This window comes from Azospirillum sp. UENF 112521, assembly GCF_058780665.1.
The window spans coordinates 56655-112478 of the sequence record NZ_JBSNCI010000007.1; the positions used below are offsets into that span (position 1 = coordinate 56655).

Annotated in this window: 55 protein-coding genes (1 of these 55 cut by a window edge); 41 read left to right on the forward strand and 14 right to left on the reverse strand. The window is 68.7% G+C overall.

Going from position 1 to position 55824, the window contains the following annotated elements:
• Window positions 1-124 precede the first annotated feature (124 nt).
• From argE to ACWPN8_RS29025, 6 genes are read left to right on the forward strand one after another with little or no spacing between them, the layout of a single operon-like run.
• The gene (argE, locus tag ACWPN8_RS29000) at window positions 125-1249 is read left to right on the forward strand and encodes an acetylornithine deacetylase (protein ID WP_109448851.1); all 1125 of its coding nucleotides are present in this window, start codon (window positions 125-127) and stop codon (window positions 1247-1249) included.
• A 54-nt stretch (window positions 1250-1303) separates the two neighbouring features.
• A complete protein-coding gene (locus ACWPN8_RS29005) occupies window positions 1304-2227 on the forward strand; it encodes a 2-hydroxyacid dehydrogenase (protein ID WP_492243265.1) in 924 nt (307 codons plus the stop codon).
• A gap of 57 nt (window positions 2228-2284) precedes the next feature.
• Window positions 2285-2638: a cupin domain-containing protein gene (locus ACWPN8_RS29010; protein ID WP_109049165.1), complete on the forward strand. Its 354-nt coding sequence runs from the start codon at window positions 2285-2287 to the stop codon at window positions 2636-2638.
• 9 nt (window positions 2639-2647) lie between these two features.
• The gene (locus ACWPN8_RS29015) at window positions 2648-4120 is read left to right on the forward strand and encodes an aldehyde dehydrogenase family protein (RefSeq protein WP_492243266.1); all 1473 of its coding nucleotides are present in this window, start codon (window positions 2648-2650) and stop codon (window positions 4118-4120) included.
• A gap of 27 nt (window positions 4121-4147) precedes the next feature.
• Window positions 4148-5191, forward strand: coding sequence for a tartrate dehydrogenase (locus ACWPN8_RS29020; RefSeq protein ID WP_109448857.1), 1044 nt, complete (start codon window positions 4148-4150; stop codon window positions 5189-5191).
• 44 nt (window positions 5192-5235) lie between these two features.
• Window positions 5236-6693: an NAD-dependent succinate-semialdehyde dehydrogenase gene (locus ACWPN8_RS29025; RefSeq protein WP_492243267.1), complete on the forward strand. Its 1458-nt coding sequence runs from the start codon at window positions 5236-5238 to the stop codon at window positions 6691-6693.
• Between the two features lie 73 nt (window positions 6694-6766).
• Here the strand turns inward: ACWPN8_RS29025 and ACWPN8_RS29030 are convergent, their stop codons facing one another.
• A complete protein-coding gene (locus ACWPN8_RS29030; protein WP_109448861.1) occupies window positions 6767-8041 on the reverse strand; it encodes an NAD(P)/FAD-dependent oxidoreductase in 1275 nt (424 codons plus the stop codon).
• Between the two features lie 47 nt (window positions 8042-8088).
• Window positions 8089-8757, reverse strand: a complete 669-nt coding sequence (locus ACWPN8_RS29035; RefSeq protein ID WP_492243268.1) for a haloacid dehalogenase type II — start codon at window positions 8755-8757, stop codon at window positions 8089-8091.
• A gap of 374 nt (window positions 8758-9131) precedes the next feature.
• On the opposite strand from ACWPN8_RS29035, the gene ACWPN8_RS29040 reads away from it, so the two are divergent.
• From ACWPN8_RS29040 to ACWPN8_RS29075, 8 genes are all read left to right on the forward strand, one after another.
• On the forward strand, window positions 9132-10001 hold the full coding sequence (locus ACWPN8_RS29040; RefSeq protein ID WP_492243269.1) for a GNAT family N-acetyltransferase: 870 nt from the start codon (window positions 9132-9134) through the stop codon (window positions 9999-10001).
• Between the two features lie 13 nt (window positions 10002-10014).
• Window positions 10015-11391: an aspartate aminotransferase family protein gene (locus ACWPN8_RS29045; protein WP_109448867.1), complete on the forward strand. Its 1377-nt coding sequence runs from the start codon at window positions 10015-10017 to the stop codon at window positions 11389-11391.
• A gap of 252 nt (window positions 11392-11643) precedes the next feature.
• Window positions 11644-12378: an HAD-IA family hydrolase gene (locus ACWPN8_RS29050; protein WP_492243270.1), complete on the forward strand. Its 735-nt coding sequence runs from the start codon at window positions 11644-11646 to the stop codon at window positions 12376-12378.
• A gap of 64 nt (window positions 12379-12442) precedes the next feature.
• Window positions 12443-14080 (forward strand): ABC transporter substrate-binding protein, encoded by a 1638-nt coding sequence (locus ACWPN8_RS29055; protein WP_492243271.1) that lies wholly within the window; start codon window positions 12443-12445, stop codon window positions 14078-14080.
• Window positions 14081-14186: 106 nt separating this feature from the next.
• The gene (locus ACWPN8_RS29060; protein ID WP_109448873.1) at window positions 14187-15137 is read left to right on the forward strand and encodes an ABC transporter permease; all 951 of its coding nucleotides are present in this window, start codon (window positions 14187-14189) and stop codon (window positions 15135-15137) included.
• The gene (locus ACWPN8_RS29065; protein WP_109448875.1) at window positions 15134-15988 is read left to right on the forward strand and encodes an ABC transporter permease; all 855 of its coding nucleotides are present in this window, start codon (window positions 15134-15136) and stop codon (window positions 15986-15988) included. Before ACWPN8_RS29060 ends, ACWPN8_RS29065 begins: the two co-directional genes overlap by 4 nt.
• Entirely contained in the window at window positions 15988-17637 is a 1650-nt protein-coding gene (locus ACWPN8_RS29070) for an ABC transporter ATP-binding protein (RefSeq protein ID WP_492243272.1), read from the forward strand. Before ACWPN8_RS29065 ends, ACWPN8_RS29070 begins: the two co-directional genes overlap by 1 nt.
• Window positions 17638-17772: 135 nt before the next feature.
• A complete protein-coding gene (locus tag ACWPN8_RS29075) occupies window positions 17773-17976 on the forward strand; it encodes a hypothetical protein (RefSeq protein WP_492243273.1) in 204 nt (67 codons plus the stop codon).
• 43 nt (window positions 17977-18019) lie between these two features.
• Here the strand turns inward: ACWPN8_RS29075 and ACWPN8_RS29080 are convergent, their stop codons facing one another.
• From ACWPN8_RS29080 to ACWPN8_RS29090, 3 genes are all read right to left on the reverse strand, one after another.
• On the reverse strand, window positions 18020-19399 hold the full coding sequence (locus ACWPN8_RS29080) for an aspartate aminotransferase family protein (protein WP_492243274.1): 1380 nt from the start codon (window positions 19397-19399) through the stop codon (window positions 18020-18022).
• A 30-nt stretch (window positions 19400-19429) separates the two neighbouring features.
• Complete coding sequence (locus ACWPN8_RS29085) at window positions 19430-20923, reverse strand: NAD-dependent succinate-semialdehyde dehydrogenase (RefSeq protein WP_492243275.1); 1494 nt, start codon at window positions 20921-20923, stop codon at window positions 19430-19432.
• A 140-nt stretch (window positions 20924-21063) separates the two neighbouring features.
• Window positions 21064-21570: an Lrp/AsnC family transcriptional regulator gene (locus ACWPN8_RS29090; protein ID WP_109448883.1), complete on the reverse strand. Its 507-nt coding sequence runs from the start codon at window positions 21568-21570 to the stop codon at window positions 21064-21066.
• 89 nt (window positions 21571-21659) lie between these two features.
• Between ACWPN8_RS29090 and ehuR the strand changes: the two genes are divergently transcribed.
• From ehuR to ACWPN8_RS29205, 23 genes are all read left to right on the forward strand, one after another.
• Complete coding sequence (gene ehuR / locus ACWPN8_RS29095; protein WP_109448885.1) at window positions 21660-23045, forward strand: MocR-like ectoine utilization transcription factor EhuR; 1386 nt, start codon at window positions 21660-21662, stop codon at window positions 23043-23045.
• Between the two features lie 123 nt (window positions 23046-23168).
• Window positions 23169-23954, forward strand: coding sequence for an ectoine/hydroxyectoine ABC transporter ATP-binding protein EhuA (gene ehuA / locus ACWPN8_RS29100; protein WP_492243276.1), 786 nt, complete (start codon window positions 23169-23171; stop codon window positions 23952-23954).
• 76 nt (window positions 23955-24030) lie between these two features.
• Entirely contained in the window at window positions 24031-24690 is a 660-nt protein-coding gene (ehuC, locus tag ACWPN8_RS29105; protein WP_492243277.1) for an ectoine/hydroxyectoine ABC transporter permease subunit EhuC, read from the forward strand.
• Window positions 24691-24701: 11 nt separating this feature from the next.
• Window positions 24702-25358: an ectoine/hydroxyectoine ABC transporter permease subunit EhuD gene (gene ehuD / locus ACWPN8_RS29110; protein WP_492243278.1), complete on the forward strand. Its 657-nt coding sequence runs from the start codon at window positions 24702-24704 to the stop codon at window positions 25356-25358.
• Window positions 25359-25399: 41 nt separating this feature from the next.
• Complete coding sequence (gene eutA, locus ACWPN8_RS29115) at window positions 25400-26185, forward strand: ectoine utilization protein EutA (RefSeq protein ID WP_492243279.1); 786 nt, start codon at window positions 25400-25402, stop codon at window positions 26183-26185.
• Entirely contained in the window at window positions 26182-27168 is a 987-nt protein-coding gene (gene eutB / locus ACWPN8_RS29120; RefSeq protein ID WP_492243280.1) for a hydroxyectoine utilization dehydratase EutB, read from the forward strand. The genes eutA and eutB overlap by 4 nt, the downstream gene beginning before the upstream one ends.
• Window positions 27156-28160, forward strand: a complete 1005-nt coding sequence (eutC, locus tag ACWPN8_RS29125) for an ectoine utilization protein EutC (protein WP_492243281.1) — start codon at window positions 27156-27158, stop codon at window positions 28158-28160. The genes eutB and eutC overlap by 13 nt, the downstream gene beginning before the upstream one ends.
• 31 nt (window positions 28161-28191) lie before the next feature.
• The gene (doeA, locus tag ACWPN8_RS29130; RefSeq protein ID WP_492243282.1) at window positions 28192-29382 is read left to right on the forward strand and encodes an ectoine hydrolase DoeA; all 1191 of its coding nucleotides are present in this window, start codon (window positions 28192-28194) and stop codon (window positions 29380-29382) included.
• Window positions 29383-29384: 2 nt separating this feature from the next.
• Window positions 29385-30407, forward strand: coding sequence for a N(2)-acetyl-L-2,4-diaminobutanoate deacetylase DoeB (gene doeB / locus ACWPN8_RS29135; RefSeq protein ID WP_492243283.1), 1023 nt, complete (start codon window positions 29385-29387; stop codon window positions 30405-30407).
• 138 nt (window positions 30408-30545) lie between these two features.
• Window positions 30546-31394 (forward strand): ectoine/hydroxyectoine ABC transporter substrate-binding protein EhuB, encoded by an 849-nt coding sequence (gene ehuB / locus ACWPN8_RS29140; protein WP_492243284.1) that lies wholly within the window; start codon window positions 30546-30548, stop codon window positions 31392-31394.
• 309 nt (window positions 31395-31703) lie between these two features.
• Window positions 31704-32651: a flavin reductase family protein gene (locus tag ACWPN8_RS29145; RefSeq protein ID WP_109448903.1), complete on the forward strand. Its 948-nt coding sequence runs from the start codon at window positions 31704-31706 to the stop codon at window positions 32649-32651.
• Window positions 32652-32690: 39 nt separating this feature from the next.
• Complete coding sequence (locus ACWPN8_RS29150) at window positions 32691-34202, forward strand: aldehyde dehydrogenase (protein ID WP_492243285.1); 1512 nt, start codon at window positions 32691-32693, stop codon at window positions 34200-34202.
• 45 nt (window positions 34203-34247) lie between these two features.
• A complete protein-coding gene (locus ACWPN8_RS29155) occupies window positions 34248-35363 on the forward strand; it encodes an LLM class flavin-dependent oxidoreductase (RefSeq protein WP_109448907.1) in 1116 nt (371 codons plus the stop codon).
• 2 nt (window positions 35364-35365) lie between these two features.
• Window positions 35366-36193: an alpha/beta fold hydrolase gene (locus ACWPN8_RS29160; RefSeq protein WP_109448909.1), complete on the forward strand. Its 828-nt coding sequence runs from the start codon at window positions 35366-35368 to the stop codon at window positions 36191-36193.
• Complete coding sequence (locus tag ACWPN8_RS29165) at window positions 36186-36584, forward strand: carboxymuconolactone decarboxylase family protein (RefSeq protein ID WP_492243286.1); 399 nt, start codon at window positions 36186-36188, stop codon at window positions 36582-36584. The genes ACWPN8_RS29160 and ACWPN8_RS29165 overlap by 8 nt, the downstream gene beginning before the upstream one ends.
• Window positions 36581-36895 carry an NIPSNAP family protein gene (locus ACWPN8_RS29170; RefSeq protein ID WP_109448913.1) on the forward strand — a complete coding sequence of 105 codons (315 nt, stop codon included), beginning with the start codon at window positions 36581-36583 and terminating at the stop codon, window positions 36893-36895. The genes ACWPN8_RS29165 and ACWPN8_RS29170 overlap by 4 nt, the downstream gene beginning before the upstream one ends.
• A gap of 157 nt (window positions 36896-37052) precedes the next feature.
• Complete coding sequence (locus tag ACWPN8_RS29175) at window positions 37053-38249, forward strand: quaternary amine ABC transporter ATP-binding protein (RefSeq protein WP_492243287.1); 1197 nt, start codon at window positions 37053-37055, stop codon at window positions 38247-38249.
• Window positions 38242-39177 carry an ABC transporter permease gene (locus ACWPN8_RS29180; protein WP_109448917.1) on the forward strand — a complete coding sequence of 312 codons (936 nt, stop codon included), beginning with the start codon at window positions 38242-38244 and terminating at the stop codon, window positions 39175-39177. The genes ACWPN8_RS29175 and ACWPN8_RS29180 overlap by 8 nt, the downstream gene beginning before the upstream one ends.
• Window positions 39178-39255: 78 nt before the next feature.
• Window positions 39256-40293, forward strand: a complete 1038-nt coding sequence (gene proX, locus ACWPN8_RS29185; RefSeq protein ID WP_109448919.1) for a glycine betaine/L-proline ABC transporter substrate-binding protein ProX — start codon at window positions 39256-39258, stop codon at window positions 40291-40293.
• A 97-nt stretch (window positions 40294-40390) separates the two neighbouring features.
• Window positions 40391-40987, forward strand: a complete 597-nt coding sequence (locus ACWPN8_RS29190) for an amino acid synthesis family protein (protein ID WP_492243288.1) — start codon at window positions 40391-40393, stop codon at window positions 40985-40987.
• A gap of 41 nt (window positions 40988-41028) precedes the next feature.
• On the forward strand, window positions 41029-41997 hold the full coding sequence (locus tag ACWPN8_RS29195) for a 2-hydroxyacid dehydrogenase (protein WP_492243289.1): 969 nt from the start codon (window positions 41029-41031) through the stop codon (window positions 41995-41997).
• Complete coding sequence (locus ACWPN8_RS29200) at window positions 41997-43259, forward strand: MFS transporter (RefSeq protein WP_492243290.1); 1263 nt, start codon at window positions 41997-41999, stop codon at window positions 43257-43259. The genes ACWPN8_RS29195 and ACWPN8_RS29200 overlap by 1 nt, the downstream gene beginning before the upstream one ends.
• An 81-nt stretch (window positions 43260-43340) precedes the next feature.
• Window positions 43341-45134 (forward strand): helix-turn-helix domain-containing protein, encoded by a 1794-nt coding sequence (locus ACWPN8_RS29205; RefSeq protein ID WP_492243291.1) that lies wholly within the window; start codon window positions 43341-43343, stop codon window positions 45132-45134.
• Window positions 45135-45176: 42 nt separating this feature from the next.
• On the opposite strand, the gene ACWPN8_RS29210 is transcribed toward ACWPN8_RS29205, so the two are convergent.
• The 3 genes from ACWPN8_RS29210 to ACWPN8_RS29220 form a co-directional block, all read right to left on the reverse strand.
• Entirely contained in the window at window positions 45177-45500 is a 324-nt protein-coding gene (locus tag ACWPN8_RS29210; protein ID WP_492243292.1) for a c-type cytochrome, read from the reverse strand.
• 24 nt (window positions 45501-45524) lie between these two features.
• Window positions 45525-46793 carry a PQQ-dependent sugar dehydrogenase gene (locus ACWPN8_RS29215; protein WP_492243293.1) on the reverse strand — a complete coding sequence of 423 codons (1269 nt, stop codon included), beginning with the start codon at window positions 46791-46793 and terminating at the stop codon, window positions 45525-45527.
• Window positions 46794-47098: 305 nt separating this feature from the next.
• A complete protein-coding gene (locus ACWPN8_RS29220; protein ID WP_109448928.1) occupies window positions 47099-47902 on the reverse strand; it encodes an NAD(P)H-dependent oxidoreductase in 804 nt (267 codons plus the stop codon).
• Between the two features lie 103 nt (window positions 47903-48005).
• Here ACWPN8_RS29220 and ACWPN8_RS29225 point away from each other — a divergent pair, with 103 nt between their 5' ends.
• Window positions 48006-48944, forward strand: a complete 939-nt coding sequence (locus tag ACWPN8_RS29225) for a LysR family transcriptional regulator (protein WP_492243294.1) — start codon at window positions 48006-48008, stop codon at window positions 48942-48944.
• Here ACWPN8_RS29225 and ACWPN8_RS29230 read toward each other — a convergent pair.
• On the reverse strand, window positions 48935-49411 hold the full coding sequence (locus ACWPN8_RS29230) for an Lrp/AsnC family transcriptional regulator (protein WP_109448931.1): 477 nt from the start codon (window positions 49409-49411) through the stop codon (window positions 48935-48937). The two genes, ACWPN8_RS29225 and ACWPN8_RS29230, sit on opposite strands and share 10 nt — an antisense overlap.
• A 246-nt stretch (window positions 49412-49657) precedes the next feature.
• Between ACWPN8_RS29230 and ACWPN8_RS29235 the strand changes: the two genes are divergently transcribed.
• Window positions 49658-50983, forward strand: a complete 1326-nt coding sequence (locus ACWPN8_RS29235) for an NAD(P)/FAD-dependent oxidoreductase (protein WP_492243295.1) — start codon at window positions 49658-49660, stop codon at window positions 50981-50983.
• 45 nt (window positions 50984-51028) lie between these two features.
• On the opposite strand, the gene ACWPN8_RS29240 is transcribed toward ACWPN8_RS29235, so the two are convergent.
• The 4 genes from ACWPN8_RS29240 to ACWPN8_RS29255 form a co-directional block, all read right to left on the reverse strand.
• Window positions 51029-51925: a LysR family transcriptional regulator gene (locus ACWPN8_RS29240; protein WP_492243296.1), complete on the reverse strand. Its 897-nt coding sequence runs from the start codon at window positions 51923-51925 to the stop codon at window positions 51029-51031.
• 103 nt (window positions 51926-52028) lie between these two features.
• A complete protein-coding gene (locus ACWPN8_RS29245) occupies window positions 52029-52259 on the reverse strand; it encodes a hypothetical protein (RefSeq protein WP_109453000.1) in 231 nt (76 codons plus the stop codon).
• 110 nt (window positions 52260-52369) lie between these two features.
• Entirely contained in the window at window positions 52370-52945 is a 576-nt protein-coding gene (locus tag ACWPN8_RS29250) for a TMEM175 family protein (RefSeq protein ID WP_109448937.1), read from the reverse strand.
• A gap of 70 nt (window positions 52946-53015) precedes the next feature.
• Entirely contained in the window at window positions 53016-53714 is a 699-nt protein-coding gene (locus tag ACWPN8_RS29255; RefSeq protein ID WP_109448939.1) for a pirin family protein, read from the reverse strand.
• A 133-nt stretch (window positions 53715-53847) separates the two neighbouring features.
• On the opposite strand from ACWPN8_RS29255, the gene ACWPN8_RS29260 reads away from it, so the two are divergent.
• A complete protein-coding gene (locus tag ACWPN8_RS29260) occupies window positions 53848-54780 on the forward strand; it encodes a LysR family transcriptional regulator (RefSeq protein WP_199237654.1) in 933 nt (310 codons plus the stop codon).
• An 18-nt stretch (window positions 54781-54798) separates the two neighbouring features.
• Here ACWPN8_RS29260 and ACWPN8_RS29265 read toward each other — a convergent pair whose 3' ends face one another.
• Window positions 54799-55503 (reverse strand): YoaK family protein, encoded by a 705-nt coding sequence (locus ACWPN8_RS29265; protein WP_492243297.1) that lies wholly within the window; start codon window positions 55501-55503, stop codon window positions 54799-54801.
• 223 nt (window positions 55504-55726) lie between these two features.
• Between ACWPN8_RS29265 and ACWPN8_RS29270 the strand changes: the two genes are divergently transcribed.
• Window positions 55727-55824: the 5' end (the start) of a DUF7079 family protein gene (locus tag ACWPN8_RS29270; RefSeq protein ID WP_492243298.1), read on the forward strand. The gene runs 301 nt beyond the window's last position; only the first 98 of its 399 coding nucleotides appear in the window; its start codon is at window positions 55727-55729; its stop codon lies beyond the right edge, outside the window.

Genomic DNA, 55824 nt, shown 5'->3' on the forward strand with positions numbered 1-55824 from the left:
CGGCCGGATAAGATCGTAGCTGCCACCGCCGCCACGCCGGCGCCCCTCTCCGCAACACAGCAGCGAACCCGCAACGACTCCCCGCGCCACACGGCGCGCAGCATGGGGACAAGGTGAAGCCGTCATGACCGTGACCGACATCCTGAAGGATCTGATCGCCTTTCCCTCCGTCGTCGGAACCCCCAACGGCGCCATCGTCGACGGCATCCGCGGCATTCTGGAGGCCGCAGGCGTCCGCGTCCGGGTTCTGCCGGGACCGGAGGGCGACCGCTTCAACCTGTTCGCCACCATCGGCCCGGCGATGGTTCCGGGCTATGTGCTGTCCGGCCACATGGACGTGGTGCCCGCCACCGAACCCGAATGGACTGGCGACCCGTTCCGGCTGCGCACCGACGGCAACCGGCTTTACGGGCGCGGCACCTCGGACATGAAGGGCTTCATCGCGGCGGCGCTGGCGGCATTGCCGGCCCTGACCGCCGCCCCGCTCGCCCGGCCGATCCATCTGGCCTTCACCTACGACGAGGAGGCCGGCTGCCAGGGCGCGCCGCATCTTCTGCCGCATCTGCCCGATTTGTGCGCACCGCCGCTGGGCGTCATCGTCGGGGAGCCGAGCGGCCTGCGCGCCGTCCGCGCCCACAAGGGCAAGGCGTCGGCGCGGCTGACCGTCCGCGGGCGGTCCGGCCATTCCTCCCGCCCCGACCAGGGGCTGAACGCCATCCATGCCATGGCCGACGCGCTGACCGCCGCCGTCGCCCAGGCCGGCCGCCTGAGCGAAGGCCCGCTGGATTCGGTCTTCGAGCCGCCTTATTCCTCGCTTCAGGCCGGCACCCTCCAGGGCGGGCTGGCGGTGAACGTCATCCCCGACAGCTGCACCGCCGAATTCGAGGCCCGCGCCATCGCCGGGGTCGATCCCGTCGCCCTGCTGGAGCCGGTGCGCGAGGCGGCGCTGCGGCTGGAGGAGCGCGGCTTCGCCGTCGACTGGACGCAGACCAGCGCCTATCCCGCCCTGTTCCTGGCCGCCCGCTCGCCGCTTGCCCGTCTGCTGGAGGAGCTGACCGGCCGGGAACCGCAGGCGGCCGTCAGCTATGGCACGGAGGCCGGCCTGTACCAGACCGCCGGGATCGACGCGATCATCTGCGGCCCCGGCGACATCGCGCGGGCCCACCGTCCCAACGAGCACATCCTCGTCGAGGAGCTGCACGCCTGCCAGTCGATGATCGAGGCGCTGGGCCAGCGCTGCCGTCTCTGACCGCCGCCGGCATCGGCCACGCATCGCCTTCTGCGCACCGCCAAAAGGGTTCCAATGACCTTCCTGTTCAATTCGGATGCCGTGCGCGGCGCGATCTTCGCAGAGGCCTTCGCCCGCGCGCTGCCGGATCTCCCCTTTTCGATGGACCCGGCCAGCGTCGATCCGGATGCGGTGCGCTACCTGATCACCTGGACCATCCCGGCGAACCTAGCCCGCTACCGCAATCTGGAGATCGTCTTCTCCATCGGCGCCGGGGTCGACCAGTTCACCATGACCGCCCTGCCCGACCATGTGAAGGTCGTCCGCATGGTGGATGACGGCATCGTCCGCATGATGCAGGAATACGCCACACTGGCCGTGCTGACCCTGCATCGCCAGATGCCGGCCTACCGTGCGCAGCAGAGGGACTGCCTCTGGCGCCCCCTGCCCCAGCCGCAGGCGGCACAGCGCCGGATCGGCGTGCTCGGGCTGGGGGTGCTGGCGCAGGCGGTGCTGGAGCGGCTGAAACCCTTCGGCTTCCCGCTGTCGGGATGGAGCCGCTCGCCACGCGAACTCGACGGTGTGACCTGCCATCATGGCGCGGACGGGCTCGACAGGATGCTGGGCGAAACCGACATCCTGATCGTCCTGCTGCCGCTGACGCCCGACACCCGCGGCTTCCTCGACAAGCATCTGCTGGCGAAGCTGCCAAAGGGGGCTGCGCTGATCCACACCGGGCGCGGTCCGCAGCTGGACCATGCCGCCCTGCTGGACGCGCTCGACACGGGCCACCTGTCCGCCGCGATGGTCGATGTGACCGAGCCCGAGCCGCTGCCGGCCGACCATCCCTTCTGGACCCATCCCGACATCGTGCTGACCCCGCACATCGCCAGCATCACCCAGCCGGAAAGCGCCGCCCAGGCGGTCATCGCCAATCTGCGCCGGCATTTCGCTGGGCAGGACCCGGTCGGTCTGGTCGACCGGCGGCGCGGCTACTGACACGGCTGCCCGACACCCCTCCCGCGGCACGGCCGCTCATCGATCAAGGAAGTTCTCATGTCGCTGCTGAAGACCATCGACACCGCCCCGACCTTCGCCCCGCGTGAATCGACCCCGATGCCGGACCGGCTGATCGCCGGATCGCCCGCCTTCAAGACCTGGGCGCAGGACGCCGCCAAGGACGACACGGTCAAGACCGGCGTCTGGGAAGCCACGCCGGGCGAAACCCGGTCGATCAAGGGCGAGACCTTCGAGTTCTGCCACATCCTGTCCGGCGTGGTCGAAATCACCCCGGACGCCGGCGAGCCGGTGGTCTACCGGGCGGGCGACAGCTTCGTCATGAAGCCGGGCTTCACCGGCGTGTGGAAGACCATCGAGACGGTCCGCAAGATCTACGTCACCATCGCCTGAGGGGCCGTCATGAGCCTGTCCTTCGATCCGGACCGCCTGCCGCTGCCGAACGGTCATTTCATCGGTGACCGCCTGATCCCGGCGGAGGACGGGCTGCCCCGGCTGCCGATGCACCGCCCATCGGACGGCCGGGCCTATGCCGACTGCCCGGTCGCCTCGGCCGACCTCGTCGACCAGGCGGTCGCGACCGCGCAGGCGGCGCTGAAATCCAGCAATTGGGGCGGCCTGCGCCCGCGGGAGCGCACATCCGTGCTCCAGCGCTGGGCCGCCCTGATCGAGGAGGAGGCGGAGACCCTGGCGAAGGTGGAGGCGCTGTCCTCCACCCGCCCGGTCGGCCAGCTGGTGGCCGGCGACGTGGCGGTCACCGCCGAGCAGATCCGCTTCTTCGCCGAATTCGCCGACAAGGAGGGCGGCGACCTCGTCCCCACCGACGACGGCAGCCTCGGCATGGTGATGACGGAGCCCTACGGCGTCGTCGGCGCCATCACGCCGTGGAACTTCCCGCTGTCGATGGCGGGCTGGAAGCTCGGCCCCGCGCTGGCCGCCGGCAACGCGGTGGTGCTGAAGCCGTCGGAGATGACGCCCTTCTCCACCGTCCTGCTGGCGCAGCTGGCGGTGAAGGCGGGGGTTCCCGCCGGGCTGATCAACATCGTCCAGGGCGACGGCCCGACCACCGGCGCAGCCATCACCCGTCATCCCGGCATCGCCAAGGTCAGCTTCACCGGATCGACGGCGGCGGGCTCGGCGATCATGGCCGACATCGCCCGCAGCGGCGTCAAGCCGATGACGCTGGAACTGGGCGGGAAGAGCCCGCAAATCGTTTTCGCCGACGCCGACCTCGACAAGGCGGCGGCGGCCATCGCCACCAGCGTCCTGTCCAACGCCGGACAGGCCTGCGTCGCCGGGTCCCGCCTGCTGGTCGAGGCCGGCGCGGCCGAACCGTTGGTCGAACGGATCCTGGGCCATATGCGCGCCGTCCGCCCCGGCCCGACCTGGGACGCGGAGACGCGCTATTCCCCTATCATCTCCGAACGGCAGCGCGCCCGCATCCATTCCATCGTCTCGGCGTCGCTGACCGGGGCGGTGGAGTGCCTGACCGGCGGCTGCCCGATGGACGCGGAGGGGTATTTCTACGCGCCGACCCTGCTGGCCGGGGTCGAACAGACCTCCCCCGCCGTGGTGGAGGAGATTTTCGGCCCGGTGCTGACGGTGCAGAGCTTCGACAGCGAGGAGGAGGCGATGGCGTTGGCCGACCATCCCACCTATGGGCTGGCCGCCGGCCTCTACACCCGCGACCTGTCGCGGGCCCTCCGGCTGACCCGGCGGCTCCAGGCCGGAACGGTGTGGGTCAACCGCTATGGCCGTTCGCGCGACCACATCCTGCCGACCGGCGGCTACAAGCGCTCCGGCATCGGCAAGGATCTGGGACGCGAGGCCTATCTCGCCAACCGCCGCAGCAAAAGCGTGCTGATCGGCCTGTAATCCAATCAAAAAGACAGGGGACGTTCGATGAAGACCCACAACATTGCGATCATCAAGGGCGACGGCATCGGGCATCCCGTGGTCGACGCGGCCTGGGAGGTGTTGCAGGCCGTGGCGACGCAGTCGGGCTTCGCGCTGACCGGCACCGAACTGCCCTGGTCCTGCGCCCATTACAAGGAAACCGGCGTGATGATGCCGGCCGACGGCATCGACAGCTTGCGCAAGTACGACGCCATCCTGCTGGGGGCCGTCGGCTGGCCGGCGGAGGTGCCGGACGCGGTGTCGCTGCACGGGCTGCTGCTGCCGATCCGCAAGGCATTCGACCAGTATGCCAATGTCCGCCCGCACCGGCTGCTGCCGGGGGTGGAGGGTCCGTTGCGCCGCGGCGGCTTCGACATCCTGTGCATCCGCGAGAACACCGAAGGCGAATATGCCGGCGCCGGCGGGCGCATCCATCAGGGGACGCCGCAGGAGGTTGCGGTGGAGACCGGTGTCTTCACCCGCATGGGGGTGGAGCGCATCCTGCGCTTCGCCTTCGCCCAGGCCCGCGCCCGGCGCGGCAAGCTGGCCTCCGTCACCAAGTCGAACGCGCAGAAATACTCGATGGTGTTCTGGGACGAGATCACCCGGCAGCTGGCCGCCGAACATCCGGATGTCGAGGTGACGAGCTATCACGTCGACGCCATGGCGGCGCGCATGGTGACCGCGCCGGAAAGCCTGGACGTGGTCGTCGCCTCCAACCTGTTCGGTGACATCCTCACCGATCTGGGGGCGGCGATCCAGGGCGGGCTGGGCTTCGCCGCCTCGGCCAACCTGAACCCCGACCGCAAGGCGCCGTCGATGTTCGAGCCGGTGCACGGCTCGGCCCCCGACATCGCCCATCTCGGCATCGCCAACCCCATCGCCGCCATCTGGTCGGGCGCCATGATGCTGGAGCATCTGGGGGAAAAGGCCGCCGCCGACCGCGTGATGGCCGCACTGGGCGACACCACCGGCCGCGGCATCGGCACCGTTCCCGGCAAGGACAGGACGGACGCGATCACCGCCGCCGTGCTGTCGGCCCTGTCGTAACGCCGGTCCCCTCGCCACCCACACGCAGCGGAAAACACAAGACCATGATCCATCACCTGACGGACTCCTCCCTGTTCCGCGAACGGGGGCTGATCGGCGGCCGCTGGTGCGACGGGGCTGCCGGCCGGACCATCGGCGTCCAGAACCCGGCGACCGGCGGCACCCTCGGCAGCGTTCCCGACATGGACGGAACCGACGCCCGCGACGCCATCGCCGCCGCGGCCGAAGCCTACCCGGCCTGGAAGCGGCGCACCCATGCCGACCGTGCCGCGCTGCTGGAGCGCTGGCACGCGCTGATGATCGAGAATCTGGAGGATCTGGCGCGCATCCTGACGCTGGAGCAGGGCAAGCCGCTGGACGAGGCGCGCGGCGAAATCCGCTATGGCGCCTCCTTCGTCAAATGGTTCGCCGAGGAGGCGCGGCGGATCGGCGGGACCACCATCCCCTCCCCCACCCCCGACCGCCGCATCGTCGTGCTGAAGGAGCCGGTCGGGGTCTGCGGCATCATCACGCCGTGGAACTTCCCCAACGCCATGATCACCCGCAAGGTCGCCCCGGCGCTGGCCGCCGGCTGCACCGTGGTCATCAAGCCGTCGGACTTCACGCCCTATTCGGCGCTGGCGCTGGGCGTGCTTGCCGAACGCGCCGGCATCCCGGCCGGCGTGGTCAACATCCTGACCGGCCGGCCGGAGGCCATCGGCGAGGAGCTTCTGGCGAACGAGACCGTCCGCAAGATCTCCTTCACCGGCTCCACCCGCGTCGGCTCTCTGCTGATGCGCGGGGCCGCCGACGGCATCAAGCGGCTGAGCCTGGAGCTGGGCGGCAACGCGCCCTTCATCGTGTTCGACGACGCCGATCTGGACCAGGCGGTGGAGGGTGTCATCCTCTCCAAGTTCCGCAACGGCGGGCAGACATGCGTCTGCGCCAACCGCATCCTGGTGCAGTCGGGCGTCTACGAGGCGTTCCGCGACCGGCTGGTCGCCCGCGTCAACGCCATGCGGGTGGGATCGGGGCTGGAGCCGGGCGTCGCCATCGGCCCGATGATCAACGAAGCCGCCGTCGCCAAGATCGAGCGCCACGTCGCCGATGCGGTGTCCAAGGGGGCCAGCATCGCCTCTTCCGCCGTCGCGGCGAAGGGTGCGCAATATGTCGCCCCGGTGGTGCTGACCGGCGCCACCACCGACATGCTGCTGGCGCATGAGGAGACCTTCGGCCCGGTGGCCCCGCTGTTCCGCTTCGAGACGGAGGAGGAGGCCATCGCGCTGGCCAACGCGACGCCGTTCGGGCTGGCCGCCTATTTCTACACGCAGAACCTCGCGCGGTCCTGGCGGGTCGGAGAGGCGCTGGAGGCCGGCATGATCGGGCTGAACACCGGCGCGATTTCCACCGAAGTCGCCCCCTTCGGCGGCGTCAAGCAGTCCGGCCTGGGCCGCGAAGGCGCACAGGTCGGCATCGAAGAGTATCTGGAGCTGAAAACCTTCCACATCGGCGGGCTGGGGTGACACTCGACAAACAGCAAAAGCCCGGCGGGAGCGTTTCGCTCCTGCCGGGCATTTTTTTAACTCTTCCCGCCAATCACTGGATGCGGTCGAGCGCCTTGTAATACAGCCCGACCAGCGGCAGGAACCAGGGCTTGCCGAAATGGCCGGGGACGGCGGGCCAGGACAAGCCCTTCAGCGGGTTCCGGTCCTCGCGTCCCAGGATCGCGTCGGCCATGGTCATGCCGAGATGGGTCGACAGCTGCGCCCCGTGGCCTGAATAGCCCATGGCGTACCACAGCCCGTCCTGGTAGCCGGCGCGCGGGTAGCGGTCGCTGGTCATGTCCACCAGCCCGCCCCAGCAGTAATCGATGTCGATGCTGGCGATCTGCGGGAAAATCCTTGCAAGGCTCGCGCGCAGGATCGCCCCGCTCTTGGCGTCGGACTGCTGGTCGGACGTCGCCGAGAAGCGGGCGCGACCACCGAAGATCAGCCGCCGGTCGGGCGACAGGCGGAAGTAGTTGCCGATGTTCATCGACGTGACATAGGTGCGGTTGCCCGGCACCACCGATGCGATCTCGCCGTCGCTGAGCGGGCGGGTGGCGATGATGAAGCTGCCGACCGAGATGATGCGGCGGCGGAAATGGCTGAAATTCGGCGTGGTGTAGGCGCCGGTGGCGACCAGCACCTCCTTGGCGGTGACCGTGCCGCGCGGCGTGGTCAGCGTGTGGCGGTCGCCCGTGCGGGCGATGGCGCCGACCGGCGCGTTTTCGACCAGCACCGCACCGTGCCGTTTGGCGGCGTCGGCCAGCCCGACCACGAAGCGGCCCATATGCATCATGGCGCTCTTACGCGACAGCATCGCACCGAAGAAGGGCGAGCCGACCTCTCCCTTCAGCTCTTCGGCGGTCAGCAGGGCCGTGTCGGGATCGACCTCGCGGTGCACCACCTCGAAGTTGCGGGCGATGGCGTCGAAATGCGCCGGCTTGGAGGCCAGCTTCAGCTTGCCGGCGCGGCGGAAGCTGCAGTCGATCCCCTCTTCGGCGATCAACGCCTCCAGCGTGTCGATGGACTGGTCGAAGGCGCGGTAGAGGGCGACGGCACGCTCCGTCCCCAGCGCGGTCTTGGCAGCGATGAAGCTGTGCGCCAGACCGTTGTTGAGGTGGCCGCCGTTGCGGCCCGAAGCGCCGCCGCCGACGCGGTCCGCCTCCAGCACGATCACCCGCGCCCCGGCCTTGGCGAGCTGGCGGGCGGCACCCAGGCCGGTGAACCCCCCTCCGACGATGGCGACGTCGTAATGGCCCTCGACGGTTCCTTCGGCCCCGCCTGTGAAGGCCGGAGCGGTGTCGTGCCAGTAGGAGACGAATTTCATGACCTGGGTCCTTGTCGTTGCAGCCCGAACCTTGAAAGTTCCGCCCCTTACAGACCGACCACGCCGGGCAGCCCGGAGATGTCGGAAATCTCGACATAGCCGTAATAGGGGTTGGCCGGCTCGTGGCCGCGGTTGACCCACACCTTGTTGCGGATCCCCAGATCGTGCGCCGACATCAGGTCGTAGCGGAAGGAGGAGGAGCAGTGCAGGATGTCTTCCGGCCCGCAGCCGAGCATGTCGAACATGTATTCGAACGCCTGGAAGCGCGGCTTGTAGGCCTGCGCCTGTTCGGCGGTGTAGACGGCGTGGAAGGGCGCGCCCAGCTTCGCCACGTTCGACGGAATCTGGTCGTTCATCGCGTTCGACAGGATGACCAGCGGGATTTCCTTGGCGACCTTGGCCAGGCCGGCCGGCACGTCGGCATGCGGACCCCAGGTGGGAACCCGCTCGTACACCATGCGCGCATCCTCGTCGCGGAAGACGACGTTGTTGCGCTTGCAGCTGCGCTCCAGCGAATTGTGCACGACCTCGGCATAGGGCTTCCAGGCGCCCATGATCTCGTCGAGGCGGTAGGCGGCGAAGTTTTTGATGAACTCCGTCATCCGCGCCTCGTCGAGGATCGACCCGTACAGGTCGCGCGCCGCTTCGGCCATCTGAAAGTTGATCAGCGTGCCGTGGCAATCGAAGGTGACGTATTTCGGCCGGAACTGGCTCATGGCTGCATCCTTGGGATGGAACGACGTGGGAGGGGGCGAATTGGAGTGAGCCGAATTGGCGATAAGACGCCGCCGGCCCTGCCCCATGATCCTACCGTCGCCGTGAAGCCGGGCCTGACCGAATTGCCCGGCGCGAAAGCACAAAGTTTCGTTTCCGTCTCGGCCCTCAGCATTTGGTTGGGGGCGGAACGGCGCCGGGGCGCCCGGAACGGGGGATGGATGCCCCGTCCGCCGGTTCGTCCGCCATCCTCGCGGCATAAGATGCGGCGGGCTGCCGGAGCAAAGGTGAAAGATGTCGCGGCGGGTATCGCCTTCAGACAAACGTCCGGGGCCGCTGCGCACACTCTTGGAGGCAGAGGGTGAAAGGACTGCCCATGAACAAGAATACGGTTCCCAAGAGAGCGGTCGACTGCACGGCCTTCGAGCCCAAGCATCTGGGCGATGCGCTCGCCCTGTCGCGGCAGGCGCAATGGCCGCACCGGCTGGAAGACTGGTCGCTGCTCCTGTCGCTGAGCCGGGGGCTGGTCGCCGTGGATGCCGGGTCGGGCCGATTGGTCGGCACCGTCCTGATGACGCCCTATGGCAAGGATGCCGCCACCATCAACATGGTCATCGTCGACGAGGGCTGGCGCGGGCAGGGCCTCGGCCGCCGCCTGATGGACGAGGCGATGGCGCTGGCGGACGGCCACCCCCTGCGCCTCGTCGCCACCAGCGAGGGGTTGCCGCTCTATGAAAAGCTGGGCTTCCGCGAGGTCGGCACCGTCCTCCAGCACCAGGGCGAAGCCGGTCCGGTTCCGCCGGTGACGGCGGAGGACGTCGCCCCGGCCGGCACCGACGAGCTTGCGGCCATCGCCGCGCTCGACCGCCAGGCCTTCGGCGCCGACCGCCGCCCGCTGCTGGAGCGCATCGCCGGGGTCGGGTCCTTTACGCTGCTGCGCCGGAACGGCGTCCCCGCCGGCTTCGCCGCTCTGCGCGATTTCGGCCGCGGGCAGGTCGTGGGCCCGGTGGTCGCCCCCGACGCGGACGGCGCCAAGGCCCTGATCGGCCCGATCCTCGCGGCGCATCCGGGCAAATTCCTGCGGGTGGACACCACCGCCGACACCCGCCTCGCCCCATGGCTGGCGGATTGCGGTCTGCGTCATGTCGGCGGCGGCATCGCCATGCGCCGCCCGGCGCCAGCGACAGCCGCCGCGTCACCCGCCCCCTTATCGACTTTCGCGCTCGCCAGCCAGGCACTCGGCTGATCCGGAGAGGACCATGCTCAGCAATTCCCTGATCGAACTCGACCGTGCCCATCTGGTCCATCCCGTCGCCTCGTACCGCGGCCATGAGAAGGCCGGCGTCCGGGTGATCGCCTCCGGCGCCGGGGCGACGATCACCGACGCCGCCGGCCGCCGGCTGGTCGACGGTTTCGCCGGCCTGTGGTGCGTCAACGCCGGCTACGGCCAGCAGAGCCTCATCGACGCCGCCACCCGCCAGATGCAGGAACTGCCCTACGCCACCGGCTATTTCGGGCTGGGCAGCGAACCGGCGATCCGTCTGGCCGCAGCACTCGCCGAACGGGCGCCCGGCGACCTGAACCATGTCTATTTCACGCTTGGCGGGTCGGACGCGGTGGACAGCACCATCCGCTTCATCCGCTATTACTGGCAGGCCAAGGGCCAGCCGCAGCGCGACCAGTTCATCTCCATCGAGCAGGGCTATCACGGCTCCTCCACCGTCGGGTCGGGCCTGACCGCGCTTCCCGCCTTCCATGCCGGCTTCGGCGTGCCTTTCGACTGGCAGCACAAGATTCCGTCGCACTACGCCTACCGCAACCCGGTGGGCGACGATGCCGATGCGATCATCGCCGCCTCGCTCGCCGCCCTCGACGCGAAGATCGCCGAGATCGGCGGACCGGAGCGGGTCGCCGCCTTCTATGCCGAGCCGATCCAGGGATCGGGCGGCGTGCTGGTGCCGCCCGACGGCTGGATGAAGGCGATGTGCGACCGCTGCCGCAGCCTGGGCATCCTGTTCGTCGCCGACGAGGTCATCACCGGCTTCGGCCGCACCGGCCCGCTGTTCGCCTGTAGCGACGACGGCGTGGTCCCCGACATGATGACGACGGCGAAGGGCCTGACCTCCGGCTATGTGCCGATGGGCGCGGTCTTCCTGTCGGACGCGGTGTACGATACCATCGCGGACGCCGCCGGCAGCAGCGCGGTCGGCCATGGCTACACCTACTCCGCCCACCCCGTCAGTGCCGCGGTGGGGCTGGCGGCCTTGCGCCTGTACGAGGACAGCCTGCTCGCCAACGGCGCCAGGGCCGGGGCACGGCTGATGGCCGGGCTGCACGCACTGCGCGACCATCCGCTGGTCGGCGATGTGCGCGGGCGCGGCATGCTGGCCGCCATCGAACTGGTGGTCGACAAGGAGCGCAAGACCCCCCTGCCCGCCGCCGCCGAGCCGTCGCGCCGGATTTTCGACCGCGCCTGGAACAACGGTCTGGTGATCCGCGCCTTCGCCAACGGCGTGCTGGGCTATGCCCCGCCGCTCTGCTGCACCGACGAGGACATCGACGCGATCCTGGAGCGGACGGCGCAGACGCTCGACCAGACCCTGGAGGATCCGGACGTCCGCCGGGCGATGCGCTAGACGAAAAAGGGGTGTCCGCGGAAAAAACCGCAGATCCCTCCGTATCCAGCATTTTCTGCTGTCCAGCACTGAAGATTCGGAGACCCCCACCCAACCCTTGGACCACACTGGAGGGGAAGAAGACCGACTCTCCAGGCCAGCTCAAGAGGGACCGGCTCCGAAAAGACATCCCGGCGGACGTTGCCGCCGGACCTGAAACGCCCCGCCGGACCGGAACGGTTCCCCTGCGGTCCTTGATGAGGAGATGGTGCGTTGACCAAGAGTTTGCCGAGCTTCAAATATCTGACCTTCGACGTCGTCGGCACCCTGATCGACTTCGAATCCGGCATCAAGGACTGCCTCGCCGCAATCGCAGCGGAGGCCGGCACCGAGGTGGACGGCGAGGCGGCGCTGACCCTCTACCGCGAGGCGCGCTACGCCCCGGAAGCCGACCTGTTCCCCGACGATCTGGCGCGCGTCTATTCGGTGATCGCGCCCAAGCTGGGGCTGCCCGCCGGCACGCAGTACGGCGAACGCCTGCGGGAGTCCGCGGCGGTCTGGGCCGGCTTCCCCGACAGCCGGGAGGCCCTGGCGCGTCTGGCCAAGCGCTACAAGCTGATCGCGATGACCAACGCGCGGCGCTGGGCCTTCACCCATTTCTCCCGCGAGCTGGGCGATCCGTTCTTTGCCGGCTTCACCGCCGACGACACCGGCGTCGAAAAGCCCAACCCCGCCTTCTTCCAGCAGGTGTTCGACTTCGTCGAGCGCGACGGCGGCAGCAAGGACGACATCCTGCACGTCGCCCAGAGCCAGTATCACGACATCGGGGTGTCCCGCCGCCTCGGCATGACCAACTGCTGGATCCAGCGGCGGCACGCCCAGAAGGGCTATGGCGGCACCATCGAACCCGCCGAGTTCACCGAACCGGATTTCCATTTCTGCTCGATGGCGGAACTGGCTGACGCCGTCGACGCAGCGGCCGCAGAGCCGAAGACGGCGTCCGCGTAACCGGACCAAACCGGAGCGCGCAAAAAAGAAACGAACGAACAATCCTGAACAGAGTGAGGCAGACATGATCAAGACGCCTGAAACCCGGACTCTCCAAAACTGGAGCCCCAAAAACTGGACCGGGGCCGACGACAGCATGGTCGAAAGCGCCATCCGGCGCGGGGCCAGCCGCCGCGACCTGTTGAAGATGCTGCTGGCCGGCGGGGTGTCGCTGGCGGCTGCCGACCTCGTCCTGGGCCGCGCCGGCATGGCGCTGGCCGCGACTCCGGTGAAGGGCGGCGCGCTGAAGGCCGCCGGCTGGTCGGCCTCGACCGCCGACACGCTGGATCCGGCCAAGGCGTCGCTGTCCACCGATTATGTCCGCTGCTGCGCCTTCTACAACCGCCTGACCACGCTGGACCAGAACGGCATCCCGCAGATGGAGCTGGCCGAGAGCGTGGAATCGGGCGATGCCAAGACCTGGACGGTCAAGCTGCGCAAGGGCGTCACCTTCCACGACGGCAAGTCGCTGACCGCCGACGACGTGGTGTATTCGCTGAAGCGCCACCTCGATCCCGCCGTCGGTTCCAAGGTCGCGAAGATCGCCGCGCAGATGACGGGGTTCAAGGCCGTCGACAAGACCACCGTCGAGATCGAGCTGGCCAGCCCCAACGCCGATCTGCCGACCATCCTGGCCACCCACCATTTCATGATCGTGGCCGACGGCACCACCGACTTCTCCAAGGGCAACGGCACCGGCGCCTTCACCTGCAAGAGCTTCGAGCCGGGCGTGCGCTCCATCGGCCTGCGCAACCAGAATTACTGGAAGGGCGGCCCGAACGTCGACTCCTTCGAGTTCTTCGCGATCAGCGACGACAATGCCCGCGTCAACGCGCTGCTGTCCGGCGACATCCATCTCGCCGCGTCGATCAACCCGCGCTCGACCCGCCTGGTGGACGGGCAGAAGGGCTTCGTCCTGTCGAAGACGACGTCCGGCAACTATACCGACCTGAATATCCGCCTGGATATGGAGCCGGGCAGCCGCAAGGACTTCGTCGATGGGATGAAGTACATCGTCAACCGCGAGCAGATCGTCAAATCGGCCCTGCGCGGCTTCGGCGAGGTGGGCAACGACCAGCCGGTCTCGCCCGTCAACCCGTACCACAACGCCGCGCTGAAGCCGAAGGCGTTCGACCCGGAAAAGGCGAAGGCGCTGTTCAAGAAGGCGGGCGTGCTGGGCCAGTCGATCCCGGTGATCACGTCGGATGCCGCCTCGTCGGGCATCGACATGGCGATGGTGATCCAGGCCTCCGCCGCCGAGATCGGCATGAAGCTCGACGTCCAGCGCGTGCCGTCCGACGGCTATTGGAGCAACTACTGGCTGAAGGCGCCGATCCATTTCGGCAACATCAACCCGCGGCCGACGCCGGACATCCTGTTCTCCCTGCTCTACGCCTCCGAAGCGCCGTGGAACGAGAGCAAGTACAAATCGGAGAAGTTCGACAGGATGATGATCGAAGCGCGCGGCATGCTCGACCAGGCCAAGCGCAAGGAGATCTACAACGAGATGCAGGTGATGATCGCCGAAGAGGCCGGCACCATCATCCCCGCCTACATCTCCAACGTCGACGCCATCAGCGACAAGCTGAAGGGCCTCGCCCCCAGCCCGCTGGGCGGCATGATGGGCTACGCTTTCGCCGAGTATGTCTGGCTGGCCGCCTGATACAGTGGACGGGCGGAACGGGGCGGCCGAAGGGCCGGCCCTTCCGGCCCGTCGCGGCCCATCCGGGCAACCCCTGCGGGGGCGCCTCACCTTGCGGAGGCCAAGCATGACATCACGCGTTCCGTCCCTCATCCTTGGTCGGCTGCTCATCGCACTGGTCACGCTGACGATCGTGTCCTTCGCCGTGTTCTTCGCCACCACCCTGCTGCCCGGCGACACGGCGACCATCCTGCTGGGGCAGGCGGCGACGCCGGAAGCCGTCGCCGGCCTGCGCACGGCCATGCATCTCGACGAACCGGCCCTGCTGCGCTTCGTCTACTGGATCGGCGGCCTGTTCCAGGGCGATCTCGGCACCTCCTACGCCAACCATATGCCGGTGGCCACGCTGATTTCCGGCCGGCTCGCCAACACCCTCAAGCTGGCCGGGCTGACCACCCTGGTGTCGGTACCGCTGGCGCTGACGCTGGGCATCACCGCCGCCATGTGGCGGCGCACGCTCTATGACCGCATCGTCACCATCGCCACCATCGGCGTCATCTCGGTGCCGGAATTCGTGCTGGCGACCCTGGCCGTTCTGGTGTTCGCCGTCTACCTGAAATGGCTGCCGGCCCTGTCCTTCACCTACAATGTCGACAGCTTTTCCGGCCTGCTGCGGGCCTACGCCATGCCGGTCATCACCCTGACCTTCGGGGTGTCGGCGCAGATGATCCGCATGACCAGAGCCGCGGTGATCGAGACGCTGAACACGCCCTATGTCGAAATGGCGCTGCTGAAAGGGGCCTCGCGTCCGCGGATGGTCCTGCGCCACGCCCTGCCCAACGCGCTGGGGCCCATTTCCAACGCGGTCGCCCTGTCGCTCTCCTACCTGCTGGGCGGCGTCATCATCGTCGAGACGATCTTCAACTATCCGGGCGTCGCCAAGCTGATGGTCGATGCGGTGTCCACCCGCGACCTGCCGCTGATCCAGTCCTGCGCGATGATCTTCTGCTTCGGGTATCTGATCCTGATCACCACCGCCGACATCGTCGCCATCCTGTCGAACCCGAGGCTCCGATGAAGACAAATTCTTCCACCGGCTCGCTGGCGGCATGGTCGGGCTACCGGATCAACCTGGTCGGCCTGACCGCCTTCTCCGTCGTCCTGTTCTGGGCGCTGGTCGCCCTGTTCGCCCCCTACATCACGCCCCATTCGGTGGGCGAGATGATCGACCTCGATTATTTCGGCCCGATGCGGCCCGGCCTGTGGCTGGGGTCGGACTATCTCGGCCGCGACATGCTGTCCCGCATCATCTACGGCGCCCGCTACACTGTCGGCATCTCGCTGGCCGCGGTGTCCATCGCCTGCTTCACCGGCGTGGTGCTGGGCATGACCTCGGCCGTGCTGCGAGGGCCGGTGGACATGGTGGTCAGCCGCATCCTCGACGCCATGAACTCCATCCCCAGCAAGCTGTTCGGCCTGATGGTGGTCGCGGCGGTGGGCTCGTCCATCCCCGTTCTGATCCTGACCCTGTCGGTCATCTATGTTCCCGGCGCCTACCGCTTCAGCCGGGCGCTGGCGATCAACATCGACACGATGGACTTCATCATGGTCGCCCGCATCCGGGGCGAAAGGCTGCCCTATCTGATCGCATCGGAGATCCTGCCCAACATCATCGGCCCGGTGCTGGCCGACCTCGGCCTGCGCTTCGTCTTCATCGTCCTGCTGCTGTCGGGCCTGTCCTTCCTGGGGCTGGGCGTCCAGCCGCCCTATGCCGACTGGGGGGCGCTGGTGCGCGAGAACATCGGCGGCCTGCCCTTCGCGGCACCGGCGGTGATCGTGCCATCGCTGGCCATCGCCACCCTGACCATCAGCGTCAATCTGCTGATCGACAATCTTCCGCAGAAGATCCGGGACCGGAGTGCCTCCTGATGACGAACCTTGTCGAAATCCGCGGCCTGACGGTCGAGGCCACCACCGATTCCGGCCGCTGGATCCAGATCCTGAAGGGCATCGACCTGGACATCGCCGCCGGCGAGACCGTCGCCTTCATCGGCGAAAGCGGCTCCGGCAAGACCACCGCCGCCATGACGCTGCTCGGCTACGCCCGTCCGGGCTGCCGGATTTCCGGCGGAACGGTGACGGTCGACGGCCATGACATGGTGACGCTGCCGGAAAAGGACCGCGCCGCCCTGCGCGGCACCACCGTGGCCTATGTGCCGCAGAGTGCCGCCGCCGCCTTCAACCCGGCCTCGACCATCATGGAGCAGGTCATCGAGGTGACGCGGATCCATCGCCTGATGCCGCCGGACGAGGCCCGCCGCCGGGCCATCGCCCTGTTCCGCGCCCTGTCTTTGCCCAATCCCGACAGCATCGGCGACCGTTACCCGCATCAGGTGTCGGGCGGCCAGCTGCAACGGCTGGCGGCGGCGATGGCGCTGATCGGCGATCCCAAGGTGGTGATCTTCGACGAGCCGACCACGGCGCTGGACGTCACCACCCAGGTCGAGGTTCTGCGCGCCTTCAAGGCGGTGACCGCCCAGCACAGGATCGCCTGCGTCTACGTCTCCCACGATCTGGCCGTGGTCGCCCAGATCGCCGACCGCATCATGGTGCTGCGCAACGGCGCGGTGCAGGAAACCGGCAGCGTCCACGACATCCTGACGCGCCCGACACACCCCTACACCCAGGAATTGCTGCACGCCTTCCACCCCGACACCGGCGGGCGCGAGGTGCGGCCCGCCGCCGACGCCAGCGCCCCGCTGCTGGAGATCAACACGCTGAGCGCCGGCTACGGCCCGCCGCAGTCGAACGGGCAGCCGCTGGTCCTCGCCGTCAAGGGGGTGAGCCTGCAGGTGAAGCGGGGCACCAACCTCGGCATCATCGGCGAGTCCGGCTGCGGAAAATCGACGCTGGCGCGCGCCATCGCCGGGATCCTGCCGGCCTGCAAGGGCGACATCCAGTTCAATGGCAAGGAGCTGTGGCACAGCGCCCGCCAGCGCAGCCACGACCAGCTGCGCGACCTGCAGATCGTCTTCCAGCACGCCGACACCGCGCTCAACCCGGCCAAGTCCATTGAGGACATCCTCGGCCGTCCGCTGAGCTTCTATCACGGCCTGCGCGGCAAGGCCCGCGATGCGCGGGTCGATGCGCTGCTGGACATGGTCCGCCTGCCCCGCGCCCTGCGCCACCGCCGCCCGGCAGAACTGTCGGGCGGCCAGAAGCAGCGGGTGAACTTCGCCCGTGCGCTCGCCGCGGAGCCGAAGCTGATCCTGTGCGACGAGATCACCTCGGCCCTCGACACCGTCGTTGCGGCGGCGGTCATCGACCTGCTGAAGGAACTGCAACGCGAGCTTGGCCTGTCCTATGTGTTCATCAGCCACGACCTGTCGGTGATCGAGGCGATCTGCGACGAGATCGTCGTGATGTATCGCGGGCAGACGGTGGAGACTATCATCCCCGCCGACCGACAGCCGCCGCAGCACCCCTATTCCAAACTGCTGTTCTCGTCGGTTCCGAAGCTGGATCCGACCTGGCTCGACACGCTGAACATCGACGCCGACCGGATGCGGGTGGCCTGACCCACCGGTTGGCGATGATTGGCCGAGCCAACAAGCTGGGCTATTTGTGGGTAGGCGGTCACATACCGCCATATGTTCATGACTCGTTAATTGCGGCGGCCCACCCTGCGGCATGATGTCGAGGAGGGCATCCAAATGACCTGTTCACAGCAGAGTGTCGCGGTCGGCGGCTTCACGGCGACCATCACCGACCTCGGGGATCGCCGGGAAATCACCGTCGCCCGTGCGGGGCTCGGTCCCTGGGTCTACCAAGAAACCACCCTGGCGAGCCTCTCGGCCTGCGTGGAGCGGTTCACCGGGCAGTCGGTCCCTCGTCACCACGCCGATCAGCCCTGCTAGGCTGGGACCGGCGCACTGACGGAGCCCAATCGGAGTTCGGCGTTCAGAGTTCGGCCGCGACAGCCTTCACCGCCTTGGCCGTCGCCGCCACCACGATGTCGGCCTCCTCCCGCGTCAGGCAGAGCGGCGGTGCGAAGCCGAGGATGTCCCCCTGGGGCATGGCGCGGGCGATGACACCCCGCTCCAGAAGGGCTGCGGACAGGCGCGGCCCGACCTTCGTCTCGGCGGGGAAGAAGCGGCGGTCATCCCGGTCGGCGACGAACTCCACTGCCGCCAGCATGCCCTCGCCGCGCACCTCGCCGACCATCGGATGCCCGCCCAGCGCGTCGGTCAGCGCCGCGCGGAAATAGCCCCCGGTCTCGCGCGCGTTGGTCACCAGGTCGAGCGTGTCGACCAGCTCCAGATTGGCCACCCCGGCGGCGGCGCAGAGCGGATGCGCCGAATAGGTCCAGCCATGGCCGATGGGACCGAGCTGGTCGGAGCCCTGCTCCAGCACCTTCCACACCCGCTCGCCGACGATCACCCCCGACAGCGGCGCATAGGCGGAGGTCAGCCCCTTGGCGATGGTGATGAGGTCCGGCCGGATGCCATAATGGTCGGAGCCGAACATGCTGCCGAGCCGGCCAAACCCGGTCACCACCTCGTCGGCGATCAGCAGAATGTCGTGCTTGTCGAGGACGGCCTGGATCTTCTCCCAATATCCGGCGGGCGGCGGGACGATGCCGCCGGTGCCCAGCACCGGTTCGCCGATGAAGGCGGCGATGGTCTCCGGTCCCTCCGCCTGGATCAGCGCCTCCAGCCGGTCGGCGCAGTGCTGGGAGAACTGCTCCTCGCTCATGCTGCGGTCGGCCCGGCGGAAATAATAGGGGGCTTCGGTGTGCAGCACCGGCGGGCGCGGCAGGTCGAAGGCCTTGTGGAACAGCTCCAGCCCGGTCAGGCTGCCGGTCATCACCCCCGACCCGTGATAGCCGCGCCAGCGCGAGATGATCTTCTTCTTCTCGGGCCGGCCGAGGATGTTGTTGTAATACCAGACCAGCTTGATGTTGGTCTCGTTCGCGTCCGATCCCGACAGGCCGAAATAGACGCGCGACATCCCGGCGGGCGCCCGGTCGATAATCATCTTGGCCAGTGCGATCGACGGTTCGCTGCCATGCCCGACATAGGCGTGATAATAGGCCAGCTTGCCGGCCTGCTCGGCGATGGCGTCGGCGATCTCGCGGCGGCCATAGCCGACATTGACGCAATAGAGGCCGGCGAAGGCGTCCAGGCTGCGCTTGCCGTCACGGTCGGTGATGTAGACGCCCTCGCCGCCGGTGACGACGCGGGTCGGCGTGTCGCCGCGGGCATGCGCCGCCATGTGGGTCGACGGGTGGAAGAAATGGTCGCGGTCCCAGGCGGTCAGCTCGTTGGTCAGGTCGGTCATGGCGTTTCTTTCCAGATCGGGAGTTTCTGCTCAGGCGGCGTCGAGGCAGACGTATTTCAGCTCGGTGAAGGCCTCCATCCCATGGCGCGAGCCTTCGCGGCCGAGGCCGGATTGCTTGACCCCGCCGAAGGGAACCGGCGCGCCGGTGATCTTCACCCGGTTGACCGCCACCATGCCGTAGTGCAGCGCCCGCGACAGGCAGAGGATCCGGCCGGCGTCACGGGTCACCAGATAGGCGACGAGGCCGTAGTCGGTGTCGTTGGCGCGGGCCACCGCCTCCGCCTCGTCATCGAAGGGCAGGATCGCGGCGACCGGGCCGAAGGTCTCCTCGCGCAGGATCAGCGAGTCCGTTGCGACGTCGGCCAGCACTGTCGGACGGTAGAACAGCGGGCCGGCGGGATGGACCTCGCCGCCGGTCAGGCAGCGGGCGCCGCGGTCCAGCGCGTCGCGGACATGACGGGCGCATTTGTCGACCGCCCGCCCGTTCATCAGCGGGCCGATCTGCACCTCCGGTTCCAGCCCCGGCCCGACGCGCAGCGCGGCACTGCGGGCAGTGAAGGCGGCGCAGAAGCTGTCGTAGAGCGGGCGCTGCACGTAGATGCGGTTGGCGGCGAGACAGTCCTGGCCGGAGGTGGCGAACTTCGCGTCGATGGCGATGTCGACCGCCCGTTGCAGATCGGCGTCGGCGAAGACCAGCAGCGGCGCATGGCCGCCCAACTCCATCACCAGCCGCTTCATGGTGGGCGCGCAGCGCGCGGCGATGCGGCTGCCGATTTCGGTGGAACCGGTGAAGCTCATGGCGCGGACGCGGGCGTCGTCGCACAGCGCGCCGACCAGCGGCTCCGGATCGCCGGTCAGGACGTTGAACACGCCGGCGGGGATGCCCGCCCGCTCCGCCAGCTCCGCCAGCGCCAGCGCCGACAGCGGCGTCTCGGACGACGCATGCGCCACCACGGTGCAGCCGGCGGCCAGCGCCGCCGCCGCCTTGCGCGTCAGCATCGCCGACGGGAAGTTCCAAGGCGTAGCCATGCCGACCACGCCCAGAGCCTCCCGCCGCAGCAGCATTTCGGCACCGGGCAGGTGGCTGGCGATGCTCTCGACGCCCAGCCGCTTGGCTTCCTCCGCGTACCATTCGACGAAGGAGGCGGCATAGTCGATTTCTCCCCGCGATTCGGCGAGCGGCTTGCCCTGCTCCAGCGTCATCAGCAGGGCCAGATCCTCGCGGGCGGCGGTGATGCGGTCGAACCAGTCGCGCAGCCGGGCGGCGCGGTCCTGCGGCAGCCGGGCGCTCCAGGCCGGAAAGGCGGCGGCGGCGGCGGTGACGGCGGCGGTCGCCTGGGCGGCGTCCAGCGCCGCGACCTGGGCGAGGGTCCGTCCGCTGGCCGGGTCGGTCACCGCGAAGGTGGCGCCGTCGGGCGCCGCGGTCCAGCGTCCGCCGACATAGGCGAGTTCGCGCAGCAGCCGGCGGTCGCTCAGGCGGCTGACGGCGTCGTGACGGTCCGGGCGGGACAGCTGCGCGGTCATGGACACCTCCGGAAAGGATTTGGGCGTCGGAACGCCGATGTCCGGAGTCTAGGGGTGCCGCGATGGAGAGAGTGTCCGAACCTGCCCCTTGGGGCGGAGACTGTCTCTTTCCCAAGGCGGGCAGGAAGAGAAAGTCTCTATCAGCTTGCGACGGACCCGCCCGGCTCCTCCATCAGCGCTTCCAGCGGCATCGCCGCATCGTCCTTCACCGTCCGCGTGACGATGTAGGTGAAATAGCGGTCGATCCCGGCGTCGCCGTCCAGCAGCCGGTCGATGAGCCGCTGATAGGCATCGACGTCGCGCGCCACCACCCGCAGGACATAATCGACCCCGCCGCCGACCGACCAGCAGGAGACGATGCCGGGCTCGGCCCTGACCGCCCGCTCGAAGCGGTCGAAATCGGCCTGCCGGTGGCTGCCCAGCGTCACCTCGACCAGCGCCATCGCGAAGGGCGTCACCTGCCGCAGCGCCAGCCGCGCGTGATAGCCGGTGACGATGCCGGCCTCCTCCAGCCGGCGCAGCCGCACCCAGCAGGGCGTCGGCGACAGCCCCACCCGGTCGGCCAGCGCCAGCTTGGTGATGCGGCCGTCCCGCTGGATTTCCGAAAGGATGCGCAGGTCGATGGAATCGAGCTTCAGGTCGGGCATGGGGCGGCGTGCCTCTGGAAAATGACGACCCGACGATGTCCGCGCTTTCCGCCATTGTCAAATGTGGTGATTTCCAGCAGAAATGTTGCATGACAAAGTGGCACCCCGATGCATCGGCTTTGAGCAGGCCCGTCTATCTCTCGCTGGCCGATCAGGTGCAGCGGGCGATCGCGCAAGGCCAACTGGCGGTCGGCGACCAGCTGCCCACCCACCGGCAGCTTGCCGATGAATTGGGCATTTCCGTCCAGACCGTCAGCCGCGCCTACGAGGAGCTGATCCGGCGCGGCCTGATCAGCGGGGAGACCGGGCGCGGCACCTTCATCCGCGCCGTCCAGACCGAGGTCGACCCGCCCTACATCCCGCAACGCACCGACGAGGTGATCGACCTGTCGATCCTGAAGCCGGTGTGCGAGCCCCTGCATGTGGAGGCGATGCGGGGGGCGCTGGTGGAGCTTGCCGCCAGCCTGCCGCCGGCCGTGGTGCTGTCCTTCCGCCCCAACACCCTGTTCGCCCGCCACCGGGCGACGGCGGTGTCCTGGCTGCGCCACTGCGGGGTGGAGACGGGGGCTGCCAACGTCACCCTGACCAACGGCGCCACCGCCGGCATGACCATCGCCCTGATGGCCGCCGCCCCTCCCGGATCGACCGTGGTGACGGAGGAGGTCGGGCACCACACCCTGCTGCCGCTGGCCTCCTATCTCGGCATCAAGCTGCGCGGCGTCGCCATCGACGAAGAAGGGATCCGGCCCGACGCGCTCGACGCCGCCTGCCGCGACGGCACGGCCAAGGCCCTGTTCGTCATGCCGAACCCCATCAACGCCACCGCGACCCACATGGGCGAAGAGCGGCGGAGGGAGATCGCGCGGCTGGCCCAGCGGCACAATCTCTCCATCGTGGAGAACGACCCGCTCGGGCCCCTGCTGAGCGAGCGGCGCCCGCCGCTGGCGGCCCTGGCACCGGAACGGACCCTCTACGTCACCAGCTTTACCAAGACGGTGATGCCGGGCCTGCGCACCGGCTATCTGGTGGTTCCGGACCGGCTGCTCGCCGCCGTCACCAACCGCCATCTGGTGACCAACTGGATCGCGACGCCCATCGTCGCCGAGATCGCCACCCGCTGGGTCGAGAGCGGATTCGCGATGGAGATGGTGGAATGGCAGCGCAAGGCCCTGCACCGCCGCCACGCGCTGGCGGCGGAAATCCTGAAGGGCATCCCCCATCGCAGCCATGCCGAGGGGCTGCATCTGTGGCTGCCGCTGGGGGAAGGACGGCCGGAGGCGACCTTCGTGTCGCATGCCCGCCATCAGGGGGTGGCGCTGGCGCCGGGCTCGGCCTTCGCCATCGGTCCCGGTACGCGCCCCGACGCGCTGCGCGTCTCCATCGGCTCCACCACCGAGGCGGAGCTGCATGCCGGCCTGCGCGTGATCGTCAATCTGCTGAACAGCGATCCGGAACCGGTGCTTCTCGCCATCTGAACAATTCCGAGGGGGGCTTCTCCAGAATTGTCATGATTTTATTTTCCGGATTGACATGATTTAGGCGGTCCCGCATCGTTTGCGCACATCCACGGTCGCCAACCATTGCAAGGGAAGACCGGTGTGACCGACACAATCATCGACATCGACCGGGTCACGAAGCGCTACGGCTCGCACACCGTGCTGCAGGATTTGTGTTTTTCAGTCCGGCCGGGTGAGAAGCTGGCGCTGATCGGGCCGTCCGGCTCCGGCAAGACGACGATCCTGCGGACGCTGATGACGCTGGAGACCATCGAAAGCGGCACCATCCGCATCGATGGCGAGCCCCTGTTCCAGATGGAGCGCAACGGCAGCCTGGTCCCCGCCGACGAGGCGCATCTGCACCGGATGCGCACCAAGATCGGCATGGTGTTCCAGCTGTTCAACCTGTTCCCGCACAAATGCGTGCTGGACAACGTCACGCTGGCGCCGATGCTGACCAAGGGCGTCAGGAAGGCGGATGCCGAGCGCCGAGCGATGGAACTGCTGGACCTCGTCGGCCTCGCCGACAAGGCCCGCGCCATGCCGGCCCAGCTGTCCGGCGGCCAGAAGCAGCGGGTGGCAATCGCCCGCGCCCTGGCGTTGCAGCCGAGGATCATGCTGTTCGACGAAGTGACCTCCGCCCTCGACCCCGAACTGGTGGAAGAGGTGCTGAGCGTGATGCGGATGCTGGGGTCGACCACCGACATGACCATGTTGCTGGTGACCCACGAGATGAGCTTCGCCCATGATTTCGCCGACCGCGTGCTGTTCTTCGACCGCGGCCGCATCGTGGAGGAAGGGCCGCCCGACATGCTCTTCACCAACCCGACGCACGAGCGGACCCAGGCCTTCTTGAAGAAGATCATCGCTGCCGGACAGCGCATCTGAGCGCATCCGGCGGCTCGGCGCATCCGACTGCGTCCGTTTCCGCTTTTTTCCCCCGAACGCAGGAGATCTCGGCTTCATGGCTGATTGGGCCGGCTATCTGGGCTTGATGCTGGACGGCGCGCTGGTGACGGCGAAGCTGACCGTGCTCGGCTGCGTGCTGGCCCTGCCGGCCGCCTTCCTCGCCGGGCTGGGCCGGCTGTCGCGCTTCTCCGCGGTGCGCGCCGTGTCGGTCGCCTATATCGAGTTCTTTCGCGGCACGTCGATCTTCGTCCAGCTGTTCTGGGCCTATTTCGTCCTGCCGCTGATCGGGGTGACGCTGACGCCGCTGCAGGCCGGCGTGCTGGCGCTCGGGCTGAATGTCGGCGCCTATGGCGCGGAGGTGGTGCGGGCGGCGGTGCAGTCCATCGGCCGCGAACAGCACGAGGCCTGCATCGCCCTGAACCTGACGCGCTGGCAGAGCCTGCGCCACGTGCTGCTGCCGCAGGCGGCGGTGGTGATGGTGCCGACCTTCTGCAACAACGCCATCGAACTGCTGAAGGCGACCTCGGTCGTCTCGCTGATCTCGCTCAGCGACCTCACCTTCCAGGCGCAGGTCGTCCGCTCGCAGACCGGCAGCACCGCCTTGCCCTTCCTGACCGTGCTGGTCATCTACTTCGCCTATGCCAGCCTGATCTCGGCCGGCATGAAAGCCCTGGAGCGCCGCATGAGCCGCGGCCTCGACGGGCTGCGCACTTAAGGAAACCGGCCATGGAATGGGATTGGGAGTTCGTCCGGGAAATCATGCCGATGCTGCTGGACGGCCTGCGCATCACGCTGCTGGCCACCCTGCTCGGCTCCATCCTGGCCGCCGCCGCCGGGCTTGGCTTCGCCCTGCTCCGTCGCTCGCAAAGCCGGCCGGTGGCGTGCATCACCGGCTTCGTGGTGGAGTTCATCCGCGGCACGCCGCTGCTGGTGCAGCTGTATTTCCTGTTCTACGTGCTGCCGGAGCTGGGACTGCTGCTGTCGCCGCTGACCGCCGGGGTGGTGGGCTTGGGCCTTCATTACGCCACCTACACGTCGGAGGTCTTCCGCGCCGGCATCGACAACACGCCGCGCGGCCAGTGGGAGGCGGCCAAGGCCTGCAACCTCACGCCGTACCAGACCTGGCGCCATATCATCCTGCCGCAGGCGATCCCGCCGATGATCCCGGCGCTGGCGAATTACTTCGTCGCGATGTTCAAGGAAACCCCGCTGCTCTCCGCCATCACGGTGATCGAGCTGATGAGCGAGGCCCGCGGCGTCGCCAACAGCAATTACCGCTACCTGGAGCCGATGACGATGGTCGGCGTCCTGTTCCTGTGCATCAGCCTGATCGCCGTGCCCGCCCTGCACCTGCTGGAACGCCGTTTCCGGCCACCCCGCTGACTGCCGGCGCGCCGACACGCTGACCCTGGAGTTTCCGAGCCATGTCCTCCCTCCCCATCCTGCGCTCTCCCACCGCGCTGGCCTTCGACGACCGCCCGGTCGAAAAGCGCGTCGGCCTGGTCGTGCTGGCGACCGACCACACGACCGAACCGGATTTCCGCCGCATGGTCGCCGGCGACCGCATCGGCGTCTACACCGCGCGCATCCCCTACGCCAACCCGACGACGCCGGAGAATCTGCGCCGCATGCAGCCGCGCCTCGCCGACGGGGCGGCGCTGATCCTGCCCGGCGAGCCGCTCGACGCCATTTGCTATTCCTGCACCTCGGCCAGCGTCGTGATGGGCGACGACGCCATCGAGACGGCCATCGCCTCGGCCAAGCCGGGCGCTCCCGTCATCACGCCGCCCGCCGCCGCCCGGCGTGCCCTGCATGCCTTCGGCGCCCAGCGCATCGCCGTGCTGACCCCCTACACCGAACAGACCAGCCGGCCGATGGCCGCCTATTTCGGCGTGCATGGCTTCGACATCGCGCGCTTCACCTGCTTCGGGCTGGATGACGACCGCGAGATGGCGCGCATCGCGCCGGCCAGTCTGGTGCGCGCTGCTGTCGAAGCGATGGCGCCGGACGCCGAGGCCCTGTTCATCTCCTGCACCGCCCTGCGCTCGGCCGCCGTCGCCGCCGAGATCGAGGACGCCATCGGCCGCCCCGTCGTCACCAGCAACCAAGCCACCGCCTGGGCCGCGCTGCGCCTGTGCGGCGACGACCGGCCCCGTGCCGGGGCTGGGCGGCTGATGACCCTGCCGCTGCCCGGGAAGGCTTGGTCATGAGCGGCCAGGACATCGGTCTGGAGGACGTCTTCCGTGCTCGCGCGCGGCTGGCCGGGCGGATCGTGGCGACGCCGACCGTCGCCTCGCCCAGCCTGACCGCCCGCTGCGGCGCTCCGGTCTTCCTGAAGCTGGAGACCCGCCAGACCACCGGCAGCTTCAAGCTGCGCGGCGCCACCAACGCGCTGGCGGCCCTGCCGCGCGAAGCATTGGCGACGGGGGTCGCGGCGGCCTCCACCGGCAATCATGGCCGGGCGCTCGCCCATGCCGCCGCTCAGGCCGGAATCCGCTGCGTCGTCTGCATGTCGGCGCTGGTGCCAGCCAACAAGATCGAGGGCATCCGCGCGCTGGGGGCGGAGATCCGCATCGTCGGCCGTTCCCAGGACGACGCGCAGGTCGAGGTCGACCGGCTGGTCCGCGAGGAGGGCTTCGCCACCGTCCCGCCCTTCGACCATGCCGACGTCATCGCCGGACAGGGCACGCTGGGGCTGGAGATCGTCGAGGCGGTTCCCGACGCCGAGCTGCTGCTGGTGCCGCTGTCGGGCGGCGGCCTGATCGGCGGCGTGGCGCTGGCGGCCAAGGCCCTGCGGCCAGGCCTGCGGGTGATCGGCGTGTCGATGGAACGCGGTGCCGCGATGCATGCCAGCCTGAAGGCCGGACGCCCGGTTCAGGTCGAGGAGCTGGAGACGCTGGCGGATTCGCTCGGCGGCGGCATCGGGCTCGACAACCGCCACACCCACCGGCTTGCCGCCAGCCTGCTCGACGACGTGGTCCTGCTGACCGAGGCGGAGATCGCCGCCGGCATCGAGCACGCCTACTCCGCCGAGCAGGAGATCGTCGAGGGCGCCGGGGCCGTCGGCATCGCCGCACTGCTCGCCGGCAAGGTGACGCCGCGAGGCCCGACAATCGCGCTGCTGTCCGGCCGCAACATCGCCATGGACCTGCACCGCCGCATCATCACCGGAGGCCTGCCATGCCCCGCATGACCATCCTGACCGAGGCGGAGCTGCGGCGGATCGTTCCGCTCGACCGCGATGCCGTCGCCTGCGTCGAGGACGCCTTCCGGGCACTGGCCACCCGTCCGGTGGCGATGCCGCCGATCCTGCGGCTCGACATCCCGGAACATGCCGGCGGTAGCGGGGGAGAAGTCGACGTCAAGACCGCCTATGTCCCCGGCCTCGACGGTTTCGCCATCAAGATCAGCCCCGGTTTCTTCGGCAACCCGGCGCTCGGGCTGCCCAGCGTCAACGGGCTGATGGTGCTGCTGAGCAGCCGGACCGGGCTGGTCGAGGCCCTGCTTCTCGACAACGGCTATCTGACCGACGTGCGGACCGCCGCGGCGGGTGCGGTCGCCGCCAAACACCTGTCGCGTCCCGACAGCGCCGTCGCCGCCGTCTTCGGCGCCGGGGTGCAGGCCGCGTTGCAACTGGAGGCGCTGACCCTGGTCCGCCCGATCCGCGAGGCCCGAATCTGGGCGCGCCAACCCGAGCGCGCCGCCACCACCGCCGCCCGCCTGTCGGAGCGGCTGGGCTTCCCCGTCCGCGCCGAGACTGACGGCCTGACAGCCGTGGCGGGGGCCGACATCGTCGTCACCACCACCCCGGCCGACCGGCCGATCCTGATGGCGGACTGGCTCGAACCCGGCCAGCACGTCACCGCCATGGGGTCGGACGCCGAGCACAAGAACGAACTCGATCCCGCCATCCTGTCCCGTGCCGACCTCTATGTCGCCGACCGCCTGACGCAAACCCGCCGGCTGGGCGAACTGCATCACGCGATCGCCGCCGGCACGGTCGCCGCCGACCGGGAGTTTCCCGAGCTGGGCGCCGTCATCGCCGGGCAGGCCGCGGGCCGCCCCTCCACCGACGCCATCACCGTCTGCGACCTCACCGGAACCGGGGTGCAGGACACCGCCATCGCCACGCTGGCGCGCGGCCGGGCCCTGGCGGCCGGTGCCGGCACCGTCTTCGACGCCTGAACATCCCTCCTCTTACGAGAGAGACCCCGACATGCTGGAACCGACGCTGAACTTCAGCCGGGCCGAATATGCCGCCCGGCTCGACAAGACCCGTGCCGCCATGGACAAGGCCGGCATCGAGCTGCTGATCGTCACCGATCCGTCGAACATGGCCTGGCTGACCGGCTATGACGGCTGGTCCTTCTACGTCCACCAATGCGTGATCGTGCCGCCGCACGGCGAGCCGATCTGGTACGGACGCGGCCAGGACGCCAACGGCGCCAAGCGCACCGCCTATCTCGCCCATGACAGCATCGTCGGCTATCCCGACCATTACGTGCAATCGACCGAACGCCATCCGATGGATTTGCTGTCGACGATCCTGGCGGACCGCGGCTGGGGCGGGCTCACCATCGGCGTCGAGATGGACAATTACTGGTTCACCGCCGCCGCCTACCAATCGCTGGCCACCCACCTGCCCAACGCCCGCTTCCAAAACGCGACGGCGCTGGTCAACTGGCAGCGTGCGGTGAAGAGCCCGCAGGAACTCGACTACATGCGCAAGGCCGCCCGCATCGTCGAGGCGATGCACGCCCGCATCGTCGAGCGCGTCGAGCCCGGCATGCGCAAATGCGACCTCGTGGCCGAGATCTACGACGCCGGCATTCGGGGCATCGGGGGGGCGGACGGCTTCGGCGGCGACTATCCGGCCATCGTCCCGCTTCTGCCGTCGGGGGCCGACGCCTCGGCCCCGCACCTGACCTGGGACGACCGGCCGATGAAGCTGGGCGAGGGCACCTTCTTCGAGATCGCCGGCTGCTACAAACGCTATCACTGCCCGCTGTCGCGCACCGTCTTCCTCGGCACGCCGACGCAAGCCTTCCTCGATGCCGAGAAGGCGACGCTGGAGGGAATGGAGGCCGGGCTCGCCGCCGCCAAGCCGGGCAACAGCTGCGAGGACATCGCCAACGCCTTCTTCGCCGTGCTGAAGCGCTACGGCATCACCAAGGACAACCGCACCGGCTACCCCATCGGCCTCAGCTATCCGCCGGACTGGGGCGAGCGAACCATGAGCCTGCGGCCCGGCGACCGCACCGAACTCCAGCCCGGAATGACCTTCCACTTCATGACCGGCCTTTGGCTGGAGGATATGGGGCTGGAGATCACCGAGAGCATCGCCATCACCGACACCGGCGTCGAATGCCTGGCCAACGTGCCGCGCAAGCTGTTTGTGAAGTCCTGACCATGGCGCCCGCCGCACTTGCCCCCTCACCCATAACCCCGACGGTCGATTTCGACCGTGACGGGGTGCAGCATGGCTTCCTGCGCCTGCCCTACAGCCGCGACGATTCGGCCTGGGGGTCGGTGATGATCCCGCTCACCGTGGTGCGCAACGGCAGCGGGCCGACCGCCCTCTTGACCGGCGCCAACCATGGCGACGAGTATGAGGGCGCCGTCGCCCTGTTCGACCTCGCCCAGACCCTGACCGCCGACCGGATCGCCGGCCGCGTCATCATCGTTCCGGCGATGAACTACCCGGCCTTCCAGGCGGGCACGCGCACCTCGCCCATCGACAAGGGCAACCTGAACCGCAGCTTTCCCGGCCGCCCCGACGGCACGGTGACGCAGAAGATCGCCGATTACTTCACCCGCGAACTCCTGCCGCTGGCCGATCTGGTGATGGACATCCATTCCGGCGGCCGGACGCTGGACTTCGTGCCCTTCGCCGCCGCCCACATCCTGCCCGACAAGGACCAGGAGGCGCGCTGCTTCGCCGCCGTGGCCGCCTTCGCCGCACCCTTCTCCATGCGCATGCTGGAGATCGACGCGGTCGGCATGTACGACACGACGGCGGAGGAGCTGGGCAAGACCTTCGTCACCACCGAACTGGGCGGCGGCGGCACCGGCCGGGCGGAGACCATCGCCATCGCCAAGCGCGGCGTCCGCAACGTCCTGCGCCACACCGGGATCCTGACGGATGGGCAGGCAGATGGCAGCCAACCAGCAGAAGCCAGCCGCTGGCTCGACATGCCGTCGGGCGACTGTTTCCGCTTCGCCGAGGACAGCGGCCTGATCGAGGCCTGCGTCGATCTGGGCCAGCCGGTGCGGAAAGGCGACCTGCTCGCCCGCATCCACCCCATCGGCCGCACGGGGCTGGCGCCGGCCGAATACCGGGCGGCGCTGGACGGCATCCTGGCGGCCCGGCATTTCCCCGGCCTGGTCAAGGCCGGCGACTGCATCGCGGTGGTCGGAACGGTCGAGAGCTGACCGCCGCCAGTTGAAACCCGCCTCGGCAGAAGGCGGGCATTTTGAAGAACGGGTATCGACACCGACCGAACAGGGGCCGGCGCCCCGATGGGACCGCCGGCCGGGCACGCACCAAATCACGAAAGAGGGACGGCCGACATGAAACACTCTGTAATGGCACACCGGTTCGGCATGGCCGCTGCGGCGCTCCTGACGCTCTCGGCACCGGCCTTTGCCGCCGACACGCTGGAGGCGCTGCGCGAACAGGGCTTCGCCCGCATCGGCATCGCCAACGAACCGCCTTACACCGCCGTCAAGCCGGACGGCACCGTGTCGGGTGCCGCCCCCGACGTCGCCCGCGCGGTGATGAAGAAGCTGGGCGTCAACGACGTCGTCGCCTCGATTTCCGAATATGGCGCGATGATTCCAGGCTTGCAGGCCCGCCGCTTCGACGCCGTCACCGCCGGCCTGTTCATGAAGCCGGAGCGCTGCAAGGCCGTCGCCTATTCCGAGCCGATCCTCTGCGACGCCGAATCCTTCGCCCTGAAGAAGGGCAACCCGCTGAAGCTGACCTCCTACGAGGACATCGCCAAGAACCCGAACGCCAAAATCGGCGCCCCCGGCGGCGGCACCGAGGAGAAGCTGGCGTTGCAGGCCGGCGTGCCGCGCGACCGCGTGATCGTGGTGCCGGACCCGCAGAGCGGCATGAAGATGTTGCAGGACGGCCGCATCGATGTCTATTCGCTGCCGGTCCTGTCGATCCACGATCTGGTCGGCAAGGCCAACGACCCGAACATCGAGGTGGTCGCCCCGGTCAAGGGCGCCCCGGTCTATTGCGATGGCGCCGCCTTCCGCAAGCAGGACACCGCGCTGCGCGATGCCTTCGACAAGGTACTGGCCGAGATGAAGGCGTCCGGCGAGTTCGCCAAGATCATCGAGCCCTACGGCTTCTCCGCCGAGGCCGCGAAGCAGACCTCCCGCGAGAAGCTCTGCGCCGCGTCCAACTGACCGGTCCCGGGCTGCGCGTGGATTGAAGCCGGACGTTTGCCTGAGCGGGGGCGGGGCAGGAAATCTGCCTCGCCCCCGCTGTATTTCCCTCTGCCCATAGCCCCTGTCCGCCAGCGACGGCGCTGCCGCGGGAGGACCCATTCCTTGGAATCGATGGGACAAAATGTCGCACATTCCTCTGTAGAGGAGGAAGATGGCGGTATCCGCACAGGGTAGCCTCGTCTTCGTAATGGAAGGGAGGCAGACGTGACATTCTCGTCGAATGAACCACCGCCCATCAATCAAAGGGACCTTCGAAACGCCTTCGGCATGTTCCCGACCGGAGTTACGGTCGTCACCGTGCTCGATGAAGACGGAAATCCCCGTGGGATAACGGCCAATTCCTTCACATCCGTTTCGCTCGATCCGCCGCTGGTCCTTGTCTGCATCGGAAACCGTTCCTTCAGCTTTCCGATCTTTTGCAATACGTCGTCCTTCGCCGTGAATCTGCTGCATGCGGGGCAGGCCGATGTCTCCGGCCTTTTCGCCTCCCGCTCGCCCGATAAATTCCAGTCGACCGGCTTCGGCCCGAAACACACCGGCGCCCCGGTCCTGACCGATTGCCTCACCTGGTTCGATTGCACGGTGCACGACCGCGTGATGGCCGGCGACCATCTGGTTCTGATCGGCCGCGTGCAGGCGTTCGGCCCAGGCGGGACCGCCGGGGGGACGGCAAACCGGACAGCTCCGCTCGGCTTCTGCCGGGGCCGCTACGCGACGGTGCACGAGGCGCCGGACGCCGGTGCCGACGCGCCGCACGGCATGCAGGTCGGCTACCTCGTCGAAGCGGACGACGGCATCCTGCTGCAATCCGACGGGGCGGGCGGCTGGCGCCTGCCGGGCGGCCGCAGCCGCAAGGCCGAACGGGCACTGGCTTTGGCGGACGGCAGCACGCTGCCGCTGCGGCCGGACGACAGCTTCCTCTATTCGGTCTTCGACGTCGCCGGGCAGGACGCCGGCTGTCTGGTCTATCGCACCCGCCTCGCCGCCGATGCGGCCACCATGCCCCTGCCGCCGGGCCTGCGGTTCTTCGCGCTCGACGCCCTGCCCTTCGAGGCGATGGCGACGCGCGAGACCAGGGCGATGCTGCGCCGCTATGTCCGGGAACGGCAAGCGGACCGCTTCGGCATCTACATCGACTCAAGCGACGGCGGACGGCTGGCGATGGTCGACGGCCGGCCTTCCCCCTGGCCCGGCGCCTTCGCCGAAAACGGCTGATCCCCCCCGCCGCCCCTTCACAAAGAATACGAGACCGCGATGCACACCACCTGCAGGTCGCTCGAAGGCACCCGCCGCGCCCTCTATATCGGCGGACGGTTCGTCGAACCGAAAAGCGGCCGCTATATCCCGAGCTACGACCCCACCACTGCCGAGCCCTGGTACGAGCTGGCCGATGCCGGTGCCGAGGATGTCGAGGCCGCCGTCGCCGCGGCGCGGGCCGCCTTCACCGATCCGGCCTGGCGACGGATGACCCAGAGCGACCGCGGCAAGCTGGTGCGCCGCCTGGCCGAGCTGATCCTCGCCAACGCCGAGGAACTGGCGCTGATGGAGACCCGCGACAACGGCAAGCTGATCAAGGAGATGCGTGCCCAGATGCGCGCCATCCCCGACAGCTACGTCTATTTCGCCGGGATGGCCGACAAGCTCCAGGGCGACACCATCCCGGTGAACAAGCTGGACATGCTGAACTTCAACCTGCGCGAACCGCTGGGCGTCGTCGGCATGATCACGCCGTGGAACTCGCCGCTGATGCTGCTGACCGGCACGCTGGCGCCCTGCCTCGCCATCGGCAACACGGTGGTGATCAAGCCGTCGGAACACGCCACCGCCTCCACCCTGGCGCTGGCCGAGCTGGTCACCGAGGCCGGTTTCCCGGACGGCGTCGTCAACGTGGTGACCGGCGGCGGCGCCACCGCCGGCGAGGCGCTGACCCGCCATCCCGGCATCGCCAAGATCGTCTTCACCGGCAGCACCCAGACCGGCAGCCGCATCGCCGCCACCGCCGCCGCCAACCTCGTGCCCTGCCAGATGGAGCTGGGCGGCAAGTCGCCCCATGTGGTGTTCGGCGACGTCGACATCGAGCGGGCGGTCAATGGCGTGGTCGCCGGGGTCTTCGCCGCAGCCGGGCAGACCTGCGTCGCCGGGTCGCGCTGCTTCGTCGAGGCCGCCATCTACGACCGCTTCGTCGAGGCGCTGGTCGCCCGCACCGGGCGCATCACCGTCAACCACCCGATGGAGGAGACCACCGACATCGGCCCGCTCGCCCTGTCGGCGCAGCTCGCCAAGGTCGAGAACTATGTCGCCTCGGGCCAGCGCGACGGCGCCCGGCTGGCCGCCGGCGGACGGCGGCCCCAGGCGGCCGGGCTGGAGAAGGGCTGGTACTTCGAGCCGACGGTGCTGGCCGATGCGCGCAACGACATGGGCTTCATGCAGGACGAGATCTTCGGCCCGGTCGTCGGCGTGGTGCCCTTCGCCTCGGAGGACGAGATGATCGCCATGGCGAACGACACGCGCTATGGCCTGGCGTCCGGCATCTGGACCAGCGACATCGACCGCGCCATGCGCTTCGCCACCCGGATCGACGCCGGCACGGTCTGGATCAACACCTACCGCGCCGCCGCCTACATGTCGTCGAACGGCGGCTTCAAGCAGAGCGGCTACGGCCGGCGCGGCGGCTTCGACGTGATGCGCGAGTTCTCGCGGTCGAAGAACGTCGTCATCGATTACTCCGGCGCCATGCAGGACCCCTTCGTCATCCGGCTGCGCTGATCCGCCCCGACCGGGCTTCTCCTCCCCCGAGAAAAGGACAAGGACATGAAGTTCGCCGTCGCGCTTTCCATGGAGCGCTTTTCACCCGACACGCCGATGAGCGACGTGACCAGCACCATGCTGGAACTGGTGAAGATGGCCGACCAGGGCGGTTTCGAGACCCTGTGGACCGCCGAGCACCACACCATCGAGTGCACGATCTCCCCCAACCCCTTCACCATCCTGACCTGGCTCGGCCAGCACACCGAGCGCATCCGGCTCGGCACCGCCACCATCGTCGCCCCCTACTGGAGCCCGATCCGGCTGGCCGGCGAGGCGGCGCTGTGCGACCACCTGACCGGCGGCCGGCTGGAGTTCGGCATCGCCCGCGGCGCCTACCAGTACGAGTTCGACCGCATGGCCGGCGGCATGCCCCAGCAGGAGGGCGTCGCCTACATGAAGGAGCTGGTGCCGGCGGTGCAGAAGCTGTGGGCCGGCGACTATGCCCATGACGGCCATTACTGGAAGTTCCCGCTGGCGACCTCGGTGCCCAAGCCGTTGCAGGTGCCGCACCCGCGCATCTGGGTGGCGGCCCGCGATCCCGGCACCTTCGACTGGGCCGTCGGCATCGGCGCCAGCATCCTGTCGACGCCGCTGGCCGCCCCGGCGGCCGAGATCGCGGTGCTGGGCGAGAAGTTCCGCAAGGCAGTGGCCGACCATCCGGAGGTGCCGCGCCCGCGCTTCATGATGCAGCGCCGCACCTGCTGCTACGAGCGGCCGGAGGAGGCCGAGCTGGCGGTGCGGCACAGCATCGACTATGGCCGCAGTTTCGAGAACCTGTTCCAGAACATCGGGACGGTGACCAACGGCTTCCCGACCGCGGTGTCCTACGAAAGCGTCGCCGGGCGCGACAACTACAAGCCGGAGAACGTCCTGAAGAACCTGATGTTCGGCACGCCGGACGAGGTGATCGAAAAGCTGCTGGACTATGAGGCGGCCGGCGTCGACCAGTACTCGCTCGGCCTGTCCTTCAACCTGCCGGTCGAACTCCAGCGCAAGACGCTCGACCTGTTCACCCGCGAGGTGCTGCCGGTCTTCGCCGCGCGTGAGCGCGACCGCCGGTTCGAGGAGGAGCGCCGCCTTGCTGCCGTGCCGCCTCGCATGGCCGCGGCGGGGCGCTGACCATGGCCGACTCCCGTCATTTCACGGTCGGGCCGGTGACGCTGAACTACCGGCTCGACGGCCGGGGGCCGGAGCCGCTGGTCTGCATCCACGGCGTCGGCTCCTATCTGGAGGCCTGGAGCGGCGTGGCGGAGCGGCTCGCCGACCGCTTCACCATCCTGACCTTCGACCTGCGCGGCCATGGCGGCACCACCCGGATCAAGGGCCGCTACGAGATCGACGATTTCGTCGGCGAGACGCTGGCGCTGGCCGACCATGTCGGGTTTGGCCGCTTCAACCTGGCGGGATTCTCGCTGGGCGGGCTGATCGCCCAGCGCCTGACCCTGACCCATCCGGAGCGCGTCAAGCGGCTGGTGCTGCTGTCCACCGTCGCCGGCCGCAATCCGGAGGAGCGCCGGCGGGTGCTCGACCGTCTGGCGGCCCTGCAGGCCGGGCAGCCGGGCTCGCACTACGACGCCTCGCTGTCGCGCTGGCTGACCGAGGACTTCCAGGAGCGGAACCCGGAGCTGATCCGGGGCTTGCGCGAACGCAACGCCGGGAACGACCCCGACTGCTACGCCGCCGCCTACCGCGTCCTGGCGGAAACCGATTTCGGCGGCTTTCTCGACCAGATCCGCTGCCCGACCCTGATCGCCACCGGGGAGGAGGACATCGGCTCCAACCCACGCATGGCGCGCACGATGCACGACAGCATCCCCGGCTCGGACCTGCACATCCTGCCGGGCCTGCGCCATTCGATCCTGATCGAGGCGCCGGACGCGGTGGCGGGGCTGATGGGGCGCTTCCTGACGTCCGCCGAGCAACCGAAGGAGGGCGCAAGCCATGGATGAACCCCTGCAACAGGCGGGCGAACGCGTCCGGCGCGACGTGCTGGGCGACGCCTATGTCGACCGCGCCATGGCGGCGGCCGACGACTTCTCCCGCCCCTTCCAGCAGATGGTCAATGAATATTGCTGGGGGCAGTGCTGGGCCGACGACGCGCTCGACCGCCGCCAGCGCAGCCTGCTCAACCTCGGCATGATCGCGGCGCTGGGCCGCATGCACGAGTTCGAGCTGCACCTGCGCGGCGCCATCCGCAACGGCCTCTCCGATGCCGAGTTGCAGGCGGCGCTGATCCAGATCGCGGTCTATTGCGGCATTCCCGCCGGTGTGGAGTGCTTCCGCATCGCCCGCAAAATCCGCCAGGAGATCGCCGAAGACGGCACGGGAGGCACGCCATGATCGTCGAGGAACGCATCTACCGCATCCGCTCGGGCAAGCTGCGCGAATACCTTGCGCTGGTGCAGAGCGAGGGGCTGGCGATCCAGCAGCCGATCCTCGGCAACCTGATCGGCTACTTCGTCAGCGAGATCGGCCCGCTCAACCATGTCGTCCACATGTGGGGCTACGCCGATTTCGAGGACCGCACCGCCCGCCGCCAGCAGCTTTCCGAGGATCCGCGCTGGCAGACCTTCATCCCGAAGCTGGCGGCGCTGATCGAGACGGCGGAAAACCGCATCCTGCTGCCGACCGCCTTCTCGCCCCTGAAGTGACGAACCGGCGGCGTCATGCTCCATTTCGCAGGAACGATAGGGCTGCTTTTCCTTTATTTCATAGGAAGACAGGAAGACGCGCAAGTCTTCCTAATGGGCACAAGTAAAAATCTTAAAGACAGGGAAAGCCCACCGAACACAACGATGGGAGACGGTTGTGACAGAACGACTGAGGGTAGAGAATCTCTATAAAGTTTTCTCCAAATCTCCCGATCCGGCCCTGCGGATGTTGGCCGCAGGTGCAAAAAAAGCCGATGTTCTGGCAAAAACCGGAATGGTTGTAGGGTTGAACGACGTTTCACTGTCGGTTCCGAGCGGCGCCATCTATATGGTGATGGGACTGTCGGGATCGGGCAAATCCACCCTGGCCCGCTGCATCAACCGGCTGAACGAGCCGAGCGCCGGCCGCATCCTGCTGGATGGCCGCGACATCGTCGCCGCCGGAGAGGCGGAGCTGCGCGACATCCGTCGCAAGCGCATCTCCATGGTGTTCCAGCATTTCGCCCTGCTGCCCAACCGCACCGTCGCCGAGAACACCGAGTTCGGCCTGAAGCTCCAAGGGGTGTCCCCCCAGGCCCGGCGGCGCCGGGCGGAAGAGGTGCTGTCGATCGTCGGGCTGGCGCGCTGGGGTAACCACTACCCCCACGAGCTGAGCGGCGGCATGCGCCAGCGGGTCGGGCTCGCCCGCGCGCTCGCCACCGATGCCGACGTGCTGATCATGGACGAGGCATTCAGCGCGCTCGACCCGCTGATCCGCACCGAGATGCAGGACGAGCTGCTGCGCCTCCAGCGCACGCTGAAGAAGACCATCCTGTTCATCACCCACGATTTCCAGGAGGCGCTGAAGCTCGGCACGCGGATCGCCATCATGGCCGACGGCGAGCTGGTCCGCGAAGGCACGCCGCAGTCCATCGTGCTGGAGCCGGGCAGCGACTATGTCGCCGCCTTCACCCGCGAGGTCGACCGCTCGCGCCTGTTCGATGCCCGCTGGGCGATGACCCCGGTGCAACCCGTCCCGCTCGCCGCCGGCCTGTGCCTCGCCGAGACGGGCGACGGCGGCGGGCTGGTGCTCGACGACGGCGGCCATGTCGTCGGCGCGCTCAACTCCGAGACGTTGCGGGGACTGCGCGAAACATCTGGCCGCGGGATTGGCAGCTTGGGCGCCCTGCGCAAGGACTTCGTCACGGTGCGCGAGTGCGACAGCCTTCTCGACGCCGCCCGCGCCCACCGGGCCGGACGGCCGATGGCGGTGGTCGACGAGGAGGGCCGGCTGACCGGCACCCTCGCCGCCGACCGCATCCTGGCGGGCATCGCCGCCGCCCCCTCTCACCCGGCGGGAGGCCTGCATGCTTGACGCGAACGACCTCAACGTCTTCCCGGTCGACGCCTGGATCCAGGACGGCGTCGCATGGATCGCGCTGAACCTGCGCCCGCTCTTCCTCGCCATCAAATGGCCGGTCGAGTATGTGCTGAACCTCAACATCTTCCTGCTCCAGGAGATTCCCTTCCTCGCCATCGTGGCGGTGTCGGTACTGCTGGCCTGGCGGCTGGCCAGCATCGGGGTGGCCTGCTTCAGCGCCGTCGCCCTGGTCGCCATCGCGGCGCTGGGCGTCTGGTCGGAGGCGATGACCACCCTGTCGCTGATCACCACCGCCATCGTCATTTGCGCCGCCGTCGGCATCCCCATCGGCATCGGCTGCGCCCGCAGCGACCGGATGTGGGGCGTGGTCCGCCCGATCCTCGACATCATGCAGACGACCCCGACCTTCGTGTATCTGGTGCCGGTGGTGATGCTGTTCGGCGTCGGCACGGTGCCGGGCGAGGTGGCTGTGGTGACGGCGGCGGCCCCGCCGCTGATCCGCTTCACCAACCTCGGCATCCGCATGGTCGAGACCGAGATGGTCGAGGCCGGCCTCGCCTTCGGCGCCACCAAGCGGCAGCTGCTGTGGGAGGTCCAGCTTCCGCTGGCCGTGCCGACCATCCTCGGCGGCCTGAACCAGACGGTGCTGACCGCGATGGTGATGTCGGTCGTCGTCGCCATGATCGGCGCGGAAGGGCTTGGGCTGGTGGTGCTCCAGGGCCTCGGGCGGCTCGACGTCGGCCGCGCCGCGGTGGGCGGTATCGCCATCGTCCTGCTGGCGATGATGCTCGACCGCATCACCCAGAAGCTGGCCCAGCCCGGCGGCCCCGGCGGACGCCCGCTGCTCCGCAGCCTGCGCGCCCTTGTCCGCTCCAGCCGTCCGGCCACCTCCAAGCCGGCGATCTCCAGTCCGGACCAGTGATCCCCCCGGACCGCAAAGCCCGAACCGCAAGCCCCGCTCCCCCCGAATCCCGTCCCGACCCCGATTGAGGAAACCGCCATGCCCTTCTTCACAAAGTCGGTCGCCAAATCCCTCTCCGTCGCCGCCTTCCTCGCCGCGGCCTGCGTCCAGCCCTCTCTGGCCGCCGACCAGCCCGGCAAGGGCAAGACCATCCGCTACGCCCAGTCGGACAGCCTGGGCGCCAACTACGTCACCGCCCAGATCGTCACCGCCGCCTTCAAGGAACTCGGCTATTCGGTCAAGCTCAGCACGCTGAGCACGACCCTGTTCTTCCAGGCGGCGGCGCAGGGCGACCTCGACATCGCCACCGACATCAACTTCCCGCAGCGCGAGCCCGCCTTCCGAAAGGTGGAGCAGCAGGCGACCATCGTCGGCGGCGGCCTGATCAAGGAGGGCGGGGTCAACGGCTACCTGATCGACAAGAAAACGGCCGACGCCCACCACATCACCTCGCTGGAGCAGATGAAGGATCCGAAGATCGCCGCGCTGTTCGGCAAGGGCGGCAAGGCGGATCTGGTCAACTGCGATCCCGGCTGGAGCTGCGGCGACGTGGTCGACTTCCAACTCGACAAGTTCGGCCTGAAGGACACGGTGACCTCGGTGCGCGGCAAGTACGAGCCGCTGATGGTGGAGGCGGTCGCCCGCGTCCGCCGCGGCGAGCCCGCCTTCTTCTATGCCTGGAGCCCGTCCTGGGTCACCAACACGCTGGTCCCCGGCAAGGACGTGGTCTGGCTGCCCACCCCGTTCGACGCCCTGCCCCCGTCGGTGCCCAACAAGGGAACGGCCCTGGTCAGCGGCGTGTCGGGCTGCGCCGGCGGCGCCGACCCCTGCCGGATGGCCATGGCCTCCTGGAACTGGAACACCGTCGCCAACCGGGACTTCATCGCCGCCAACCCGGCGGTCAAGGCGCTGGTCGAGAATATCGGCTTCCCGCTGCAGACCTGGGCCGGATGGGAACGCAGCATCAGCGAGAAGGGCGCCAGCGAAAGCCATATCCGGGCGCTGGCCCAGGAGTGGCTTTCCGCCAACAAGCCGGCCTTCGAGCAGTGGGTCGCCAGCGCCAGGGCGGCGAGCTGACCCGACATCCAACGCTCCCCAGTTTCCACCCCCGAAGCCGCCGGCCGCCCCCGGTCAGGCCGGCTCCGGGACCGGACATCAGAAAATCGGACAGGACATGATGGACATCGGACTGCGCAAGATCTCCACCTTCATCGAGGAGACCATCGTCGAGGGCGGCAAACCGGCCGAACGGCCGATCACCTCGGTCGTCGTCGCCGCCGTGCTGCGCAACCCCTGGGCCGGCCAGGGCTTCGTCGAGAATCTGCGGCCGGAGATCCTGCGGGTGGCCCCGGTGCTGGGGGCAGAGATGACGCGGCGCCTGGTCGCCCTGATGCCGGCCGCGCGCATCGAGGCCTACGGCAAGGCCGCGTCGGTCGGCGTCAATGGCGAGATCGAGCACGCCTCCGCCCTGATCCACACGCTGCGCTTCGGCAACATGTTCCGCGAAGCGGCGCAGGGCACCGCCTTCCTCAGCTTCACCAACACCCGCAACGCTCCCGGCGCCCTGCTCGCCCTGCCGATGATCCACAAGACGGAGACCGGCAAGCGGGCGCATTTCCTGACCGCCAATTTCCAGGTTCCCGACTCCCCCGGCCCCGACGAGCTGCTGGTCGCCATCGGCGCCTCGGACGGCAGCCGCGCCCATCCGCGCATCGGCGACCGCTTCCTCGACATGGAGGAGATGGAAGCGGAAAAGGCCGGCGCCCGTTGAGGCTCCAGCGCGCCCGCTCCCGCCCACGCCCGGCTTTTCGAATGGATCGAGGCTATACCGACATGCCGCTGCAACGCAGCCCGATGACGCTGCTGTTCTGTTCGGGCATCGACAATGCCGGCCTGTGGCGGGAGGCCCTGCACCGCCGCCTTCCCGACGTGACGCTGCGGGTCTGGCCGGAGGTCGGCGACCCGGACGACATCGACATGGCGCTGGTGTGGCAGCCGCCGCCCGGCGTCTTCGCCCGATTGCCCAACCTGCGGCTGGTGATGTCGCTCGGCGCCGGGGTCGAGACGCTGCTGGCCGACCCGTCGCTTCCCGACGTGCCGCTGGTCCGCATGGTGGCGGACAGCCTGAGCGACGACATGGCCGGCTTCGTCGCCCTCCAGGTGCTGCGCTGGCATCGCCATTCCGACGAATTCGACGCCGCGCAGGCGGCCGGGGTCTGGCGCTGGCTGCCCTACCGGCCGGCCCGCGAGGTCACGATCGGGCTGCTCGGGCTGGGGGAGCTGGGACGTGCCGCCGCCGTCGTGCTGGGGGCGCTGGGGTACCGCGTCCTCGGCTGGAGCCGGTCGCCGAAGCGGCTGGACGGCGTGGAGTGCTTCGCCGGCCCCGACGGGCTGGAGGCGATGCTGCCACGGTGCGACCAGTTGGTCTGCCTGTTGCCGCTGACCGCCGACACCCGTGGCATCCTGGACCGGCGCCTGTTCGCCCGCCTGCCGGCCGGGGCCGTGCTGGTCAATGCCGGGCGCGGCGACCATCTGGTCGAGGCGGACCTGCTCGATGCCCTCGATTGCGGCCGGCTGGGCGGCGCCAGCCTGGACGTGTTCAGCGAGGAACCGCTGCCGGCCGGCCATCCCTTCTGGCGGCATCCACGCATCCGCGTCTCCCCCCACAGCGCCGCCGCCACCCACCCGGCGCAGGCGGTGGAGCAGGTGGCGGCGACCCTGGCGGCCTTCCGCGACGGGCGGCCGCTGGCCAACCGGGTCGAGCGGGGGCGCGGCTATTGATGATGCCGCCGCTTCTGCCGGTGATGGCCGCCGCCGTCCTGATGCAGGCCGGCAACGGGCTGCTCCAGGCCCTGCTGCCGCTGCGCATGCAGGCGCAGGGCCTGTCGGCCGCCGACATCGGCATGGTGGCGTCCGCCTATGGCGTCGGCTTCGCCGCCGGCTGCCTGGCTGCACCCAGGGTCGTCCGCAAGCTCGGCTTCGTCCGCGCCTATGCCGGGCTGGCGGCGCTGATGGCGATCCTCGCGCTTGCCCTGCCGCTGGCCGGCGGCAGCGTCGGCTGGGTCCTGCTGCGCGCGCTGACCGGCGTCGGCTTCGCCGGGCTGTTCACGGTGATCGAGGGGTGGATCGGCGCCGGAGCGCAGGACGGCAACCGCGGGCGGATCCTGGCGGTCTACATGGTCACCACCAAGCTGGCGCTGATGGCCGGCCCGCTCCTGCTCGACCCCGGCGGCGACCAGCCCTTCCGGCTGCTGATCCTGCTGATCCTGCTGTCGGTCCTGCCGGTCGCCCTCACCCGGCCGGTCCGCCCGGCCCTGCCGACCGCCGTCTCGCTCGACCTCAGCGGGCTGTTCAGGCTGGCGCCGTCGGCCCTGGTCGGCTGCTTCGCGGTCGGGGTGGTGACCGGCACGATGATCGCGTTCGCCCCGCTTTATGGCTTGCGCATCGGCCTGTCCGAACCGGCCGCTGCCGCCCTGCTCGTCGCCCTCCAGGGCGGCAGCCTTCTCGCCCAATGGCCGCTCGGCGCGCTGTCGGACCGGCGGGACCGCCGCGTCGTGATCGCCGCCGTGGCCGCGACTGGCGCCGTCCTGTCCGCCGGGCTGGCGCTGCTGCCGGCCGGCAGCCCGGCCTGGCTGGTCTGGGCGGGGTTCGCGCTGTGGGGCAGCCAGGTTTTGTGCATCTACGCCCTGTGCGTCGCCCACGCCTGCGATGTGGTGCCGCCGGGCCGCATCGTCCCCACGGTCAGCGGCCTGCTGGTGGTCTGGGCCACCGGAGCAATGGTCGGTCCGGTGCCGGGCGCCCTGCTGATGGACAGGCTCGGCCCGTCGGGACTGTTCGTCTACGCCGCCGCCGGCTGCACCGCGCTTGCCGCCTTCGTCCTGATCCGCCGCGCCGTGCGGGAACGGGACCGGGCGCCCGGCCCGCCGGCCTTCCGCCCGCTGCCGCCCGACAGCCTGACCGGAGCGGCGATCTCCGGCCCCCGGACAGTCCCTGACCCCTCCAGCATCGGGCCAACGGATGCCAAGCCGCCGGAAGGGCGCTGACGTTCCGCTTTTTCCGAGTGCCGTCATCGGGTTAGAGTCGGTCGAAACTGGGCCTTCAGCCCTTCCCTTCGCCGGAGGAACATGGTCGAGACGTCGCGCATCCAGTCGCTGCGCGTGGTGGCCAGCCTGATCAATTCGGGCGGGGATCTGGCGACGGTGCTCCAGCGCCTGGTCCTGGCCGCCTGCCGCCATGCCAACTGGTCGATGGGGTCGATCATGGCGGTCGATGTCGAGCATGGCTACGCCCTGGTCGTCGTCCGCCACGACCCGACGCTGATCCAGCGCCCGCTGCCCGACCGCTGGGAGCTGGCGACCAGCCCGTCCCTGGTCGCCCTGCGGCGGAACGAGCCGATCTTCATCCCCGACGCCCGGGTGTCGGAGGAGTTCCCCGGCTATCGCCGCGAGGCCTTCGAGCGCGACTACCACAGCGTGCTGGTCGTGCCGATGAACTGCACCGACGACAGCGGCCGGCCGCTGGTGCTGAGCGTCGTGTCCCGCGGCATCATCGAAGTGAGCGAGGAGGATCTGGCCTTCATCGGCATGATCGTCCAGCTCGGCGAGATCGCGGTGGAGCGCCAGCACCGGCTGCGGGCCGAGACCCTGGCCGCCGAACGCCTGCAACGGGCGCTGGAAGTGAACACCTCGCTGCTGCGCCAGGCGCTGGAGGACGGGGCGATGGCCACCCTGCTGCCCCGCATCCGCGACCTGCTGCCCTACTCCATCGTCATCGTCGACTTCACCGCCAACCTCGTCACCGCCGACCGGGCGCCCTGCGGCAGCGACATCGGCGACGCCGACTGGCAGGCGGCGGTCGCGGCCGACCTCGGCCCCTCGATCATGAAGGCGGCGCGCGATGCCATCGACCATCCCGCCGCCACCGGAGCGACGCTGTTCTGGGAGGTCAAGGGCAAACGCATCCGAACGACGCCGCGCATCGACCCGCTGACCGCCGACGGCGAGGTGGTCGGCGTGCTGATGATCTTTCCGGGACCGCAGCCTTACGGCCAGACCGACCAGCTCCTGCTCGACGGCATCAAGCACGCGCTTGGCATCCAGATGCTGCGCAACGTCATCCGCTTCAGGTACGAAAACCGGACAGTGACCGAGCTGTTCCTGGAACTGGTGGAGCGGCGATGGCGGGATCCGCTGGACATCGGACAGCGCGCGCTGCGGCTCGGCCTCAACCTCGACCTGCCGGCCCAGATGATCCTGGTCGGGCTGCCCGGCCGCAGTCCGCGGGCGGTGAGTGCCGCGGCCGACCTCCAGCTCCCGGTCCAGCGGCTGCTGTCGCTGCACGGAATCGCCGGCACGCTCGTCACCGTTCCGGCCGGGCTGGTCTGCCTCATTCCCGCCGTCGACGAGCGGAGCCATGGACCGGTCAAGCGGCTGATGGCGCAGATCGCGCGGTCCGTCGCCGACATCCTGCATGCCGAGCCGTTCGTCCTGCTGACGAGCCGCTGCATGGCCCCGCCGGATTATGCGGAGGCGTGGGAGCGCTCCTGGCGGATGATCAGGATCGCCGAGGAGTTCGGCCGCCCCGGTGTCCTCGATGCCCGGCAGTTCGGCCCGCTGCCCATGCTGCTGGCTGCCGCCAACACCCACGAGGTGCGCGGCTATGTCGCCGACAGCATCGGCGCCCTCATCGAGTACGACCGTCAGCACGGGACGCCCTATCTGGAGACGCTGTCCGCCTATCTGAAGACGGGGTGCCGCACCAAGGCCTGCTCCGACCAGCTCGGCGTGCACGTCACCACCCTGCGCTATCGGCTGACACGCATCGAGGAGCTGTTCGGCATCGATGTCGAAAGCCCGGATCGCCGCTTCTCGGTTGAACTCGCCATTCACCTGAGCGGCGTCATCGACCGGTCCCCCTGATCCCGGACAGGCTCCGTCGGCTCCCGTAGCGGTCCTGCTGCGCTATGGCGGCGTCACCTCGATCCGGATGGAACCGAAATAGGAGGCGAGATCGTCGATGTCCGCCTCGCTCAGCGACGGGGCGACCACCGACATCATCTCGTTCCTGCGGGCCCCCGTCTTGTAGTCGGTGAGCGCCTTCCGGAGGTAGGTTTCCGGTTGCCCGGCAAGGTTGGGCGCTTCCGGAATTTTGGAAAGCCCGTCCAGCCCGTGGCAGGTCTGGCACTGGATGGCCTTCTTTCTTCCCGCCGCGGGATCTCCGGCGTGGGCGCCGGCCGCATAGACGGTCAGTCCCAGCAGGATCGGCACGCTCCACCGGTATCGCATCCTCATCCTCCCGGCGACCGCCCGTCATTGCCCATAGGAGATCCGGTAGACGGCGCCTGCGAAATCGTCCGACACCAGCAGCGAGCCGTCGGCCAGCACCGCCACATCGACCGGCCGCCCCAGATATTCGCCGTCCGGGGTGAGCCAGCCTTCGGCGAAGACCTCGGTCTTGTCCGCGGTGCCGTCCGGCTTGAGCGAGGTGAACATGATCCGCGCCCCGATGGGCTTGGTGCGGTTCCACGACCCGTGTTCAGCGGCGAAGATGCCGCCGCGGTACTTCGCCGGGAACTGGCTGCCGCTGTAGAAGGTCATGCCGAGATCGGCCGCATGCGCGTCGTATTCGACCTGCGGCGACACCGCGTCTGCCGGCGCCTGCTGGTCCTTGTATTCGACGGTGCGGACCTTGCCGCCCCCATAATAAGGGAAGCCGAAATTCAGGCCCGGCTTTTCCGCCCGGTTCAACTCGCCCGGCGGGACATCGTCGCCCATGCCGTCCACCTGGTTGTCCGTGAACCAGAGCGCCTTGTCCTTGGGGTTGAAGTCGATGCCGACGGAATTGCGCACCCCCCAGGCATAGACTTCGCGGTTCTTTCCGTCGCGGTCCATGCGGACGATGCCGCCGATCCCCCATTTCCTGTAGAGGTCTAGCTTGTCGGCCGCCGGCACGTTGAAGGGCTGCCCGAGCGCGATGTAGAGCTTGTCGTCCGGGCCTACCCGGCACACGCGGGCGGTGTGGTTGTAGCTTTCCTCCTCCTTCGGAATGAGTTCGCCACCCTTGGCCACCTGGAAGGCGGCGACGTCGGCGCCCTCATAGAAGAACTCGGCGGCGGGGAAGGTGAGCACCCGGTTCTGCTCGACGACGAAGAGGAACCCGTCCTTCGAGAAGCAGACCCCGTTCGGCACCGAGAAATTGATCGTCGGCGCGAAGACCTTCACTTCGTCGGCGACGCGGTCCTTGTCCCGGTCGGTGACCGCGTAGACCTTGGTCTTGCGCGTCCCGACGAAGACAGCCACGCCCTGCGGCCCGACGGCCATGTGACGGGCGTCGGGCACGATGGCATAGAGCGCGATCTTGAAGCCCTGCGGCAGCTTGATCCGCGACAGGGTCTTGCTGATCGCTGCCGCCTTCGGACCGGATTGCGGAACGACCGGAATTTCGGTCACGTCGCCGGTGGTCTTGAATTGCTGCAACTTCTCGAGGTTGCCGGGCGGCTGCGGGTAGTCCTGGGCTCCGGCGGGCATCGTCAGGCATGCAACCGCCAGGAAAAGCGCGGTGTTCAGACCGGTCTTCATGATTCCTCCCATTGCATCGCTCTTTTGGTCGTCGCACGGGTTCTGGGCCCGCTTTCTTGGGTCGTCGACTGGAGCACGGCGCCAACGGCCGCAGGTGGACGCTGGCATCAGGGTTCGGCAATTCAGGATCGTCGCAACCGCTCCATGGCTCATCTCCGTTTCATTTCGGGGTCTGAACCGTGCATCGGTGCGTCTCCAGCGTAGTTGCGGGCGTGCCGGACAAACCACACCCTCGTGGAGGTAGGGCCGAGAAATTCGGGGTATCGCGATTCCTGCGCCGACCGTGGGAGCCTCGCGCCCCTGCCTCATTCGGTCTTGTCCGCAACGCCGTGCTTGAGGTGGAGCGCAAAGCCGGCAGCGCCCGGCTCCTCGAGACCGGGACGGAGCTGCATGGCCGGGATCAGATAATCGCCGCCGTTCTGACGCCGGAAGGGGAGTGGCGGCGTCGTCGCGAGCGTCCGCATCCGCCCGCGCAGCCGCTCCGCGACCGCCTCGAAGCCGGCCTCGTCCAGGCGGTCCGCACGGTAGACCAAGAACGGCGGAAGCACCTCGTAGCCCGGATAGTGGAGGATGCCGTGGTTGATCGGGAACAGCAGGTCGTCCATCGGCCCGTTGATCCCACGCGGCGAATAATGGTCCTCCCAACCGCCTGCGGTTACGATCAGCATGGCGCGCTTGCCGGCCAGGGCCCCTTCGCCGTAGCGGTCGCCCCAGCGCCGGTCGCTGTGCTCACCGACACCATAGGCGAAGCCGTTGGCATAGACCCGGTCGACCCAGCCCTTGAGGATCGCCGGCATCGAGAACCACCAGAGCGGAAACTGAAGGATCAGCGTGTCCGCCCAGAGCAGCTTGTCGATCTCGGCCCTGACATCCGCGGTCAGCGCCGCGGCATCGAAGGCGCCGCGGGACGAGCCGGGCACCTTCAGCCGGTCCTCGGAGGGAAGCGTCGGGAAGTCGTCCCGGTCGATCTCCGATTTCCAACCCATGCCGTAGAGGTCGGACACCCGCACCTCATGGCCCTGTGCTTCCAGGTCCTGGATGGCGACGTCGCGCAGCGACGCACTGAGCGAACGCGGTTCGGGGTGGGCGAAGACGATGAGGATTTTCATGGCCGGCTCCGGCTGGGTGATGCAACCGGTGAGCAGGTATCATGCGGAGCGGCGATCCGGTATATGGTGGGAATGGATATGATTATGCCGGAAAACGGATAAATTGGACGTCACGCTCGAACGCATGCGCACCTTCGTCCGCGTGGCCGAACGGGGAAGCCTGTCAGCGGTCGCCCGCGAACTGGGTATCGGGCAATCGACGGTGACGCGCCATCTGCGGGAACTGGAGACCGCCGTCGGCGTGCCGCTGCTGAGCCGGACGACGCGGCGGGTGACGGTGACGGACGAGGGCAGCCGGTTCCACGCACAATGCGTGCAGATCCTGCGGCTGGTGGAACTGGCGAGCGAGGAGGCGCGCAGCACCCGCGGCGCGCCGGCCGGCACGATCCGCATCTCCTGTACGGCAGCACTCGGTGTCCTGCATGTCGGCCGCCTGATCTTCGCGTTCCAGGATTTGTACCCGGACATCGCAATCGACCTCAGCCTCAGCGACGAGCGCATCGATCTCGTCCGCGACGGCGTCGACATCGCGCTTCGTCTCGGACCGCTCACCGACAGCTCATTGAAGCTGAAGCCGTTGGGCCAATCGAGGCGCCTGCTGGCGGCGGCGCCCCAGTATCTCGCGGGGAGCGGGGTGCCGACGCATCCGCGGGATCTGGGCAAGCATGAAGGCATCCGGATGTCGAACATCGCCGGAAGCGACCTGCTCGTTCTCGAAGGGCGGGGGGAGCGCCACGCACTGCCCTTCGGCGGACGGCTGCAGATGGATCATGGGCTCGCCGTGCGCGAGGCGCTCGCGGCCGGCCGCGGCATCGCTCCCACCCATCTTTGGCTGGTCGAGGATCTTCTCGCGGCCGGACGGCTTGTGCGGGTGCTTCCGGATTATGCGCCGCCCCCGGTGCCGCTCAGCATGCTGATCGTGCCGGAACGTGCGGGCATCGCGCGCGTCCGGCTGCTGGTCGATTTTCTTGCCGAGCGGATCGCGCAGATCGCCGGGATCGAGCCCGGCGCCGTGCGGGGCAACGCGGAGGGTCACACCTGAAACAGCGTCGTCAGCGGCATGTGGGCGCGCACGATCGGCGATTTCAGAACGACATAGCTGAAGTATTTGTCGATACCGATGTCCATGTCGGTCAGCTTTTCCATGATCTCCTGATATTCGCCGATGCCGGAGGTGACGAACTTCAGCATGTAGTCGTAGCCGCCGGACACCAGATGGCATTCCAGCAGCTGTTCGATCTTCTTGGCGGCGGCCAGGAAGCGGGCGAAATCGACCTGCCGGTGGTTCTTCAGCGTCACCTCGGTGAAGACGGTCAGGGTCTGGCCCAGTTTGCTGACGTTGATCTGCGCCGTGTAGCCTTCGATATAGCCTTCCGCCTGGAGCTTCTTCACCCGCATCAGGCAGGGGCTGGGCGACAGATTGACCAGTTCGGCCAACTCGACGTTGGTGATCCGGCCGTTCTTCTGGAGCTGATGCAGAATCTTGATGTCGATGCGGTCCAGCTTCATGGGGAACCCATCCGGTTCGAGGGCGGGAGAGCGGAATACGGCAGCAGATAATTCTGCCGGGCATGCCGGGGAAGCTTAACATGCACAGCCCGCCTGTCGACGGCCGAGTGGCTTTCTTTCGGCGGAACAAAGCGCCGCGCTTTCCGTCATCGGCAGAAGATAATGCCGTTCAGTCGCCCAATGCAGCGCCCGCCGATCCGCGCGCCATGGCTAGATGGTGTCACGCCGAAATCGGAGACCCGCGCCATGCCCGCCCCCTTGCAAACCATTCCGTCCTCCCCGAGCCTGCCCGAACGGGCGGATGCCGTCGTGATCGGCGGCGGCATCGTCGGTGTCTGGGCGGCCTATTTCCTGGCCCGGCGCGGGCTGTCGGTGGCGCTGGTGGAAAAGGGACAGGTCGGGGCGGAGCAGTCCAGCCGCAACTGGGGCTGGTGCCGGCAGCAGAACCGCGACGCGCGCGAACTGCCGATGGCGACCAAAAGCCTGGATTTGTGGGAGCGTTTCGCCGCGGAAAGCGGCGAGGACACCGGCTTTTCCCGCTGCGGCCTGCTCTATCTCAGCAACGACGACGGGGAACTGGCGGGCTGGGCGCGCTGGCGCGATTTCGCCCGGACGGTCGGCGTCACCACCCACATGCTGTCCGCCGCCGAGGCCGCCGAGCGTGGCCGGGCGACCGGGAAGCCCTGGAAGGGCGGCGTCTTCTCGCCGTCGGACGGCATCGCCGATCCGGCCCGCGCGGCACCGGCGGTGGCAAGGGCGATCATGGCGCTGGGCGGCACGGTGCACCAGGGCTGCGCCGCGCGCGGGCTGGAAACCGCCGGCGGACGGGTCTGCGGCGTCGTGACCGAGAAGGGAACGATCCGCACGACGCTGGCGGTTCTGGCGGGCGGAGCCTGGGCGTCCTCCTTCTGCCATCAGATGGGCGTGCGGTTCCCGCTGGCCTCGATCCGCTCGTCGATCCTGTCGGTCGGCCCCAGCCCCTCCGGCCTGCCGGATGCCCTGCACACCGCCGCCGTGTCGATCACCCGGCGCGGCGACGGCGGGCACACGCTGGCCATCAGCGGACGCGGACGCGTCGACCCGACGCTCCAGCAAATCCGCTTTGCGCCGCAATTCATGCCGATGTTCGCCCGGCGCTGGCGCAGCCTGATGCCCGGCGGGACGGAGGGGATGCGCGCCGGCCACGAAACGCTGCGGCGCTGGCGGCTCGACCGCCCGACGCCGATGGAGCGGGTGCGGGTGCTCGACCCAGCCCCGGACCGCGGCACAATCCGCCTCACCCACGAGCGGGCAACCGCGCTGCTGCCCGGCCTGAAGGGCGCGCCGGTCACCGCCGCCTGGGCCGGCTACATCGACAGCACGCCCGACGGCGTTCCGGCCATCGGCGAGGTCGGCAGCCTGCCCGGCCTGATCCTGGCCGCCGGCTTCAGCGGCCATGGCTTCGGCATCGGCCCCGGCGCCGGGCATCTGATCGCCGACCTCATCACCGATCAGGCGCCGATTGTCGATCCCAGGCCCTATCACCCCGACCGCTTCGCCGGCTTTTCCGCCGGCAAGGTCGCCGACTTCTGACCGGCGGCAGGGCCAGAAAATTCATGAGCCGCCCGGCCAGGAGTTTCAAGAGCTTCCAGGCTCCAGGGCGTGGGCGGCCTTGCGAATGCAGTCGCGCATCAGGGCATGGCTGCCGGACAGCGGGCGCTCCTTGCTGGTCAGGATGGCGATGGGCACCTGGATGCTCGGGCGGAAGGGCCGCTGCACGATGCCGGAAAACTGGCTCCATGGCAGAAGCCCGTCCACCACCGCCACGCCGATGCCTTCGCGGACAAAGGGCAGCGCGGTAATCGACAGGTCGATCTCCACCGCCGGGGCATAGACGCCGCCCTCGGCCTCCAGCGCCGCGGCCAGCAGCCGGCCGGGCAGCGTGTCGACGCGGTAGGAGATCAGCGTCTCCTCCGCCAGATCGGCGAAGCCCAGCTCGGCCTGTCCGGCCAGCCGGTGCCCCTCGGGCATCAGGCAGACCAGTTCGGCGTGTCCGACCGTTTCGACATCGAGGTCGGGATGGGGCATGGCGTTCATCGCCACCCCCAGCAGAACGTCGCCGCTGCGCAGCATGTCGCGGATGTTGCCGATCGGCGCGACCAGGGACCGCACGACGATGTCCGGGTGCGCCTCGCGGAATGCCGTCAGAGCCTTGGGAACGATGGACATGGAAGGCGGAGCGGAGGCGGCGAGACGGACCAGACCGGTGCGGTTGTGACGCATGTCGAGCGTTCGCCGGCGCAACGCCCCCAGTTCCGAGAAGATCCGCTCGGCCTCCGGATAAAGCTCGTTGGCCTCCTGGGTCGGCACCAGACGCCCGCGCACCCGGTCGAACAGCTTGAACCCCAGCTGGTCCTCGGCATGCAGCAGAATCTGGCTCAGGGCCGGCTGGGAAATGTTCAGCATCCCCGCCGCCCCGGTCACCGTTCCACAGCGCATCAGCATGCAGAAGACTTCCAACTGCCGGGCTTGCATTCACGATCCTGGGCTCTGTTCGCCGGCCGACTATAGCGATCGACAAGCCCGAGGGTCGAGCGGTAAGGGTGACCTGCCGTCGAGGGCGGCGAGCCCGACGCCGTCAGAACAGCGGGAGCTGGACGCGGCCGCCGTCATCCGCATGGGCTTTCGCGGCACGCAGTGCGGCATCCTGGGCGCCGGCCATGGTGCGCGCGGTTCCGGAGCGGACCTGCTCGCCGGCGACGGTGACGACCCATGCCCAGATCTCCGGCCCCCGCCAGATCACTGCGAGGTCGCACCCGTGGACCCGCGTCACCGCGTGTCGAATCGTCCAGTCCGTCATCGTTGGCATGCTGCCGGCGTCCCCATCGGTTTCGCCATGCTGTAGCACAGGGGCGGGGGAGCCAGCCAGCATCGGTCCGCACCCTATCGGTGTAGATCAGTATCGACGCCGGTTTTCCCTCACTCCTCCACGATGCGTTCGATCCGCCGGTCCGGCACCAGCCACAGCAGGATCACTAGGATATAGAGGGCGATGGACAGCCATTGCAGGACGAAGGCCAGCGGGATGGCCAGGGCATACAGCCCCAGGCTGATCTTGCCCTTCAGGTCGGCCCCGACCGCCCGTGCCACCACCGACTCGCGTCCGCCGCAGGCGATGATCGCGCGTTCGGTCAGGCTGTAGCCGATGGCCGCCATGCCGAGCACGACGCCGTAGGATGCCGTCGCCACCGGCGAGAAGTCGCTGGCATCGAGCCAGCGGATGACGAAGGGGACCAGCGACAGCCAGAACAGCAGGAACAGGTTGGCCCACAGCACCCGCCCGTCGATGCGCGTGGTCGCCTGCAGCAGATGGTGGTGGTTGTTCCAGTAGAGCCCGACATTGATGAAGGACAGCACATAGGCCAGCAGGATGGGGACGCGCTCCGCCAGGGCGGCGAGGCTGCCATCCTCCGGCACCTTCAACTCCAGCACCATGATGGTGATGGCGATCGCCACGACCCCATCGGTGAACGCTTCCAGCCGGCCGGCCTTCATGGTCCGAACTCCAGTCTTTGCGGAGGACGCCGCGCCGGGGCGGCAAGGCCCCGGCACGAAATCGGTCTCGTCAGGCCGCATCCACCATGACGATCTCGCTGTCCTCCAGCGCCGTCACCGTCAGGGCGTCGAGATCGGCGATGGCCGCACCGTCGCGGGCATTCACCCGCACCCCGTCGATCTCGACCGCACCGCTGGCCGGGACCAGATACGCGCGGCGGTCCTTGCCGAGCGGGTAGGTCGCCGTCTCGCCGGCCTTCAGCGTCGCCCCCAGCACACGGGCGTCGGTGCGGATCGGCAGGGCGTCGCCGTCATCGGCGTAGCCCGACGCCAGGGTGACGAAATGGCCGCTGCGGTCGCCCTTGGGGAAGGGCTTGCTGCCCCAGCCCGGCTTCTCGCCGCTGCGCGTCGGCATGATCCAGATCTGGAAGATGCGGGTGGTGACGTCCTCCAGATTGTATTCGGAATGCGCGATGCCGGTGCCGGCGGACATCACCTGGACGTCGCCCGCCTCGGTGCGGCCCTTGTTGCCCAGATTGTCCTGGTGGGTGATGGCGCCCTCGCGGACATAGGTGATGATCTCCATGTCGCGGTGCGGGTGCGGCGGGAAGCCGGTGTGGGGGGCGATGGTGTCGTCGTTCCAGACGCGCAGGTTGCCCCAGTTCATCCGCTTGCGGTCATGGTAGTTGGCGAAGGAGAAGTGGTGCTTGGCATCCAGCCAGCCGTGGTTCTCACCGCCCAGGCTCTCGAAGGGACGCAGTTCGATCATGGTCCGTCTCCTGATTGTGCGGCCGATGGGTCCTTGCCGCCTCGGCCGCCGTGTTTCGCTTGAGAGGACAATAGCGCTGGTCTCCTTTCAGGTTTACCCCTATAAATCGCCGCAAGATGTTCAAGAAAGTTGAATGATGAGCAGCGTCGGCACCCCCAGCTTCGACCAGCTCAGCATCTTCCTCGCCGTGGTGGATGCCGGCAGCTTCGCCGGGGCGGGACGGCGGCTGAACCGGGCAGTCTCCGTCGTCAGCTACGGCATCGCCAACCTCGAAGCCCAACTCGGCCTGGCGCTGTTCGACCGCGAAGGGTCGCGCAAGCCGACGCTGACCGCCGCCGGGCGGGCATTGCTCGCCGAAGCCCGGACGATTGCGCAAGCGATGGACGGCCTGCGCGCAAAGGTGCGGGGCCTGCACGAGGGGCTGGAGGCCGAGGTCGATCTCGCCGTCGACGTGATGCTGCCGGCCGACCGTCTGGGCCGGGTATTGCGGGACTTCGCGCGCAGCCATCCGACGGTTTCGCTGCGCCTGCATGTCGAAACCCTGGGCGCGGTCGCCGCCCTGGTGCTCGACCGCCGGGCGGTGCTCGGCATTTCCGGCCCGGTGGCGGCCGGGATGGACGGGCTGGACCGGACGACCGCCGGATCGGTGCCGATGGTGCCGGTCGCCGCCCCCGACCATCCGCTGGGCCGCATGGCGCAGATCGCCCCCGGCGCCGGCCGCGACCATGTGCAGCTGGTCCTCACCGACCGGTCGCGTGCCACCGAGGGGCAGGATTTCTCGGTGATGAGCCCGCGCACATGGCGGCTCGCCGACCTGGGCGCCAAGCACGCGCTGCTGCGCGAAGGGATCGGCTGGGGCAACATGCCGCTGCCGATGGTCGAGCCCGATCTGGTCGCCGGCACCCTGGTGCGGCTCGCCATGCCCGACCATCCGGGCGGCACCTATCGCTTCTCCGGCGTCTGGCGGCGCGACACGCCGCCCGGCCCGGCCGCCTCCTGGCTGCTCGCCCAGTTCGTGCAGCTGGGAGCCGGCGACCGCGAGGAGGACGGCTTCACCGACCTCTGACGGATGGGGTTCCCGGCATCAGGCCGCAACCGGTGCGGTCGAGGCCGGGTGAAGGGCGCAGAACGCGGTGCCTGCCAGCACCAGCGCGCCGACGACGACCAGGGGCAGCACCAGCCCGCTCTGCATGACCATGACGGCGCCGAGTGCCGCACCGAGGAAGATCGCCGCCACGCTGGCCATCCGGCGTCGCGCATTGGTGTTCGCCCCGCCGGCAAGGCCGGAATCGGCGGCCAGTCCGGTCAGGGTCAGGGTGAGGACCGTCGTCGTCAGGTCGGGAACCTTCATCTGCCGGACCGTGGCGTTGCGGAATCCCATGGCGAAGCCGGTCAGGACGATGATCGCATAGAGGGCGGCCGCCGGAGCCTGCATCCCGACATCGAAGCCCGCGGCGACGGCGGCGGCGATCCAGAACAGAGCCGTTTCAAACAAGGCGGCGGTCAGCAGCCAATGCCGCATCGGCCGGCCGGCGAATCTCCTGCCGATCCGGCCGGCGATCAGGGCGCCGGTCAGGAAGGACAGCAGCGCCGCCACCGCCGGCAGAACCCGGAAGCCCGGCGTCCCGACGACGGCGAAGCCGAGGAAGACGATGTTGCCGGTCATGTTGGCGGTGAAGACCTTGCCCAGGCCGAGCACGCTGACGGCATCGACGAGCCCCGTCGTCACCGACAGCAGCAGCAGGAGGATGGGCAGTGGGGAGGTGCCGGATGCGGCCGGTGCGGACATGGCTGGCGTTTCCTGCGGATTTTTCGGGTGAAGGGGGCAGTATCGGCGGCGGCAGCCGGCCTGGTCTTGTCGCATCGGCACGGCCTTGGACCATTCTGGACCTCCCGGCAGGTCTGGCCGCATGTCTGGCCACAGATCTCCAGCCGCATGGCGAACAGCCTCGACAGGATGGGCGGATGGGTTAGGTTGCCGGACTTCCCGCCCGTCACCAGCCGTCATCCCGATGAACAGCAGCGCCATCCGCTTTTCGGACTCACACCTGCAACAGCGCCGCCCGGTCTGGGAAGCGTTGTCGACGATGTATCTGGACACGGACGTTTC

Bases quoted from the DNA above. Each gene is read 5' to 3' on its own strand.
- ACWPN8_RS29080 (WP_492243274.1), bottom strand. From the start codon at position 19,399: ATGACCGACCTGACCAACGAGCTGACCGCCTGGGACCGCGACCATTTC.
- ACWPN8_RS29245 (WP_109453000.1), bottom strand. From the start codon at position 52,259: ATGCCAACGATGACGGACTGGACGATTCGACACGCGGTGACGCGGGTC.
- doeA (WP_492243282.1), top strand. From the start codon at position 28,192: ATGCTGGAACCGACGCTGAACTTCAGCCGGGCCGAATATGCCGCCCGG.
- ACWPN8_RS29045 (WP_109448867.1), top strand. From the start codon at position 10,015: ATGCTCAGCAATTCCCTGATCGAACTCGACCGTGCCCATCTGGTCCAT.
- ehuR (WP_109448885.1), top strand. From the start codon at position 21,660: ATGACAAAGTGGCACCCCGATGCATCGGCTTTGAGCAGGCCCGTCTAT.
- argE (WP_109448851.1), top strand. From the start codon at position 125: ATGACCGTGACCGACATCCTGAAGGATCTGATCGCCTTTCCCTCCGTC.
- ACWPN8_RS29200 (WP_492243290.1), top strand. From the start codon at position 41,997: ATGATGCCGCCGCTTCTGCCGGTGATGGCCGCCGCCGTCCTGATGCAG.
- ehuD (WP_492243278.1), top strand. From the start codon at position 24,702: ATGGAATGGGATTGGGAGTTCGTCCGGGAAATCATGCCGATGCTGCTG.
- eutB (WP_492243280.1), top strand. From the start codon at position 26,182: ATGAGCGGCCAGGACATCGGTCTGGAGGACGTCTTCCGTGCTCGCGCG.
- ACWPN8_RS29215 (WP_492243293.1), bottom strand. From the start codon at position 46,793: ATGAAGACCGGTCTGAACACCGCGCTTTTCCTGGCGGTTGCATGCCTG.
- doeB (WP_492243283.1), top strand. From the start codon at position 29,385: ATGGCGCCCGCCGCACTTGCCCCCTCACCCATAACCCCGACGGTCGAT.
- ehuC (WP_492243277.1), top strand. From the start codon at position 24,031: ATGGCTGATTGGGCCGGCTATCTGGGCTTGATGCTGGACGGCGCGCTG.
- ACWPN8_RS29250 (WP_109448937.1), bottom strand. From the start codon at position 52,945: ATGAAGGCCGGCCGGCTGGAAGCGTTCACCGATGGGGTCGTGGCGATC.
- eutA (WP_492243279.1), top strand. From the start codon at position 25,400: ATGTCCTCCCTCCCCATCCTGCGCTCTCCCACCGCGCTGGCCTTCGAC.
- ACWPN8_RS29035 (WP_492243268.1), bottom strand. From the start codon at position 8,757: ATGAGCCAGTTCCGGCCGAAATACGTCACCTTCGATTGCCACGGCACG.
- ACWPN8_RS29060 (WP_109448873.1), top strand. From the start codon at position 14,187: ATGACATCACGCGTTCCGTCCCTCATCCTTGGTCGGCTGCTCATCGCA.
- ACWPN8_RS29170 (WP_109448913.1), top strand. From the start codon at position 36,581: ATGATCGTCGAGGAACGCATCTACCGCATCCGCTCGGGCAAGCTGCGC.
- ACWPN8_RS29075 (WP_492243273.1), top strand. From the start codon at position 17,773: ATGACCTGTTCACAGCAGAGTGTCGCGGTCGGCGGCTTCACGGCGACC.
- ACWPN8_RS29010 (WP_109049165.1), top strand. From the start codon at position 2,285: ATGTCGCTGCTGAAGACCATCGACACCGCCCCGACCTTCGCCCCGCGT.
- ACWPN8_RS29085 (WP_492243275.1), bottom strand. From the start codon at position 20,923: ATGACCGCGCAGCTGTCCCGCCCGGACCGTCACGACGCCGTCAGCCGC.
- ACWPN8_RS29155 (WP_109448907.1), top strand. From the start codon at position 34,248: ATGAAGTTCGCCGTCGCGCTTTCCATGGAGCGCTTTTCACCCGACACG.
- ACWPN8_RS29190 (WP_492243288.1), top strand. From the start codon at position 40,391: ATGATGGACATCGGACTGCGCAAGATCTCCACCTTCATCGAGGAGACC.
- ACWPN8_RS29040 (WP_492243269.1), top strand. From the start codon at position 9,132: ATGAACAAGAATACGGTTCCCAAGAGAGCGGTCGACTGCACGGCCTTC.
- ACWPN8_RS29025 (WP_492243267.1), top strand. From the start codon at position 5,236: ATGATCCATCACCTGACGGACTCCTCCCTGTTCCGCGAACGGGGGCTG.
- ACWPN8_RS29210 (WP_492243292.1), bottom strand. From the start codon at position 45,500: ATGCGATACCGGTGGAGCGTGCCGATCCTGCTGGGACTGACCGTCTAT.
- ACWPN8_RS29220 (WP_109448928.1), bottom strand. From the start codon at position 47,902: ATGAAAATCCTCATCGTCTTCGCCCACCCCGAACCGCGTTCGCTCAGT.
- ACWPN8_RS29065 (WP_109448875.1), top strand. From the start codon at position 15,134: ATGAAGACAAATTCTTCCACCGGCTCGCTGGCGGCATGGTCGGGCTAC.
- ACWPN8_RS29205 (WP_492243291.1), top strand. From the start codon at position 43,341: ATGGTCGAGACGTCGCGCATCCAGTCGCTGCGCGTGGTGGCCAGCCTG.
- ACWPN8_RS29265 (WP_492243297.1), bottom strand. From the start codon at position 55,503: ATGTCCGCACCGGCCGCATCCGGCACCTCCCCACTGCCCATCCTCCTG.
- ACWPN8_RS29260 (WP_199237654.1), top strand. From the start codon at position 53,848: ATGATGAGCAGCGTCGGCACCCCCAGCTTCGACCAGCTCAGCATCTTC.
- ACWPN8_RS29235 (WP_492243295.1), top strand. From the start codon at position 49,658: ATGCCCGCCCCCTTGCAAACCATTCCGTCCTCCCCGAGCCTGCCCGAA.
- ACWPN8_RS29195 (WP_492243289.1), top strand. From the start codon at position 41,029: ATGGATCGAGGCTATACCGACATGCCGCTGCAACGCAGCCCGATGACG.
- ACWPN8_RS29145 (WP_109448903.1), top strand. From the start codon at position 31,704: ATGTTCCCGACCGGAGTTACGGTCGTCACCGTGCTCGATGAAGACGGA.
- ACWPN8_RS29150 (WP_492243285.1), top strand. From the start codon at position 32,691: ATGCACACCACCTGCAGGTCGCTCGAAGGCACCCGCCGCGCCCTCTAT.
- ehuB (WP_492243284.1), top strand. From the start codon at position 30,546: ATGAAACACTCTGTAATGGCACACCGGTTCGGCATGGCCGCTGCGGCG.
- proX (WP_109448919.1), top strand. From the start codon at position 39,256: ATGCCCTTCTTCACAAAGTCGGTCGCCAAATCCCTCTCCGTCGCCGCC.
- ACWPN8_RS29165 (WP_492243286.1), top strand. From the start codon at position 36,186: ATGGATGAACCCCTGCAACAGGCGGGCGAACGCGTCCGGCGCGACGTG.
- ACWPN8_RS29180 (WP_109448917.1), top strand. From the start codon at position 38,242: ATGCTTGACGCGAACGACCTCAACGTCTTCCCGGTCGACGCCTGGATC.
- ACWPN8_RS29055 (WP_492243271.1), top strand. From the start codon at position 12,443: ATGATCAAGACGCCTGAAACCCGGACTCTCCAAAACTGGAGCCCCAAA.
- ACWPN8_RS29160 (WP_109448909.1), top strand. From the start codon at position 35,366: ATGGCCGACTCCCGTCATTTCACGGTCGGGCCGGTGACGCTGAACTAC.
- ACWPN8_RS29005 (WP_492243265.1), top strand. From the start codon at position 1,304: ATGACCTTCCTGTTCAATTCGGATGCCGTGCGCGGCGCGATCTTCGCA.
- ACWPN8_RS29030 (WP_109448861.1), bottom strand. From the start codon at position 8,041: ATGAAATTCGTCTCCTACTGGCACGACACCGCTCCGGCCTTCACAGGC.
- ACWPN8_RS29240 (WP_492243296.1), bottom strand. From the start codon at position 51,925: ATGCAAGCCCGGCAGTTGGAAGTCTTCTGCATGCTGATGCGCTGTGGA.
- ACWPN8_RS29255 (WP_109448939.1), bottom strand. From the start codon at position 53,714: ATGATCGAACTGCGTCCCTTCGAGAGCCTGGGCGGTGAGAACCACGGC.
- ACWPN8_RS29230 (WP_109448931.1), bottom strand. From the start codon at position 49,411: ATGAAGCTGGACCGCATCGACATCAAGATTCTGCATCAGCTCCAGAAG.
- ACWPN8_RS29090 (WP_109448883.1), bottom strand. From the start codon at position 21,570: ATGCCCGACCTGAAGCTCGATTCCATCGACCTGCGCATCCTTTCGGAA.
- ACWPN8_RS29020 (WP_109448857.1), top strand. From the start codon at position 4,148: ATGAAGACCCACAACATTGCGATCATCAAGGGCGACGGCATCGGGCAT.
- ACWPN8_RS29015 (WP_492243266.1), top strand. From the start codon at position 2,648: ATGAGCCTGTCCTTCGATCCGGACCGCCTGCCGCTGCCGAACGGTCAT.
- ACWPN8_RS29070 (WP_492243272.1), top strand. From the start codon at position 15,988: ATGACGAACCTTGTCGAAATCCGCGGCCTGACGGTCGAGGCCACCACC.
- eutC (WP_492243281.1), top strand. From the start codon at position 27,156: ATGCCCCGCATGACCATCCTGACCGAGGCGGAGCTGCGGCGGATCGTT.